General features: G+C 70.4%; 46 protein-coding genes (1 of these 46 cut by a window edge). 13 read left to right on the top strand and 33 right to left on the bottom strand.

What is annotated here, in order from left to right:
• From AB0K18_RS18565 to AB0K18_RS18555, 3 genes are all read right to left on the bottom strand, one after another.
• Positions 1 to 180: helix-turn-helix domain-containing protein (locus AB0K18_RS18565; protein WP_364915377.1), on the bottom strand; the 180-nt coding region annotated here is incomplete at its 3' end.
• Between the two features lie 547 nt (positions 181 to 727).
• Entirely contained in the window at positions 728 to 1,201 is a 474-nt protein-coding gene (locus AB0K18_RS18560) for an NUDIX domain-containing protein (protein WP_364915375.1), read from the bottom strand.
• Between the two features lie 35 nt (positions 1,202 to 1,236).
• Positions 1,237 to 1,488: a winged helix-turn-helix domain-containing protein gene (locus tag AB0K18_RS18555; protein WP_364915373.1), complete on the bottom strand. Its 252-nt coding sequence runs from the start codon at positions 1,486 to 1,488 to the stop codon at positions 1,237 to 1,239.
• A gap of 117 nt (positions 1,489 to 1,605) precedes the next feature.
• On the opposite strand from AB0K18_RS18555, the gene AB0K18_RS18550 reads away from it, so the two are divergent.
• Positions 1,606 to 1,824: a hypothetical protein gene (locus AB0K18_RS18550; RefSeq protein WP_364915371.1), complete on the top strand. Its 219-nt coding sequence runs from the start codon at positions 1,606 to 1,608 to the stop codon at positions 1,822 to 1,824.
• Positions 1,821 to 2,114, top strand: a complete 294-nt coding sequence (locus tag AB0K18_RS18545; RefSeq protein WP_364915369.1) for a hypothetical protein — start codon at positions 1,821 to 1,823, stop codon at positions 2,112 to 2,114. The genes AB0K18_RS18550 and AB0K18_RS18545 overlap by 4 nt, the downstream gene beginning before the upstream one ends.
• Here the strand turns inward: AB0K18_RS18545 and AB0K18_RS18540 are convergent.
• The 4 genes from AB0K18_RS18540 to AB0K18_RS18525 form a co-directional block, all read right to left on the bottom strand.
• On the bottom strand, positions 2,102 to 2,668 hold the full coding sequence (locus AB0K18_RS18540) for a guanylate kinase (RefSeq protein ID WP_364915367.1): 567 nt from the start codon (positions 2,666 to 2,668) through the stop codon (positions 2,102 to 2,104). The genes AB0K18_RS18545 and AB0K18_RS18540 overlap by 13 nt on opposite strands.
• Positions 2,665 to 3,351, bottom strand: a complete 687-nt coding sequence (locus AB0K18_RS18535; protein ID WP_364915365.1) for an AAA family ATPase — start codon at positions 3,349 to 3,351, stop codon at positions 2,665 to 2,667. Before AB0K18_RS18535 ends, AB0K18_RS18540 begins: the two co-directional genes overlap by 4 nt.
• A 15-nt stretch (positions 3,352 to 3,366) precedes the next feature.
• A complete protein-coding gene (locus AB0K18_RS18530; RefSeq protein ID WP_364915363.1) occupies positions 3,367 to 4,056 on the bottom strand; it encodes an HAD family hydrolase in 690 nt (229 codons plus the stop codon).
• A 152-nt stretch (positions 4,057 to 4,208) separates the two neighbouring features.
• Positions 4,209 to 5,372, bottom strand: coding sequence for an acyl-CoA dehydrogenase family protein (locus AB0K18_RS18525; protein ID WP_364915361.1), 1,164 nt, complete (start codon positions 5,370 to 5,372; stop codon positions 4,209 to 4,211).
• 98 nt (positions 5,373 to 5,470) lie between these two features.
• Between AB0K18_RS18525 and AB0K18_RS18520 the strand changes: the two genes are divergently transcribed.
• Positions 5,471 to 6,814, top strand: a complete 1,344-nt coding sequence (locus AB0K18_RS18520; protein ID WP_364915359.1) for a UDP-glucose/GDP-mannose dehydrogenase family protein — start codon at positions 5,471 to 5,473, stop codon at positions 6,812 to 6,814.
• Here the strand turns inward: AB0K18_RS18520 and AB0K18_RS18515 are convergent, their stop codons facing one another.
• The 3 genes from AB0K18_RS18515 to AB0K18_RS18505 form a co-directional block, all read right to left on the bottom strand.
• Entirely contained in the window at positions 6,815 to 7,705 is an 891-nt protein-coding gene (locus AB0K18_RS18515; RefSeq protein ID WP_364915357.1) for a GNAT family N-acetyltransferase, read from the bottom strand.
• Between the two features lie 274 nt (positions 7,706 to 7,979).
• Entirely contained in the window at positions 7,980 to 8,456 is a 477-nt protein-coding gene (gene purE / locus AB0K18_RS18510; protein ID WP_345409543.1) for a 5-(carboxyamino)imidazole ribonucleotide mutase, read from the bottom strand.
• Positions 8,457 to 8,611: 155 nt separating this feature from the next.
• On the bottom strand, positions 8,612 to 9,760 hold the full coding sequence (locus tag AB0K18_RS18505; protein ID WP_364915355.1) for a 5-(carboxyamino)imidazole ribonucleotide synthase: 1,149 nt from the start codon (positions 9,758 to 9,760) through the stop codon (positions 8,612 to 8,614).
• A gap of 304 nt (positions 9,761 to 10,064) precedes the next feature.
• Between AB0K18_RS18505 and AB0K18_RS18500 the strand changes: the two genes are divergently transcribed.
• Positions 10,065 to 10,547 (top strand): GtrA family protein, encoded by a 483-nt coding sequence (locus AB0K18_RS18500; protein ID WP_345396408.1) that lies wholly within the window; start codon positions 10,065 to 10,067, stop codon positions 10,545 to 10,547.
• Here AB0K18_RS18500 and AB0K18_RS18495 read toward each other — a convergent pair.
• The 8 genes from AB0K18_RS18495 to AB0K18_RS18460 form a co-directional block, all read right to left on the bottom strand.
• On the bottom strand, positions 10,531 to 11,808 hold the full coding sequence (locus tag AB0K18_RS18495) for an ATP-binding protein (RefSeq protein WP_355411254.1): 1,278 nt from the start codon (positions 11,806 to 11,808) through the stop codon (positions 10,531 to 10,533). The two genes, AB0K18_RS18500 and AB0K18_RS18495, sit on opposite strands and share 17 nt — an antisense overlap.
• 3 nt (positions 11,809 to 11,811) lie before the next feature.
• Complete coding sequence (locus AB0K18_RS18490; RefSeq protein WP_012888073.1) at positions 11,812 to 12,480, bottom strand: response regulator transcription factor; 669 nt, start codon at positions 12,478 to 12,480, stop codon at positions 11,812 to 11,814.
• Positions 12,481 to 12,808: 328 nt separating this feature from the next.
• A complete protein-coding gene (gene bfr, locus AB0K18_RS18485; protein ID WP_355411250.1) occupies positions 12,809 to 13,294 on the bottom strand; it encodes a bacterioferritin in 486 nt (161 codons plus the stop codon).
• A 24-nt stretch (positions 13,295 to 13,318) separates the two neighbouring features.
• Positions 13,319 to 13,495, bottom strand: coding sequence for a (2Fe-2S)-binding protein (locus AB0K18_RS18480; protein ID WP_345396402.1), 177 nt, complete (start codon positions 13,493 to 13,495; stop codon positions 13,319 to 13,321).
• Positions 13,496 to 13,637: 142 nt separating this feature from the next.
• Positions 13,638 to 14,258 (bottom strand): MBL fold metallo-hydrolase, encoded by a 621-nt coding sequence (locus tag AB0K18_RS18475; RefSeq protein WP_364915352.1) that lies wholly within the window; start codon positions 14,256 to 14,258, stop codon positions 13,638 to 13,640.
• Entirely contained in the window at positions 14,258 to 15,343 is a 1,086-nt protein-coding gene (locus AB0K18_RS18470) for an S-(hydroxymethyl)mycothiol dehydrogenase (RefSeq protein ID WP_364915350.1), read from the bottom strand. The genes AB0K18_RS18475 and AB0K18_RS18470 overlap by 1 nt, the downstream gene beginning before the upstream one ends.
• A gap of 92 nt (positions 15,344 to 15,435) precedes the next feature.
• Positions 15,436 to 15,948, bottom strand: a complete 513-nt coding sequence (locus tag AB0K18_RS18465; protein WP_364915348.1) for a PH domain-containing protein — start codon at positions 15,946 to 15,948, stop codon at positions 15,436 to 15,438.
• A 59-nt stretch (positions 15,949 to 16,007) separates the two neighbouring features.
• The gene (locus AB0K18_RS18460; protein ID WP_364915346.1) at positions 16,008 to 16,829 is read right to left on the bottom strand and encodes a biotin--[acetyl-CoA-carboxylase] ligase; all 822 of its coding nucleotides are present in this window, start codon (positions 16,827 to 16,829) and stop codon (positions 16,008 to 16,010) included.
• 32 nt (positions 16,830 to 16,861) lie between these two features.
• Between AB0K18_RS18460 and fdhD the strand changes: the two genes are divergently transcribed.
• On the top strand, positions 16,862 to 17,725 hold the full coding sequence (fdhD, locus tag AB0K18_RS18455; protein WP_364915345.1) for a formate dehydrogenase accessory sulfurtransferase FdhD: 864 nt from the start codon (positions 16,862 to 16,864) through the stop codon (positions 17,723 to 17,725).
• A gap of 68 nt (positions 17,726 to 17,793) precedes the next feature.
• Here the strand turns inward: fdhD and AB0K18_RS18450 are convergent, their stop codons facing one another.
• From AB0K18_RS18450 to AB0K18_RS18440, 3 genes are all read right to left on the bottom strand, one after another.
• Positions 17,794 to 20,415, bottom strand: a complete 2,622-nt coding sequence (locus AB0K18_RS18450) for a phosphoenolpyruvate carboxylase (RefSeq protein ID WP_364915343.1) — start codon at positions 20,413 to 20,415, stop codon at positions 17,794 to 17,796.
• A gap of 68 nt (positions 20,416 to 20,483) precedes the next feature.
• Complete coding sequence (locus AB0K18_RS18445) at positions 20,484 to 22,040, bottom strand: hypothetical protein (protein WP_364915341.1); 1,557 nt, start codon at positions 22,038 to 22,040, stop codon at positions 20,484 to 20,486.
• Positions 22,037 to 22,891, bottom strand: coding sequence for an ABC transporter ATP-binding protein (locus tag AB0K18_RS18440; protein WP_364915339.1), 855 nt, complete (start codon positions 22,889 to 22,891; stop codon positions 22,037 to 22,039). Before AB0K18_RS18440 ends, AB0K18_RS18445 begins: the two co-directional genes overlap by 4 nt.
• Positions 22,892 to 22,927: 36 nt before the next feature.
• Between AB0K18_RS18440 and AB0K18_RS18435 the strand changes: the two genes are divergently transcribed.
• The 7 genes from AB0K18_RS18435 to AB0K18_RS18405 all read left to right on the top strand — a co-directional run bounded on the left by AB0K18_RS18435 (position 22,928) and on the right by AB0K18_RS18405 (position 29,288).
• Complete coding sequence (locus tag AB0K18_RS18435; protein ID WP_364915337.1) at positions 22,928 to 24,514, top strand: acyl-CoA carboxylase subunit beta; 1,587 nt, start codon at positions 22,928 to 22,930, stop codon at positions 24,512 to 24,514.
• The gene (locus AB0K18_RS18430; RefSeq protein WP_364915335.1) at positions 24,511 to 24,720 is read left to right on the top strand and encodes an acyl-CoA carboxylase subunit epsilon; all 210 of its coding nucleotides are present in this window, start codon (positions 24,511 to 24,513) and stop codon (positions 24,718 to 24,720) included. Before AB0K18_RS18435 ends, AB0K18_RS18430 begins: the two co-directional genes overlap by 4 nt.
• Positions 24,721 to 24,827: 107 nt before the next feature.
• A complete protein-coding gene (locus tag AB0K18_RS18425) occupies positions 24,828 to 25,769 on the top strand; it encodes an NYN domain-containing protein (protein WP_355411227.1) in 942 nt (313 codons plus the stop codon).
• 150 nt (positions 25,770 to 25,919) lie between these two features.
• The gene (locus tag AB0K18_RS18420; protein WP_364915332.1) at positions 25,920 to 27,416 is read left to right on the top strand and encodes an AlkA N-terminal domain-containing protein; all 1,497 of its coding nucleotides are present in this window, start codon (positions 25,920 to 25,922) and stop codon (positions 27,414 to 27,416) included.
• Entirely contained in the window at positions 27,413 to 27,925 is a 513-nt protein-coding gene (locus AB0K18_RS18415) for a methylated-DNA--[protein]-cysteine S-methyltransferase (protein WP_364915330.1), read from the top strand. Before AB0K18_RS18420 ends, AB0K18_RS18415 begins: the two co-directional genes overlap by 4 nt.
• A gap of 31 nt (positions 27,926 to 27,956) precedes the next feature.
• The gene (locus AB0K18_RS18410; RefSeq protein WP_364915328.1) at positions 27,957 to 28,859 is read left to right on the top strand and encodes a hypothetical protein; all 903 of its coding nucleotides are present in this window, start codon (positions 27,957 to 27,959) and stop codon (positions 28,857 to 28,859) included.
• Positions 28,860 to 29,111: 252 nt separating this feature from the next.
• Positions 29,112 to 29,288, top strand: a complete 177-nt coding sequence (locus tag AB0K18_RS18405) for a hypothetical protein (RefSeq protein ID WP_364915326.1) — start codon at positions 29,112 to 29,114, stop codon at positions 29,286 to 29,288.
• Positions 29,289 to 29,402: 114 nt separating this feature from the next.
• On the opposite strand, the gene AB0K18_RS18400 is transcribed toward AB0K18_RS18405, so the two are convergent.
• The 12 genes from AB0K18_RS18400 to AB0K18_RS18345 all read right to left on the bottom strand — a co-directional run bounded on the left by AB0K18_RS18400 (position 29,403) and on the right by AB0K18_RS18345 (position 39,767).
• Positions 29,403 to 30,341, bottom strand: a complete 939-nt coding sequence (locus AB0K18_RS18400; RefSeq protein WP_364915324.1) for a hypothetical protein — start codon at positions 30,339 to 30,341, stop codon at positions 29,403 to 29,405.
• A complete protein-coding gene (locus tag AB0K18_RS18395; RefSeq protein ID WP_364915322.1) occupies positions 30,338 to 30,976 on the bottom strand; it encodes a hypothetical protein in 639 nt (212 codons plus the stop codon). The genes AB0K18_RS18400 and AB0K18_RS18395 overlap by 4 nt, the downstream gene beginning before the upstream one ends.
• Complete coding sequence (locus tag AB0K18_RS18390; protein ID WP_364915320.1) at positions 30,973 to 33,720, bottom strand: BTAD domain-containing putative transcriptional regulator; 2,748 nt, start codon at positions 33,718 to 33,720, stop codon at positions 30,973 to 30,975. Before AB0K18_RS18390 ends, AB0K18_RS18395 begins: the two co-directional genes overlap by 4 nt.
• A 69-nt stretch (positions 33,721 to 33,789) precedes the next feature.
• On the bottom strand, positions 33,790 to 34,206 hold the full coding sequence (locus tag AB0K18_RS18385) for a pilus assembly protein TadG-related protein (RefSeq protein ID WP_364915318.1): 417 nt from the start codon (positions 34,204 to 34,206) through the stop codon (positions 33,790 to 33,792).
• Complete coding sequence (locus AB0K18_RS18380; RefSeq protein WP_364915315.1) at positions 34,203 to 34,604, bottom strand: TadE family protein; 402 nt, start codon at positions 34,602 to 34,604, stop codon at positions 34,203 to 34,205. Before AB0K18_RS18380 ends, AB0K18_RS18385 begins: the two co-directional genes overlap by 4 nt.
• Positions 34,601 to 34,999, bottom strand: coding sequence for a TadE/TadG family type IV pilus assembly protein (locus AB0K18_RS18375; RefSeq protein WP_364365078.1), 399 nt, complete (start codon positions 34,997 to 34,999; stop codon positions 34,601 to 34,603). The genes AB0K18_RS18380 and AB0K18_RS18375 overlap by 4 nt, the downstream gene beginning before the upstream one ends.
• A 29-nt stretch (positions 35,000 to 35,028) precedes the next feature.
• Complete coding sequence (locus AB0K18_RS18370) at positions 35,029 to 35,274, bottom strand: hypothetical protein (protein WP_355411205.1); 246 nt, start codon at positions 35,272 to 35,274, stop codon at positions 35,029 to 35,031.
• Complete coding sequence (locus AB0K18_RS18365; RefSeq protein WP_364915313.1) at positions 35,274 to 36,194, bottom strand: type II secretion system protein; 921 nt, start codon at positions 36,192 to 36,194, stop codon at positions 35,274 to 35,276. Before AB0K18_RS18365 ends, AB0K18_RS18370 begins: the two co-directional genes overlap by 1 nt.
• A complete protein-coding gene (locus AB0K18_RS18360; RefSeq protein WP_364915388.1) occupies positions 36,187 to 37,089 on the bottom strand; it encodes a type II secretion system F family protein in 903 nt (300 codons plus the stop codon). Before AB0K18_RS18360 ends, AB0K18_RS18365 begins: the two co-directional genes overlap by 8 nt.
• 2 nt (positions 37,090 to 37,091) lie before the next feature.
• Positions 37,092 to 38,387 carry an ATPase, T2SS/T4P/T4SS family gene (locus tag AB0K18_RS18355; protein WP_364915311.1) on the bottom strand — a complete coding sequence of 432 codons (1,296 nt, stop codon included), beginning with the start codon at positions 38,385 to 38,387 and terminating at the stop codon, positions 37,092 to 37,094.
• Positions 38,384 to 39,100: a hypothetical protein gene (locus AB0K18_RS18350; protein ID WP_364915309.1), complete on the bottom strand. Its 717-nt coding sequence runs from the start codon at positions 39,098 to 39,100 to the stop codon at positions 38,384 to 38,386. The genes AB0K18_RS18355 and AB0K18_RS18350 overlap by 4 nt, the downstream gene beginning before the upstream one ends.
• 1 nt (position 39,101) lies before the next feature.
• Positions 39,102 to 39,767, bottom strand: coding sequence for a hypothetical protein (locus AB0K18_RS18345; RefSeq protein WP_364915307.1), 666 nt, complete (start codon positions 39,765 to 39,767; stop codon positions 39,102 to 39,104).
• Positions 39,768 to 40,089: 322 nt separating this feature from the next.
• Between AB0K18_RS18345 and AB0K18_RS18340 the strand changes: the two genes are divergently transcribed.
• Positions 40,090 to 40,574 carry the beginning of an FtsK/SpoIIIE domain-containing protein gene (locus tag AB0K18_RS18340; RefSeq protein ID WP_364915305.1) on the top strand. The gene runs 4,153 nt beyond the window's last position, so 485 of the gene's 4,638 nt are visible here — the first part of the coding sequence; it begins with the start codon at positions 40,090 to 40,092; the stop codon falls past the right edge of the window.

Raw genomic sequence — 40,574 nt, 5'->3', positions numbered from 1 at the left:
CCTGCCGCCCTCCCGCCAGGCCTTGCGCCAGCGGGTCACCGACCGCTCGTGCACCCGTAACCGCGCCGCGACCGTCCTGGTCGACTCCCCGGCCTCGAACCACTCGGCCGCCTGCAGCCGTACACGCTCCCGCCGCTCCTGCTCCGCGGGCGTGTACCCACCCCTTTGCCCGTACCGCATGCTCCGGTCGTACCGCATCGAACGCGATCCGTCACGAGGCTAGGACTCTACGCTTTCAACCGGTGTAAAGCTCCTTCGCTCTTCCCGTGTCATACGCGGGTCGTAGCGAGCTCCTCCCTTTTCCTCGGCGCAGATATGCGCAATATCAGCAAACACGGAAGGGAAGCCGTCGATAACCTGCAAGACCGGCCTTGGGCAGTCAGGGGCGTAGCACTGATTGCGGCTGAGGTAAAAGAGCGCTTTTTGGACAGCCGATTGAATGTGATCTTTGCCCATGAAGCCTTGCCCTACGCCAAGTCAGATTGACAGATACGCGATGCAGCATAGAACCCAAGTCCGACAATTTATCTGCCTACGCGCATGCCGACATGTGCGCATGGGCGGTGCTGGCCGCGACCGGCCGGAGAGCCGCAGCGCGGCCAGCGACCGCCCGACGCGCGGCGGGCCGCCGCAGGCGGCACGCCCTTGAAGTCGTGGAGAAAAGTCTCATCCAGTTCGCGATCATGCGCCGATCCGACGGTTGATGCTCGACCCTCTGCCTAGCGCTTCAGCCGACGTACGGCTCGTTCGACCCAAGGTAGTGCTCGATGCGCATGCGCATCGAGCGGTCCATCTGGTAGTCATGGACGCCGCCTCGTGCTACCCATCTGACCTCGCGCGATTCCTGGCTGGGTACTGGTTCGCCAGCGATACGGCGCGCTGTGAGCACGATCGAGAACTCTTGCCTAGCTTCCCCGTCGCTGGTGTAGAGAATGACGTGCTTGGGATCGCTGTAGGTGCCCACGATGCCGGTGATCTCGCAGGTGATCCCGGTCTCTTCTAAAGTCTCCCGTACGGCCGCTGCTGGGATGGACTCGCCGAGGTCGATGGCGCCACCTGGGAGGGCCCAGTTGTGGTTGTCGCTGCGGCGGATCAGGAGGAGGTCGCCGGCTTCGTTGGTCACGACGACGTTGACCGAAGGGACCAGGCTGTTCGGAGCCGGTGCGCTGGGGTCGTCGTAGTAATCGATTCGCTGAGCCATCCCTGGCGAGGCTAGCTCGCCCGCTCCCCTGGTTCTCAGTCTTTGGCTGGTTCCGCTTCGTTGGGCGGGCTGACGAAGCTGCCCAGGTTGGGCACGGTGTAGATCAGACCCTCCTCTCGAAGCTGGCGGATCGCCTTGCGGATGGTGTCGCGGGCCACGCCGAACTCCTGGCCCAGGCGCACTTCCGATACGAGGTACTTTGGCGGGTATTCGCCGCTGCTGATCCGTGCGCGAAGAATGTCGGCGACCTGGTGCCAGCGGGGGCGGTCGGGCTCGAACTCGATCACGTGGTCAAGGGTAGAAAGGGGGTTCTAAGGGTCTTCACTCGCCTATAGGTATCTATCGCTACCCCTCGGTATCCCTAGGGGTAGACAGGCTCCCGCGTGTCGTCTTACGCTCAGTGCATGGCACTACCTGCTCAAGATCTGGACGAGCTTCGCTCTGCCTTCCCTGCTTGGTCCATCTTCCGCAGCGACGGCGGGGCCTATTACGGGAGCCGGCGCGCTGTCCGTCTGAGCGCCAGGCAGATCGACGCGGGATTCCAGCAAACGGTGAGCGCGGACGATGTGGAGTCCTTCGTCACGCAGCTCCAGGCGCAGGACGAGTTGGGGATGAAGTCATGAGCGGCTCGTCCTGGCACTTCGACCACCACAGCGAACATCCGGCTCGCGCTCACGACCGCGCGCTACAGGTGGGCTGGCAGCAGAGCCAGGACCGTTGTCCTCGGGTGCGGGTCCGCGACCACACGTGCATGTGCCTGCGTCCGATGTACGAGCTGTGTACGGCGGGTGGTCTGTGGTTCATGCGGCGTTACACCGGCAAGGACCTGGAAATCATGGTCGAGAGCCCTTGGATGCGGGCGGGAGCGGCTCACACCTTGTGGATGCGCATCCTGACCGGTCAAGCGCGGTGACTGCTTGGATTCACCGTCAGTTCGCCGTAGGAGCCGGCGATTCGCTCGGCGATCTCAGTCGGTGTGACGAGATCGGTCCGAAAGCGGTAGTGAAAGGGCAGATCGGTGTGCGCCTGCAGATCCGCCAGCGTCTCATTCCATGCCTTCAAGCGTTGTGGGGTGTCACGGTCGCCGCGTTGTTCGGAGCGTTTTTCGCACACCTGGCGCGGGATCCACAGCAGGACCGTCAACCATGGGTCGGCCTCGGCCAGGCGGCGGATGTCCGCAGTGTTCCCGAGGTGGGCCACGGGAACGCGGCCGGCCGTGGTGAGCTCGGCGATGTGACAGCGGTCGATGGCGTAGGTGTTGTTGTAGCGATGGGTCTCCAGCATCAGTCGCCCGGCCGCGCGCAGCCTTTCCAGCTCTTCATGGCTGACGAAGTCGTATTCGGTGCCCCGACGGTTACCCGCTTTGAGCTTGCGGACGAGAGCGAACCGCGGGTCGAGCCGGCAGAGAGCGGCGGTAATGGTGCTCTTGCCGCTGGCGGGCGGCCCGTACAGCACGATGCCCCTCATGCAAGGATCCGCTTCAGAGTCTCGCGGGTCTGGTCAGCGAGGCTGATCGCGGCCCCGAGGCGGTTGTCGACGGTGATGTGTGCGGTCGGCGGGCTGGTCTCGGTGTTGAGGCCACTGACGTACGTCTGCCAGTTGGCGAGCTTCCACGCATCACGGGCAGCACCGCGGAACTCGATGTACTCCCCCATCGACTCGGGATCGCATCGCACCCAGACTGCGGCGACGTCGATGCCCTTGGCCGCGCAGCGATTGGTGAGCCGGGAAACCCAATCTGGATCGGCCAACTCGGCGATGAACGGGGCCGACAGGATGGCCGAGGTACCGACCTTGAGGTTGTCGAAGGCCGTTTCCATCAGGCACCGGTACTCAAGGGGTCGCACCTCGCGGAGGTACAGCTCGGTGTGCCGGTCGTGGGGATCGCCGCCGAGGGAGACGAGCAGGCGCTCGACCATGGGGCGGGTCAGAGAGTCCTTGTCGAGGAATGCCCATCCGGTGATCTCGGACAGAAAGCGGGAGAACTCCGTCTTGCCGGAGCCGGCGTAACCGCCGACGAGGGTGAGGATGGGCTTCGGGCTGCCCTGGCCGTGGCGACGTCGCCAAGCATCCACCACCCGGTCGAGGAGGGCGTTCTGCTCGGCCTTAGTTGGAGAGCCAGAGACCTTGACGAGAGCTTCCTCAATCACCTTGGCGCGGCGTTGTCATCGCGAGGAAGGGGCGAGCCCGGCCTCACCGCGGGCCGCCGCGCTCTCTCGCACGATCTCCATAGCCAGGACCACGTCAGTTACGACGTGGTCCGCGTCATTTTGCGGGTCGGGCCAAGTGCCCCGGTCTATGCGGATGGTGCTCAAACCTGCCGCGCGTCCTCCGGCGATGTCGGCGATGAGGTGGTCGCCGACCATCCATCCGCCATCGGCGCAAGCCGCGCCGCACCGGCCGGCCGCTATCTCGAACAGCCTGACGTCGGGCTTGCGGATGCCCTCGGCGCCCGAGAGCGCGTAGGCGTCAACAGCGTCGGCCAGACCGGTGGCTCGCAGCTTGCCGAGCTGGTTGTCCGCCATGCCGTTGGTGACGATGGCGACCTTCCAGCCGGCCTCCCGCAGCCGGGCCAGACCGTCCATCACCTCCGGGCGGCACCGCACCAGATGCGGCATACGCCTTCGGTATTCCGCCCAAAGCTCCGCCACCGACGCCGCGAGGGCGAAGTGCTCCTGCGCCAGTGTGAAGAACTCCGCACGGTGCGGATGGCCGGCCTTGTTCAAGGCGATCAGCCACTCCACTGCCCCGCTGCCGAGACCATGATCGGCGGCGAACTCCCCCGCCCAGACCTGGAACGCCTCGTCCAAGTTCACGAGTGTGTTGTCGAGGTCGAAGAGGGCGAGACGCTGCATGATCCAATCGTACGGACGGAGGCTTCCCTGTTCCGCTCTGCTCCGTGTCTCACGGAACAGCCACGGAACAGCGCTCGTTGAGCCCCGAACCTGCCCGCTTGCGAACCCCGGCTCTCCACTATCGAGGACCGGGGTTTCCGCTGCTCAGAGCCCTACTTGAGGAGCTGGCGGGCCATGACCATGCGCTGGATCTGGTTGGTGCCCTCGTAGATCTGGGTGATCTTGGCGTCGCGCATCATGCGTTCGACCGGGAAGTCCTTCGTGTAGCCGTACCCGCCCAGCAGTTGCACCGCGTCCGTGGTGATCTCCATGGCGGCGTCCGAGGCGGCGCACTTCGCCGCGCTCGACAGGTACGTGAGGTCCTTCTGGGGCTCGCCGTTCATCGCGCGCTCCGACTTCGCGGCCGCGTGGTACGTGAGCTGCCTGGCCGCCTCGAGTTTCATGCCCATGTCGGCGATCATGAACTGGAGGCCCTGGAAGTCGGCGATCGGCCGGCCGAACTGCTTGCGTTCCTTGACGTAGCCGATCGCGAAGTCCAGCGCGCCCTGGGCGATGCCGAGGGCCTGGGCGGCGATGGTGACGCGGGTGTGGTCGAGGGTGGCGAGGGCGGTCTTGAAGCCGGTGCCGGGCGCGCCGATCATGCGGTCGGCCGGGATGCGGACGTTGTCCAGGATCACCTGGCGGGTGGGCGAGCCCTTGATGCCGAGCTTCTTCTCCTTGGGCCCGAACGAGACGCCTTCGTCCGACTTCTCCACGACGAAGGCGGAGATGCCGCGCGCGCCGGCCGACGGGTCGGTGACGGCCATGACGGTGTAGTACTCGGACACGCCGGCGTTGGTGATCCACATCTTGGCGCCGTTGAGCACGTACGCGTCCCCGTCGGCGACGGCCCGCGTCTTCATGGACGCCGCGTCGGAGCCCGCCTCAGGCTCCGACAGCGCGTACGAGAACATCGCCTCGCCGCGCGCCACCGGCGCCAGGTAGCGGGCCTTGAGCTCCTCCGAGGCCGACAGCAGCAGCGGGACGGTGCCGAGCTTGTTGACGGCGGGGATCAGGGACGACGACGCGCAGGCCCTGGCCACCTCCTCGATGACGATCACGGTCGCCAGCGCGTCGGCCCCCGCGCCGCCGTACTGCTCGGGCACGTGCACGGCGTGCAGGTCGGCGGCCACGAGCGCCTTGTAGACGTCCCAGGAGAACTCCTCGGTCTCGTCGATCTCGGCGGCGTGCGGCGCGATCTTCTCGTCGGCCAGGGCCCGCACGGTCTCCCTGAGCATGTCGTGCTCTTCGGCGGGCGCGTAGAGAGGGAAGCTCATGCATCAGATACTAGGACGTCCGACCATCTTGTTACCAGCTAGTACGGTTTGCGGCGAAGTGCAGGTGGCACGTACGAGGTAGCGAGGGCCCCGGTAGCATGCCTGCGCGGATCGAAAGGAGCCCACTCGTGCCATACCGCCTCACGGTGATCGGGACCGGATACCTCGGAATCACCCATGCGGCGTGCATGGCTGATCTCGGGTTCGACGTCCTGGGCCTCGACGTCGACGCCGACAAGATCCGACGTCTGAACGCCGGCGAGCTCCCCATCCACGAGCCGGGCCTCGAACCCGTCCTTCGCCGCGGCCTCGAATCCGGGCGGCTGCGCTTCACCACCTCGTACGACGAGGTCGCCGCCTTCGGCGACGTGCACTTCATCTGCGTGGGCACCCCGCAGAAACGCGGCGAGTATGCCGCAGACGTCACGTACATGGACAACGCCATCGAATCCCTCGCCCCGCTGCTCGACCGCGAGTGCCTGGTCGTGGGCAAGTCGACGGTCCCCGTCGGCACCGCCGAGCGCCTGGCCGACAAGCTCGCCCGGCTCGCGCCCGCCGGCGGCCAGGCCGAACTGGCCTGGAACCCCGAGTTTCTGCGCGAGGGCTTCGCCGTCGAGGACACCCTGCACCCCAACCGCATCGTGCTCGGCGTACGCTCCGAACGCGCCGAGAAGATCCTGCGTGAGGTGTACGAGCCGATCGGCGACGTTCCGATCGTGGTGGCCGACTTCGCGACGGCCGAGCTGGTCAAGACGGCGGCGAACGCGTTCCTGGCCACCAAGATCTCCTTCATCAACGCCATGGCCGAGGTCTGCGAGGCCGCGCACGCCGACGTCGAGCTGCTGTCCGAGGCGCTGTCGTACGACGACCGCATCGGCGGCCGCTACCTCAACGCCGGGCTCGGCTTCGGCGGCGGCTGCCTGCCCAAGGACATCAGGGCCTTCATGGCACGGGCCGGCGAGCTGGGGGCCGACCAGGCGCTGACGTTCCTGCGCGAGGTCGACGCGATCAACATGCGCCGCAGGGCCCGCATGGTCGACCTGGCCAGAGAGCTGGCCGGCGGCTCCTTCCACGGCTGCACGGTCGGCGTGCTCGGGGCCGCGTTCAAGCCCAACTCCGACGACATCCGCGACTCGCCCGCCCTCGACGTGGCCGTCACGATCGGCCACCAAGGCGGAGCGGTCACCGTGTACGACCCGATCGCGCTCGACAACGCCCGCAAGGCGCATCCCGAGCTGAACTACGGCGAATCGGCCGTGGAGGCGGTACGCGGGGCGCATGTGGTGCTGCTGCTCACGGAGTGGCAGGAGTTCATCCGGCTCGACCCGGAGGAGCTGGGGGCGGTGGTGGCCGCCCGGCGCATCGTGGACGGGCGCAACGCGCTCAACGCCGAGGCGTGGCGCTCGGCCGGCTGGCACTACCGCGCCCTCGGCCGCCCCTGACTACGTCAGGTGGCGGACCCACTGGGTGAGCAGCGGGCGGTAGCCGCGGCGGGCCCAGAACGGGGTCGAGAGCGGGTTGGGCAGCGCGTGGTGCAGGAGCAGCGACGACACGCCCTCCACCGCCGCGTGCGCGTGCGCGACCTCGGTCAGCGCCGCGCCGATGCCGCGCCCCCGTAGCTCCGGCTCGACGTACATCACTCCCAGGTACGCCACCGGCGCGTCGCGCACCCAGCCCGAGATCCAGCGGGCCCTGGCGGGCGGCTCGACGATGAGACAGCCCGCGGGGCGACCGTCCACCTCGGCCAGCCAGCACCACTCCAGCGGCAGCACCTCGCCCGCCACCGACTCCCTGATCCTGTCGGGGGTGGTGGCCCGTGGCGTCACCCAGCCGAACTGGGCGTCGTAGGCGGCGAGCCGCTCGTACATGTCCGCGACCACGTCCACGTCGTCCAGAACCGCCGTACGGATCTTCACCGGTGAGGCGGGCGCGTCGTGCGGGCGCAGGCGGTGGACGGAGACCGCCACCGTGGGGGCGAACCCGCGCCTGGCCAGCGCCCTGACCGGTACGGTGTCGCGGCTCGGCCACACCACGCTCAGCGCCTGCTCGGGCTCGTCGTCCCGGGGCAGAGCCAGCCAGCGGTCGATGAGCGCCCCCAGCGCGGCCTCCGGGTCGGGGCCTGACACCCGGGCGCGCAGCCGGTGCACGACCAGCGGCGACCACGCGGCCTGGAGGCTGCCGGGGTCGAGCCGGTCCACGTTGGTCAGGCCGACGCCCCCTGGCACCTCCAGCGGCACGTCCCGCTCCCTGACGACCAGCGTGCCCTGGTCGGCCACGAGCGGGTCAACAGCGCGTACGCGGGCCTCGTGGCCCTTGATCAGGTCGTCGTCCATGGAAACGCACCCTATCCACGGAAAACCCGAGGATAAAGGCGCAAGCGACCGCGATCAGCGGCACGCACAGGAACCGCGGGCGCGGTCGCGGCTGGGGTCGTGGCCAGGGCGGGCGCGGACGCGACCGGCGGCGTGGCCCTGGGTCGTGCGCGGGACGGCGCGCGCGGTGCGGGCCGGCGCGGCGCGCGCGGACGCGACCGGCGGCGTGGCCGGGGTCATGCGCAGGACGGCGCGCGAGGTGCGGGCCGGGGGCGGGCCGGAGGGATCAGAGGGGTCAGAGGTCGGCGGCCTCGGCGCGCAGGCGTTCGCCCTTCGCGTACGCCTGCTCCTTCAACCGCACCTGGAACTCCTCCATCCGCGCCCGCAACCCCTCATCCGAGGCGGCCAGGATGCGGACGGCGAGGAGGCCGGCGTTGCGCGCGCCGCCGACGGCGACGGTGGCGACGGGCACCCCCGCGGGCATCTGGACGATGGACAGCAGGGAGTCCATGCCGTCGAGGTATTTGAGCGGCACCGGCACCCCGATGACGGGCAGCGGCGTGACGGAGGCCAGCATGCCGGGCAGGTGGGCGGCCCCGCCGGCGCCGGCGATGATCACCTTGACGCCCCGGGACGCGGCCTGGCGGCCGTAGTCGATCATCTCGACCGGCATGCGGTGCGCCGAGACCACGTCGGCCTCGAACGGCACGCCGAACTCGGCGACCGCCTCGGCGGCGGCCTTCATGACCGGCCAGTCCGAGTCACTGCCCATGACGATGCCGACAGTGCCTGTAGCGCGGCCCGTAGCGGGGCCCGTAGCGGGGCCCGTAGCGGGGCCCGTAGCGGGGCCCGTAGCGGGGCCCGTAGCGGGGCCCGTAGCGGGGCCCGTAGCGGGGCCCGTGCTGGAGCCCGTGGCGGGACCCGTGCTCATGTGTACTCCCCGGTCATGAGGTAGACGGCGGCGTGGCGGGCGCGGGCGCGTACTTCGTCGAGGTTGGAGCCCAGCGCGGTGACGTGGCCGATCTTGCGGCCCGGCCGCACCTCCTTGCCGTAGAAGTGCAGCTTGATGCCGGGATCGTGGGCGAGCACGTGCTCGTAGCGCTTGAACAGGTCGGGGTCGTCGCCGCCGAGCAGGTTGGCCATGACGACGACCTGCGCGGTCATGCGGGGCGAGCCGAGCGGCAGGTCGAGCACGGCCCGCAGGTGCTGCTCGAACTGCGAGGTGGTGGCGCCCTCGATCGTCCAGTGGCCGCTGTTGTGGGGGCGCATGGCCAGCTCGTTGACCACGAAGCCGCGCGCCGTCTGGAACATCTCGACGGCCAGCAGCCCGGTCACGCCCAGCTCGTGGGCGATCTGCAGGCCGATGTGCTGGGCCCGCGCGGCCGTCTCGGGGTCGAGGTCGGGGGCGGGCGCGATGACCTCGACGCAGATGCCGTCCTGCTGCACGGTCTCGACGACGGGGTAGCTGACGCCCTGCCCGTGGGGCGAGCGGGCGACCAGCACGGACACCTCACGCTCGAACGGGACGAACGCCTCGGCCATCAGCTCGACGCCGGTCGCGAACGCCTCGGCGACCTCCTCGGGCGTGCGGCACACCCACACGCCGCGCCCGTCGTAGCCGCCGCGCACGGCCTTGAGCACGACCGGCCAGCCGTGGGACTCGGCGAAGGCGGTGGCGTCGGCGGCGGACGGGACCCGCCGCCAGGCGGGGCAGGGCACGCCGATCGCGCTGAGCCGCTCGCGCATGACCGCCTTGTCCTGGGCGTGCACGAGGGCTTCTGCGCCGGGCCGCACGGTGTGGCCGTCGGCGATCAGGGCCTTGATGTGCTCGGTGGGGACGTGCTCGTGGTCGAACGTGACGACGTCGCAGCCCTGCGCGAACGCCCGGAGCACCTCAAGATCGCGATAGTCTCCGATGCGCGTGTCGACGACGACCCGGGCCGCGCTCTCCTCAGGAGCGTTGGCCAGCACCCGCAGCTCGACACCGAGCGCGATGGCGGGCGGCTGCGACATCCTGGCGAGCTGGCCCGCGCCGACGATGCCGACGACCGGTCCGATGGGGCTGATGGCACTCACGTCAGGCGAGCTTACCGGGACGCAACCACTTACCCCGCCCGGCCCTGGACCTTCCGGGCCAACGTCCGCACTCGTCAGGGGGCTGGACGGCCGTTCCGGGTTGCCTCGCAGGCACGACCGCCCAGCGATTCGCGTGCCCTCGAACTGCATGGCAGCGTAATGCCTCTTTAACGGGTATGCCGCACATAGCGCGATATTTCTACAGACCTTCTTTGCGGGGTATGTTCGTACGCCTGACGTCCGGCCCTCATCGTGGCCGGTACGCTGAGTGGGTCAGCTCGACAAGGAAGGACCGAGCAGAGACGTGACATTCGCCAAGCGGCTCTACGAGCGGTTCGCGTCCCTCGTGCACGAGCTGGCCAAGTTCGGCAGCATCGGGGCGGTCGCGTTCGTCCTCGACACGAGCCTGCTCAACCTCTTCAACGTCGTGGTCGGCCTGGGCCCGCTGACCTCCAAGGTCGTGGCGACGACGATCTCCACGACCTTCGCTTACCTGGGCAACCGCTTCTGGACCTTCCGCCACCGCGAGCAGAGTGGGCTGGGCCGCGAATACTTCCTGTTCTTCCTGCTCAACGGCATCGCCCTGCTGTTCGGCATGCTGACGATCGGCTTCACCACCTACACGCTCGGCCTGCACGACACGCTCAGCTTCAACATCGCCAACATCGTGGGCGTCGGGCTCGGCACGTTGTTCCGCTACTGGTCGTACAAGAAGTGGGTGTTCCTGGAGGCCACCGAGCCGATCCCGGTGGAGCTGCCTGAGGGCGGCGTCAGGCAGGACCGCTGACCACCCTGTTGCGGCCGTCGTCGTCGGCCGGCCGCAAAAAGATGGCGAACGTCGCGGGCCTGCGCCGCACCAGTTCCAGCCGGCCGCCGTCGGCGGCGGCCAGCGCGCGGGCCAGCGTCAGGCCGAGGCCGGTGCCTCCGCCGCCGCTGACGTTCCTGTCGAAGATCTTGGGGGCGATGTCGTCGGCGATGCCGGGGCCCTCGTCCGCCACCTCGATCACCACGTAGTTGTCGCCGCAGGTGGTGGTGACGGTGACGGCGCCGCCGCCGTGCCGCAGGGAGTTCTCCAGCAGCGAGGCGATGACCTGGCCGAAGCCGCCCGTGGTGGCCATCGCCTTGAGCCCGCGCGTGCCTTCGAGCTGCAGCACGCGGCCCGCGTCCTTGAACACCGGCTCCCACTCGGTCATCTGCTGCACCAGCACCTCGTCCACGGCCACCGGCTCGGCCTGGGCGTGGCGCTGGCGGCGGGCCGCGGCCAGCAGCTCGTCGATGACCGCGGTGAGCCGCTCGGCCTGCACGATCGCCGCCTCGCCCTCCTCGCGGACCACCTCGGGCTCGTCGGATGAGGCCACGATCTCCTCTAGACGCATCGTCAGCCCCGTCAAGGGGGTGCGGAGCTGGTGGGAGGCGTCGGTGGCGAACTCGCGCTCGCGGGTGAGCAGGTCGGAGATGCGGGTGGCGCTGCGGTCGAGCACCTGCGCCACGCGGTCGAGCTCGGGGATGCCGTAGCGGTGCTTGCTCGGCCGCGCGTCTCCTGAGCCCAGCCGGTCGGCGATCTTCGCCAGGTCCTGCAAGGGCAGCGTGAGCCGCCGCGACTGCACGACGGCCAGGCTGACGGCCACCGCCAGCGCGGCTCCGGCGAGGGCCACGATGAGCAGCAGGCGAGCCCGTACGTCCTGCTCGACCTGGTCGCGGTCGCGGCTGATGCGTACGTAGACACCGGTGTTGGTCTGGGCGTCCTCGGTCATGAGGTGACCCGACGGCGGGGGGTCGCCGACGACGGTCACCCTCAGGGGGGTTCCGCGTTCCCAGATCTGAATGAATCTGCCCGGGTATTTCTGTTCCAGTTGCTGGGGGTCGAGCGGCGCCTCCTGGACGCGGGCGTACTCCACCTCTCCCACGAGACGCTTGGCCTCAGCCCCGAGCTCCTGAGCCGCCTCATCGACGATCAGACGGCTGACGACGACGCCCAGGGGGACCCCCAGCAGCAGGACCGCGATGACCGCGACGAGCAGAGTGGAGGAGAGCAGTCGGCGGCGCATCTCCTACTCGCGCTCGAACCTGAAGCCGACCCCCCGGACCGTGGTGATGTAACGCGGCTTGGCGGCGTCGTCGCCCAGCTTGCGACGCAGCCAGGAGATGTGCATGTCGAGCGTCTTGGTGGAGCCCCACCAGTTGGTGTCCCACACCTCGCGCATGATCTGCTCGCGGGTGACGACCTTGCCGGCGTCGCGGACGAGCACCCGCAGCAGGTCGAACTCCTTCGTGGTCAGGTGCAGCTCCTTGTCCCCCATCCAGGCGCGGCGCGAGTCGGCGTCGATGCGCACCCCCTGGACGACCGGGGTCTCGGACGTGCCGCGCCGCAGCAGCGCCCGCACTCTGGCGAGCAGCTCGGCGAGGCGGAACGGTTTCGTCACGTAGTCGTCGGCGCCGGCGTCGAGGCCGACGACGGTGTCGACCTCGTCGACACGTGCCGTGAGTATCAGGACCGGAGTGCCGTGGCCTTCGGCGCGGATCCGGCGGGCGACCTCGAGGCCGTCCATCTCCGGTAGGCCAAGGTCGAGAACAATGAGGTCGATGCCGCCCGAAAGGGCCCTCTCAAGCGCTTGAGGGCCATCGGGACTCACCTCGACCTGATAGCCCTCGCGGCGCAGGGCGCGCGCGAGCGGCTCGGAAATCGAGGTGTCATCCTCGGCGAGAAGAACGCAGGTCATAAAGCGATCGTAGGACCTTAGGCGATCGTTTCCCGGGCACAGCGCGCGGTTTGACTCGTCGTTGACCTATCCATTGACCTGGGCAAACACAGCTAAAATACGGTAGGTGGTGATTAAAACACCGGGGCCCGTGGGGCGGGAGTCATCGGGTGGTCATGCCCGCTCGTGAACGCCGCAACCCCGTGGGGTTCGGCGTTTCTCCCATAACACTCGGATTTTCGATCTAGCGGAAATGCCCGGCGATTTCCGGATATCGCGCCCAGATAGCGCGCCGGACGCCGGGGCGCGCGGCTGAGGGGATGCGGCGCGCCCCGAGGGGCCGGGCGGGTCAGTCGTCGTACGACCGCGGCTCGGTGTACCTGGCCAGGTAGAGCTGCTCGCCCAGGCTCTGGATGAGCTCCAGCTCGGTCTCCAGGTAGTCGATGTGCTCTTCCTCGTCCCTGAGGATGTCCTCGAAGATGTTGGCCGAGGTGATGTCGCCCTTCTCGCGCATCAGCTGGATCGCCGGCCGCAGGCGCTGCACCACCGCCAGCTCCACCTCCAGGTCGGCCTGGAGCTGCTCGGGAACGGTCTGGCCGATGTGCAGCGTGCCGAGGCGCTGGTAGTTGGGCAGGCCCTCTAGGAAGAGGATGCGGTCGGTGAGGCGTTCGGCGTGGCGCATCTCCTCGAAGGACTCGTCGCGGGTGTGTTTGGCGAGCTTGGTGTAACCCCAGTTCTCCTGCATCTTGGCGTGCAGGAAGTATTGGTTGATCGCGGTCAGCTCCGCGGTCAGCTGTTCGTTGAGCAACTCGATGATCTGCTTGTCGCCCTGCATAACGGGCCCCTCATCGCTATCCGGTCATGCGGTCGTCAGTTCTTGAGACCTTTTCAGGATCGCACAGATCTTCCGTACACAACGGGCACAGTCACCACCGGCACCAGTGGTGTCGCGGATCTGCTTGGCGCTGGTCGCCCCTTCTGCGATGCAGTCGTGCACCTCGTTCTCGGTCACGGCACGACAGATGCACACGTACATGCGGGGGCAGGCCTTTCACACAGGGAACAACCGGGGGACAGCCTTAGGTAAGGCACACCTAAGATAGCCCACTGAGGTTAGGCATGCCTACGTTGGGTCGGTCACAGTCGTCTATCCCCGCAGGTGAAGGGCCTGCCGCCGATCAGTGGCCGCGGGCGATCCACTCCTCCAGGTGCGGGGCCTCCGCGCCGATCGAGGTGGAGTCGCCGTGGCCGGTGTGCACGACCGTCTCGGGCGGCAGCGTCAGCAGCCGCTCCTTGATCGAGTCGATGATGGTCTCGAACGAGCTGTAGGACCGGCCGGTCGCCCCCGGGCCGCCCTTGAACAGCGTGTCGCCGCTGAACAAGGCGCCCAGGTCGGGCGCGTACAGGCAGACCGCGCCAGGCGCGTGCCCCGGCGTGTGCAGCACCTGCAGCGCGATGCCGCCCACGGTCAGCTTGTCGCCGTCGTCCAGCGGCTCGTACACCACCTCGGGCCCGTAGACCTGCTCCCACAGCACCTGGTCGGCCGGGTGCAGCCGGATCGGCGCGCCCGTGCGTTCGGCCAGGTCGCGCGCAGCGTTGATGTGGTCGTTGTGCGCGTGGGTGCAGACGATGGCCCGCACCGCGCGCCCGCCCACCCGCTCGGCGATCACCGCGGCGTCGTGGGCGGCGTCGATGACCACGACCTCGCGGGCGTCGCCGACCAGCCAGACGTTGTTGTCGACGTCCCACGTGCCGCCGTCCAGCGAGAACGTGCCCGACGTGATGATCCGGTCGATCATCAGAAGACCACCACCGAACGCAGCACCTCGCCCCTGTGCATCTTCGCGAACGCCTCCTCGACCTGGTCGATCGCGATCGTCTCGGAGACGAACTTGTCGAGCGGCAGGCGGTTCTGCAGGAACAGGTCGATGAGCATCGGGAAGTCGCGCGAGGGCAGGCAGTCGCCGTACCAGGAGGACTTCAGCGCGCCGCCGCGGCCGAACACGTCGAGCAGCGGCAGGTCGAGGCGCATCTCGGGGGTCGGCACGCCGACCAGCACGACCGTGCCGGCCAGGTCGCGGGCGTAGAACGCCTGCTCGTACGTCTCGGGCCTGCCCACCGCCTCGATCACCACGTCCGCGCCGTTGCCGCCGGTCAGCTCCCTGATGGCCTCGACCGGGTCGCTAGCGCGGGAGTTGACCGTGTGGGTGGCGCCGAACTGGCGAGCCCACTCCAGCTTACGGTCGTCCACGTCGACGGCGATGATCCGGTTCGCGCCGGCCAGCGAGGCGCCGAGGATGGCCGCGTCGCCGACGCCGCCGCAGCCGATGACGGCCACGCTGTCGCCGCGGGTGACGCCGCCGGTGTTGATCGCCGCGCCGAGCCCGGCCATCACGCCGCACCCCAGCAGGCCCGCGACCTGCGCGGGCGCCTCGGACGAGACCTTCGTGCACTGGCCGGCCGCAACGAGCGTCTTCTCCAGGAACGCCCCGATGCCGAGCGCCGGCGACAGCTCAGTGCCGTCCTTGAGCGTCATCTTCTGGGCGGCGTTGTGGGTGTTGAAGCAGTACCACGGGCGGCCGCGCAGGCAGGCCCGGCACTGGCCGCACACCGCGCGCCAGTTGAGGATGACGAAGTCGCCCGGCTCGACCTCGGTGACGCCGGGGCCGACCGCCTCGACGACGCCCGCCGCCTCATGGCCGAGCAGGAACGGGTAGTCGTCGCTGATCCCGCCTTCCCGATAGTGCAGGTCGGTGTGGCACACGCCGCAGGCCTGCACATTCACCACCGCCTCGCCCGGACCTGGGTCCGGCACGAGCACCGTCTCGAGCGAAACTTCCTGGCCCTTGCCCCGGGCGACGACGCCCTGCACTTCGTACGGCATGCCAGCCATCTTGTGTCAGGAGGATGATCTCCCGCAAGACATAGGGCTGGACCACGCCGGGACCACTTCTCACACGGACCGGCGGCGCGCGGTCAGCGGCCGTCGATCTCGCCGTCGGAGGCGTCCTCCACGAGGCGGAACAGGTCGGTGCGGACGTCCTGGATCCTCGGGATGTCGCGCAGCACGATCTCGCCGCGCTCGCCCGCCGACTCGACCGTCAGCGTGCCGCAGCCGAGCAGCCGCTCGGGAAAGGTCTGGTCGGAGCTCACCGTGTTGACCTTGGCGATCGGGATCTCGTCGGTCGACTTGTTGAGCACGCCCGTGCTGATCGTGAAGCGGTGGGTGGTGAGCACGTAGCCGGTGTTCTTCCACTGCAGGTACGGCACGAACGACCAGATCGTCAGCAGGATGAGCCCGATGACGGCCACCGCGATCCTGGCGTAGGAGGCGTACTCGAAGTCGCCCGGGATGAAGTAGATCGCGGCGCCGGACGCGGCGGCGATGAGGACCAGCGCGATGAAGGGGACGACGAGCCGCTTCCAGTGGGGGTGGAAGGACCGGACGCGCCGCTCACCCTGCGTCAGATGGTGGTCGGGAATGGTCATGGCCCGTATCGTGCCACCAACGCCACCGGCCTGCCATGCCACCGGACGAACCGGGCTGATCACCCCGCCGGTCTGACGTGCACGACGTCGCCGGCGCTCAGCGTGTGGCGCTCGCCGCCCGCCTCCACCAGCAGGTGACCGGCCAGGTCGACGCCGGTCGCGAGGCCGGTGAGCGTGCGGTCGCCGGGCAGCTCGACCCTGACCCTGCGGCCGATGGTGGCGTTGGAGGCCAGGTAGGCCGAGCGCAGCCCGGACGCCTCGGCGTCGCCGCCGACCTGCGTCCATTCGCGGTAGTGGCTCTCGACCTCGCGCAGCACGGCCCGCAGCAGCGGGTCGCGGTCGGCGCAGGCGGCCTTCTCGACGGCCAAGGACGTGGCGGTCTCGACGGGCAGCTCGTCCTCGCGGAGCGAGACGTTCAGGCCCATGCCGATGATCACGGCGTCGTCGGCCCGCTCGGCCAGCACCCCGGCCAGCTTGCGCTCGCCGATCAGCAGGTCGTTGGGCCATTTCAGCCGGACGTCGACCTCGCCCAGGCGGCGGACGGCTGAGGCGGCGGCGACGCCGTACAGGAGGGACAGCCAGCCCTGGGCGGCCACCGGCACCGTGGGCCTGAGCAGGATCGAGAACATCAGCCCCGAGCGCGGCGGCGCCGACCAAACGCGGCCCAGCCGGCCGCGGCCCGCCTGCTGCGACTCGGCGACCAGCACCGTGCCCTCCGGCGCGCCGTCGCGGGCCGCCGCGGCCAGGTCGGCGTTGGTGGAGCCGGTGCTGTCGACGACGGTGAGCGCGGTCCACAGTGAGCCGGGGCGGACCAGGGCGCGGTTGAGCGCCGCCTCGGACAGGGGCGGGCGCTCCAGGTCGGAGTAGCGTGAGTCGGGCATCCCCCTATCTTCGCAGGGGGTAGGACGGAGGGATGAGCATGCCTACCGGTGAGGTCGCGCGGTCGCGGCCGGGGCCGATCACCCGCGTCCGCGTCAGGGAGCTGTCCGGCGCGTCGGGGCGCGACCGGCGCGACGACCTGGCGACGGAGGAGCCGCTGGAGATCCGGCTCACCGCGCCCGACGGCGCCCGCAGGACGGTCGCCATCACCATGCGCACGCCGGGCCACGACTTCGAGCTGGCGGCCGGGTTCCTGCACGGCGAGGGGCTGGCGGGGCCAGGTGACATCGCGGCGATCGCGTACTGCACCGACGAGGACCTGCCGCCCGAGGCGCGCTACAACACGGTGACGGTGCGCCTGAACGGCCCCATCCCCGAGCTGCCCGCGCTCGACCGGCACTTCCTCACCTCCAGCGCGTGCGGCGTGTGCGGCTCCGCCAGCCTCGACGCGCTGCGCGACCGCTGCCGCCCGGTGCCGCGCGGCCGGCTTGAGCTCTCCCCCGACCTGCTGTACGCGCTGCCCGACGCGCTGCGCCGGGCCCAGGGCGTGTTCGGCAAGACGGGCGGCCTGCACGCGGCGGGCCTGTTCGCGGCCGACGGGACGCCGGTGGCGGTACGCGAGGACGTCGGCCGGCACAACGCCGTCGACAAGCTGACCGGCTGGGCGGCGCTCAACGGGCGGCTGCCGCTGGCCGAGCACGTGCTCATGGTGAGCGGCCGGGCCAGTTACGAGATCATGCAGAAGGCGCTGGCGGCCGGCGTGCCCGTGGTGTGCGCGGTGTCGGCGCCGTCTTCGCTGGCGGTGGAGCTGGCCAGGGAGTTCGGCCTGACGCTGGTGGGCTTTCTGCGCGGCGAGCGCTGCAACGTGTACGCGGGCGCCGAGCGCGTCCAGGCGTGAGCGCGTAGAGGCTCCCGACGCGTCCAGGCGTGAGCCCGTGCCGTTTCCGGCACGGGCTCACCTGACGGTCAGCCGGTGTTCTGCAGGCCGGCCGCGACCCCGTTGACCGACAGCAGCAGCAGCGTGGACAGCCGGTCGCGCTCCTGCTCCGACGGGTTGCCGGTGCGCAGCGCGCGCAGGGCCCTGAGCTGCAGGTGCGACAGCGCGTCCACGTACGGGTCGCGCAGCTGCACGGCCCTGCTGAGCACCTTGCGGTTCTCCAGCAGCCGGGTGTGCCCGGTGACGCGCAGCACCAGCTCGCGGGTGCGGTCGTACTCCTCCAGGACCTGCCTGCTGAAGTCCTCCCGCCCGCCCAGCGCGAGGTAGCGCTTGGCGATCGAGCGGTCGGTCTTGGCCAGCGACATCTCGGCGTTGTCCAGCAGCGCGTTGAACAGCGGCCACTCCTGGTACGCCGCCCGCAGCTCGTCGACGGAGCCGACGGAGGCGAGGCCGGTGCCGAGGCCGTACCAGCCGGGCAGGTTGACCCTGGTCTGCGCCCAGGCGAACACCCACGGGATGGCCCGCAGGTCGTCCAGCGAGCGGGGCGCGCCGAGCCCGCGCCGCGCCGGGCGGGAGCCGAGCCGCAGCGTGCCGATCTCCTCCAGCGGGCTGACCAGGCCGAACCACTCGGGGAAGCCGGGCGCCTCGGTCAGCGCCCGATACGCCTGCTCGGAGGCGGTCGCCACCTGCTCGGCCAGCCCGCGGAAGCGCTCGGCGGCGGCGGCCGTGCGCTCGCTCACGGTGGGCGACGAGGCCATGAGCACCGCGTTGGCCACCTGCTCCAGGTGGCGGCGGGCGATGGCGATGTGGCCGTAACGGGCGAAGATGACCTCGCCCTGCTCGGTGACCTTGAACCGGCCCGCGACCGAGCCGGGCGCCTGGGCCAGCACCGCGCGGTTGGCCGGGCCGCCGCCGCGGCCGAGCGCGCCGCCCCTGCCGTGGAACATGCGCAGCTTGACGTCGTGCTCGGCGGCCCAGGCGGTCAGCGCCTCCTGCGCCTCGTACAGCCGCAGCGTGGCGGCGGCGGGGCCGAGCTCCTTGGCCGAGTCGGAGTAGCCGAGCATGATCTCCATGCGCCGGCCGGTGTCGGCGAGCCGCTGCCGCACCTGCGGGATGTCCAGCATGCCGGTCAGCACGCGGGCCGAGTTGGCGAGGTCCTCGCCCGACTCGAACAGCGGCACCACGTCGAGCACCGGCGCGCGGTCGCCGAGCGCGTGGCGGGCCAGCTCGTGGACGGCGGCGATGTCGTCGGCCGTGCGGGTGAAGGAGACCACGTAGCGGGAGCACGCCTTGACGCCGAAGCGCTCCTGGATCCAGCCGATCACCCGGATCGTGGCGAGCACCTCCTCGGTGCGCTCCGACGGCTCCGCGCCCGTACGCAGCTCCTCCAGGGCCGCCGCGTGCACCTGGGAGTGCTGGCGCACCTCCAGCTCGGCCAGGTGGAAGCCGAACGTCTCCACCTGCCAGATGAGGTGCTGCAGCTCCCCGTACGCCTGGCGCGGCGCGGAGGCGGCCAGCGACTCCTGGGCCAGCCGCAGGTCGGCGAGCAGCTCGTCGGGCGAGCGGTAGGCGAGGTCGAGGTCGCGGCGGTGGGTGGCGGCGATGCGGGCGGCCACGAACAGCAGCCACTGCCGGTGCGGCTCGCGCGGCGAGCGGGTCGCCAGCTCCGACACCACGTCGGGGTGGGCGTCCACCGTCGCCGCGAGCCGGGTGCGCAGCTCCGCCGAGGGCGGCGCGAACTGGGCGGAGGCGGTCAGCGTGCGGGCGATGCGGCTGCAGGCGGTCTCCAGCGCCGTCAGCACGTGCTCGGAGTGGATCTGCACGGTCTCGCGGGTGACCTTCGCGGTCACGTTGGGGTTGCCGTCGCGGTCGCCGCCGATCCAGCTGCCGTACCTGATGAAGGGCCTGGCCTGCGGCGGGCGGGTGCCGGTGTGCTCGTCGAGCGCCGCGTCGAGCGAGCGGTAGACCTGCGGCACCGTACGGAACAGCGTCTCGTCGAAGGCGGCCATGGCGGTGCGCACCTCGTCGAGCGGGTCGAGCTTGGTGGAGCGGAGCTGGGCCGTACGCCACAGCAGGTCGATCTCCTCCAGCATGCGCCGCTTGTTCTCGGCGCGCTCGGAGGCGCCGCGTCCCGGCGCGTTGTACTCGGTGAGCTGGCCGCTGATGCGCTGGATCGCGGTGACGACGGCCCGCCTGCGGGCCTCCGTGGGGTGGGCGGTGAGCACGGGATGCAGCTCAAGCCCCTCCAGCAGCTCGCCGACCCGTTCGTGCCCCAGCTCCTGTACGGCCTGCGCGAGCGATTCGCGCTGCACCCGGCCCTCGGCGTCGCGCTCCCGCAGCGTACGGATGCGGTAGTGCTCCTCGGCCAGGTTGGCCAGGTGGAAGTAGCAGGTGAACGCGCGGGCCACGGCCACGGCCCGCTCGATCTCCCATCCGGCGACCATCTCGGTGATCACGTCGGCCGAGATCTCACCCTTGCGCGCCGAGATGACGGCTTTGCGCAAGCGTTCGACATCGGCCAGCAGGTCTTCGCCGCCCTGCTCGGCGAGCACCTGGCCGAGCAGTTTGCCGAGCATGCGCACATCGTGGCGTAGCTCGTCCGGCATCTCGGTTACGGCCGCACTGCGACGCTCGAGCCCCTGGTCAATCATGTTTCGAAGGGTAGCGAGTCGGATTTCACAGCCGTAGACCGGTCTCAGGTATTGGACTAGACCACTGGTCAGGTGGGTTTCGACACCGCCGCGAGCAGCTCCGGCGTACGACGGAAGCCGACCCTGGCGGCCAGCCGCCGCCCGAGCGTCTCCAGCAACAGCCCGTAGAAGGGCGCGAGCACGGTGATCCAGGTGAGCCCGAACGCGAGCGGCACCGCGAACGGCAGCACGAGCACCGCGATGGCGACCATGGCGCCCGCCGCCGAGGCGAACGCCTGCCCGCCCTGGCCGGGGGCGGCGCCGGTGAAGGCGTTCATCCGGTCGGGCACCGTGTACGGCAGCACGACGCTGCTCACCGAGCCCACCCCGAGCCCGACGCCGAGCACGCCCCACCCGGCGAGCGCGGCGGGCAGGATGGCCTCGGGGTGGCCGACGTACAGGGAGGAGCCCACGGCGATCACGGTCAGCAGCGGCACGGCGATGAGCGCGTTGGCGAGGTGGCGGCCCGCGAGGTCGGCGGCCAGGCCGCGCTCGGTGCCGAACGCGACGGCGTTCATCCACAGGGAGCGGCCGTCGATGCCGAACGCGTTGACGGCCTGCAGAGCGATCATCCCCGCGCCGAGCGCGGTCAGCCCGATCGGCGTGCCGGAGCCGCCGCCCTGGTTGGTCAACGAGAACGCCAGGATGACGGTGACCACGATGGCGCTGAACCAGCCGATGCGGTAGCGCGGCTCGCGCCTGATGTACTTCAGCTCCTTGGTCACCACGGCGGCCAGCGGGCCGTCGGGCAGGAACCGGTCGGCCAGGCCGCTCTCCCTGCGGACGGAGGCCGCCTGCGTGGAGACGTCGGGCGTGACCAGGGCCCGGCTGAGCGCCTTGATCCACAGCACCGCCAGCACCACGGCGACCAGCGCGACCAGCGCCACCTCGCCGAGCCCGAGCAGCCCGCCGTCGGTGATCGCGTGGGCCAGCATGCCGGGCGGCGTCCAGCGCAGCACGCCGGCCAGGCCGTGCAGCAGCGCGACGGGGTCGCCGAAGCCGCGGTTGACGAGCAGGTTGGGCAGCTGCGCGAGCAGGACGACGAGCAGCGCGGCCACGGCCAGCACGTCACGTCCGCGCCGGGTGCGCAGCGCGCTGGACAGCGCCGTGGTGATCAGCCGGGAGGCCACCACGCAGAGCGCGAACTGCACCAGCACCGCGAGCAGCCCGATCAGCCAGCCGCCCGGCCCGGAAGCCAGGCCGACGAGCGCGCCGAGCGTGATGACGAGCAGCGCGACCGGCCAGACGCCGGTGACGGACGCGGTGAACATGCCGATCGCCAGCCTGCGCGTGCCGAGCGGCAGGAGCGCCAGCTTGGCCGGGTCGAGCGTGTCGTCCAGGCCGAACGCCAGCAGCGGCACGATCATCCAGCCCAGCAGCAGGGCGGCGAAGGCGAGGGTGACGAGTGAGGCGGCGACGTCGGGCGGTGCCAGCCGCAGCAGGCTCATGAGGAAGAAGCCGAGCACGGCCAAGCCGGCCGCCACGACGAGGGTGAACAGGAAGCCGATCTTGCGTTGCAGGTCGCCGCGTAGGTTGCCGGCCAGCAGGCGCAGCTTGAGCTGCGCGAAGAGCGCGACCGTGCTCATGACGCGGGCCCCTGCGTGGGGGCTTGGCCTGGGGCTTGGCCTGGGGCTTGGCCTGAGGCTTGGCCGGGCGCTTGGCCCGGCGTTCGGCCGGGCTGGGAGCCGAGCCAGGTGAGGCCCGCTTCGCCGCCGCCCGGCGCGCCGCCGACCAGGTCGAGGAACGCCTCGTTGAGGCTGCGCGCACCGCGTACGTCCGTTAACGGGCCCTGCGCCACGATCTGGCCCGCGCTCATCACCGACACCCAGTCGCACAGCCGCTCGACCAGGTCCATCACGTGGCTGGAGAAGATGACGGTGGAGCCTGAGGCGGTGTAGCGGCGCAGCACCTCGGTGAGCGTGTTGGCGCTGACCGGGTCGACGCCCTCGAACGGCTCGTCGAGGAAGAGCACCGACGGGTTGTGCAGCAGCGCGGCGGCCAGGCCGATCTTCTTGCGCATGCCGGTGGAGTAGTCGACGACCAGCTTGTCGGCGCTGGCGGTGAGGTCCATCACGGCGAGCAGCTCGTTCGCTCGCTCCTCGACGTCGGCTCTGGGGATACCCCGCAGGCGGCCGTTGTAGATCAGCAGCTCGCGGCCCGACAACCGCTCGAACAGCCGCAGCCCCTCCGGCAGCACGCCGATGCGGGCCTTGACCGCGACCGGGTCGTGCCAGACGGAGTGGCCGGCGATCTCGGCGACGCCGCCGTCGGGACGCAGCAGGCCGGTGATCATGCTGAGCGTGGTCGTCTTGCCGGCTCCGTTGGGCCCGACGAGCCCGGCGAAGCTTCCCGCGGGGACCACCAGATCGACGCCGGCGACGGCGATCTGCTGCCCGTAGCGCTTGAACAGGGCGTGCGTGCGTACGGCGTCCGTCATGGAACCACTCTAGGAGGAGGGGCTAGCCTTGCGCGCATGACCACTGCCGAGCCGATGCCGGAAGAGCCGGACATCCACACCACCGCAGGGAAGATCGCCGACCTGGAGCTTCGGCTTGACGAGGCCGTGCACGCGGGGTCCGCGGCGGCGGTGGAGAAACAGCACGCCAAGGGCAAGATGACGGCCAGAGAACGGGTGCTGGCGCTGCTCGACGAGGGCTCGTTCGTGGAGTTCGACACGTTCGCCAGGCACCGCTCGACCATGTTCGGGCTGGACAGGCGGCGGCCGTACGGCGACGGCGTGATCACCGGCCACGGCACGATCGACGGCCGGCAGGTGTGCGTGTTCTCGCAGGACGTGACGGTGTTCGGCGGCTCGCTCGGCGAGGTGTACGGCGAGAAGATCGTCAAGGTGCTCGACCTGGCGCTCAAGACCGGCTGCCCGATCATCGGCATCAACGAGGGCGGCGGCGCCCGCATCCAGGAGGGCGTGGTCGCGCTCGGCCTGTACGCCGAGATCTTCAAGCGCAACGTGCACGCCTCCGGCGTGATCCCGCAGATCTCGCTCATCATGGGCGCCGCGGCCGGCGGCCACGTCTACTCCCCCGCGGTCACCGACTTCGTGGTGATGGTGGACCAGACCTCGCACATGTTCATCACGGGTCCCGACGTGATCAAGACGGTGACCGGTGAGGAGGTGACGTTCGAGGAGCTGGGCGGCGCGCACGCGCACAACACGAAGTCGGGCGTGGCCCACTACCAGGCCACCGACGAGCAGGACGCGCTCGACTACGTCAAGGCGCTGCTGTCGTACCTGCCGTCCAACAACCTCGACGAGGCGCCCGCGTACGAGGCGGCCGACGACCTCGACCCCGATCCCGAGCTGGACGCGCTGATCCCCGACTCGGCGAACCAGCCGTACGACATGCACCGGGTGATCGAGCTCGTGCTGGACGACGGCGAGTTCCTGGAGGTCCACGCGCAGTTCGCGCCGAACATCGTGGTCGGGTACGGCCGGGTGGACGGGCAGCCGGTGGGCGTGGTGGCCAACCAGCCCATGCATTTCGCCGGATGCCTAGATATCAAGGCATCGGAGAAGGCCGCCCGATTTATTCGAACATGTGATGCCTTCAATATTCCTATCTTGACTTTTGTTGACGTACCGGGTTTCCTGCCCGGCACTGATCAGGAATGGAACGGAATCATCCGCCACGGCGCCAAGCTCCTCTACGCGTACGCCGAGGCCACGGTCCCGCTCATCACCGTGATCACCCGCAAGGCGTACGGCGGCGCGTACGACGTCATGGGGTCCAAACACCTCGGCGCGGACGTCAATCTGGCCTGGCCCACCGCGCAGATCGCGGTCATGGGGGCACAGGGCGCGGTCAACATCCTCTACCGGCGCGAGCTGGCCGCCTCCGACGATCCCGACGCGCGCCGGGCCGAGCTCGTCACCGCGTACGAGGACACGCTGGCCAACCCGTACATCGCGGCCGAACGGGGCTATGTGGACGCGGTGATCCGGCCGTCCGACACCAGGCCGCAGGTCGTCAGGGCGCTGCGCGCGCTGCGGAACAAGCGGGCCACACTCCCGCCCAAGAAGCATGGGAACATCCCGCTGTGACGCCACATCTGCGTATTGTCCGGGGCGACGCCACGCCCGAGGAGATCGCCGCGTTGGTCACCGCGCTGGCGGCGCGGCGCCGTCCGGCGACCGAAACGGAGAGTGCTCCAGTTTCGCGTCGCCAAACCTGGCGAAACCCCGCCAGAGCTATGCGTAAGCCTGTCGTCCCAGGGAAGTCGGCATGGCGGATGAGCGCACTACCCTAGATAGATCCTGCGAATCGGGTGTCAAGTTCCCCGGGAGTTGGGACTATCTAGAGAAAGTAGGCGTATATAGTCAGCCGATCAACTAACACCGCGGCCTGGAGGACGACATGGCCATCCCAGACCTCATGCCGCATCCTGTGGCAGCCAAGTACGCCGTCCTAGTGGATGTCGGTTATCTGTACGCGGCGGCAGGTGAAGTGCTGCTCGGTGCGAAGGAGCGCAAGGAATATCGGGTGGCCGCCGATGAGCTCATCCAGAGTCTACAGAAACATGCAGAAGCACGTATTTCTGGCGAACTTCTGCGGATCTATTGGTATGACGCCGCCCGTGATCGCGTGCCGACCGTCGACCAGCGTGTGATCGCCCAGCTTCCGTGGGTCAAGGTGCGCCTCGGCAACCTGAACGCCCGTGGCCAGCAGAAAGGCGTCGACGCGCAGATCCGGAGCGATCTGGAGGCACTGGCCAGGCATCACGCGGTCACCGACACCATCCTGCTGGCGGGCGATGAGGACATGGTCCCGGCGGTCGAGGCGGCGCAGGCGTACGGCGTGCGCATCCACCTGTGGGGCGTAGAACCGCCTTACGGCACCAACCAGGCGGAACGCCTGGTGTGGGAGTCCGACACCGTCGAAGTGATCAGCGCAGATTTTCTGAGGCCCTTTTTCAGCCGTGCTCCCCAGCCCGTCCCCGTCACCCCACCCGCCGCCGCGCCCTCGCCCGCGCAGGTCTTCGCCGGGCGCGCCCCCGTCAAACCGCACGCCAAACCCGGCCAGGTCGCCAAACTGGGGCCGAGCCGGCCGCGCGTGGAGGACGTGGGCGAGCACGTCGCCCAGAAATGGATCCTGACCCGGGGCCGCGACAACATCCGCGACCTGCTCCCCGGGCCGATCCTGCCCACCGTGATCGACACCGAGCTGCTGATCGAGGCGGAGAAGGAGCTCGGCCACTCGCTGCGGCCCTACCCGGAGGCGCGGGTGTGGCTGCGTGACGGGTTCTGGGCGCGGGTGTACCGCGAGTTCGACCTGGGGGTGGGCGTCTCGTCCAAATAGCGGGGGTTCCGGGGCCTTCCCTGAGAAGGCCCTCCATTCCGGCTGTACGAGGCCCTCCGGCGAGAAGCTCCGAGGCCGCCACCTGGGGTGTCACGGCATGGTCCGATTTCCGCCAGTCGTCACCCCTGGGGAGCGCATACCGTCGGAGACATGGCCCTACAAGAGCTCGACTTCGACTCCTGCTACCGGGCCGTCTCCGCCAGGGACCCCCGGTTCGACGGCCGTTTCTACACGGCGGTGACGACCACGCGCATCTACTGCCGTCCGATCTGCCCCGCCCGTACGCCGGCGTCGCGGAACGTCCGCTTCTACCGGCACGCGGCCTCGGCCGAGGCGGCCGGGTTCCGGCCGTGCAAGCGCTGCCGGCCCGAGCTGTCGCCCGGCGACCCCGGCTGGGACCTGCGCGGCGACCTCGTCGGCCGGGCCCTGCGGCTCATCGACGACGGCGCCGCCGACGAGCAGGGCGTGGCGGGGCTGGCCAGGCGGCTGCACATCACGGAACGCCACCTGCACCGGCTCTTCGTCGCCGAGCTGGGCGTCGGGCCGCTGGCGGTCGCACGGACCAAACGGCTCCTGCTCGCCAAGCAGCTCCTGACGGAGACGGCGCTGCCGGTGACGGAGGTGGCGTTCGCGGCGGGGTTCGGCAGCGTGCGGCAGTTCAACGCGACGATGCGCGAGACGTACGGCTTCACACCGAGCGAGCTGCGCGCCACCGCCGGCCCCCGCGCCGCCCTCCTCGCCCACGCGTCCGTTCCGGCCGTGGACGCGGCTTCACCCGGAAGCGCGGCGGACTCGGTCTTGAACGTGGCGCATCCTGCGGACAGATCGGACAGTGCTGCCGGGGCGGTGACGCTTCGGCTGCGGTTGCACCGGCGGGAGCCGTACGACGTGGACGGCGTCTTCTCGTTCCTCGCCTCCCGTGCCATACCGGGGCTGGAGGTGGCGGACCGGACCTCGTACCGCAGATCAGTCCAGGGCGGGACGATCACCCTCACCCCGCGCCCCGACCACATCGCGCTGGACGTGGCCGTCGAGGACACCAGGCAGCTCGCGAGGATCGTCGCCCGCTGCCGCCGCCTGCTCGACCTCGACGCCGACCCCGAGGCCATCTCGGACGTCCTCCGCCACACCTCACTCGGCCCGCTCGTCGCGGCCCGGCCTGGACTGCGGGTGCCGGGCACGTTCGACGGGTTCGAGCTGGCCGTACGGGCGGTCGTGGGCCAGCAGATCTCGGTGGCCGGGGCGCGTACGCTGCTCGGCCGGATCGTGGCCGGAGCGGCCGCGCCCGGTGGCCTCTTCCCCACCCCCGATCAACTCCTCGACACCGACCTGAGCGGCCTCGGCATGACCAACCGCCGCGTCGACACGCTCAAAGACCTGGCCGCCCGCCTCACCGACGGGCAGCTCGACCTGGACGGCGGGCAGGACCCCGCCGAGGCGGTGGCGGCGCTGCTGGAGGTCCGCGGCATCGGGCCGTGGACGGCCGGCTACATCGCCCTGCGCGCCCTGCGCGACCCCGACGCCTGGCCCACGGGCGACCTGGTGCTGGTCAAGCGCATGGCCGCCCTGGGGATTCCGAACGACCACATCGAGCGGTGGCGCCCGTGGCGGGCGTACGCCGCCCTGCACCTCTGGAGTTCATCATGATCGCTGCTCAGCTCGTACCGTCGCCGGTGGGCCCGCTGGCGCTGCTCGCCCGCGAGGGCGTGCTGGTCGCGGCCGGTTTCACCGCCGAGCCGAAGGAGATGTTCGCCCGGCTCACGCCCGCCCTGCAGGCGGAGGGCCTGGAGATCGTGGACGACCTGGGCGCCGCCGCCGAGGCGGCCCGGGCGTACCTCGCGGGTGACCTGGACGCGCTGGACGCCGTACCGGTCTCGCAGCCCGGCTCCCCCACCCGCCGCCGCCTGCACGCGGCGCTCCGCGAGGTCAAGGCGGGAACGACCGTCTCGTACGCGGAACTGGCCGAGCGGGCCGGCCTCCCGAAGACGGCCGCGAGAGCCGCCGGCTCGGCCTGCGCCCAAAACCTCATCGCCCCCTTCGTCCCCTGCCACCGGGTATTGCCCAGCGGTGGTGGATATGGCGGCTATTACTACGGCGTACCGGTAAAAGAATGGCTGCTCGCCCACGAACGTGGAGGTATCGTCAACCCTACGTAAAGGGCGAGTAGCTTTCGGTAACGTGCTCCGCATGGTGACAATCGAACATGAGTACCTCCTCGAATTAGTACGCAACGATCCTTCTCTGGTTGCCACCCTGATGGCCAAGGCAGGCATTCCCACACCTGCCTTCGACGCAGCCGAGCTGGGCACATGCGACTTCACCGACCGTCGGCCCACGGAATACCGGGCCGACACGGTCGTCGTCTTCAAACGCAAGGGCAAGCCGGTCCACGCAATCGTCCTGGAAGTGCAACGCCAACCGGACAAAGGCAAGAAGTGGTCCTGGCCGGTATACATATCAACGCTACGGGCAATCCGGAAATGTCCGGTAACCCTCCTCGTCTTCTGCGAGAACCCCGCAACCGCCCTGGACTGCGCCCGCCCCATCGACATGGGCCACCCAGGGTGGATCCTGAAACCCATCGTCGTAGACCCCTCAAAAGTCCCTAAGATCACCGACCTCGACCAAGCGATCAATCACCCCGAGCTCACCGCCCTCTCGACCATCGTGTACGGCGATCCCGACACACCAGAGGGTATGGAGGTCCTGAGAACTTTCGTCAGGGCCGCACTCAAGCGCCCACCGGACCAGCCAAGTTATGCTGAGCTGGTACTCATGCTGGTACCCAACTTCGACATCGCCCGACTCGCCGAGGAGGCTGGCATGGCCGTAACCATCGAAGACGCTATGGAACACCCATTCGTGCGGCAGTGGGTGGAATTCGGCGAGGCTAAGGGCGAAGCCAGAGGCGAGGCCAGGGGCGAGGCCAGGGGCGAAGCCAAATCCATCATCACGATGCTCCACCTGCGGGGCGTCGCCATCTCCCCCGAGGACGAGGAACGCATCCGCTCCTGCACCGACCACGACGTCCTCGACGACTGGCTCAGCAAAGTACTCAAGGTCCACAACGTGGACGAGCTCTTCGACTGATCTCAACCCTCCGGGCCGCACCGCACCATACCGTGCGCCCCGGCCCGGAGGTCCAGCCACGGCATGTTGATAAGCCACACTTCCGGCATCAGCCGGGCGCAGCCGACAGACGATGCCAGAATTCAGGCTGCCAACATGCGACACCCCCTACTGAAGGAATTTCGCATGCCGGTAACTTTCGAACAACTTATGGAAGTCCCATACGTCCGCCGATACATTGAATTGGGCGCTGCTCTAGCCGAAGCAAGGGGCATGGTCAGAGTCCTTATCTGGGTGCTCAACGAGCGAGGTCTCGCCGTCTCGCCCGAGGCTGAGGAACGCATTCGCTCCTGCACCGACCACCGCGTCCTCAGCGATTGGGTCGGCGGAGCGCTCACGGTCAGCAGTGTCGAGGAACTCTTCGAGGAGGTCAGGGAGGGCGCGGCGTAGGTCTCAGTCCTGCGGCGTCGGTCGTCAGACCCCGGCGTTACTCGGTGCCAGGCGTCGTGCGGGGCCCGGCCGCTGAGCCCCTTCGGGTAGCGGCCGGGTCGCGCATATAGAGGGTCAGTTCGCTGGTGGGGTGACGTTGCTTTGGATCTCGCCCACCGGGACGTCTCGGGTGGCGCTGACCTCCACTGGGGCGAACTGGACCGGCACCGCGTTGTCGGCCACCTCGACCGGCCACACCGTGGAGACCGTCAGCGTGTACTTCTCGCCCGGCTGGTCGATCGACGAGTGCAGATAGCGGACGCCGCAGGAGAACGTGCCGCTCTTGGTGAACGGCTTGCCGGCGGCTCCGCAGCCCGATTCCGTCACCTCGGCGCGGTCCTGTGAGGTGCCGGGGTCGATCTTGATTTCCTTGAGGGTGGCGACCAGGGTGACGCTCATGACGCCGGGGATGGACGCGGTGACCGTGCGGGTCGGCTCGCCGACGCCGTCGAGCCACACCCAGGTGGGCAGGTTGACGTAGCTCTTGGCGTCGGGGTTGAGCTTGATCGTGGGCTTGGGGACGGTCAGCGCGGCCCGCGCGACCTCGGCCAGCTGCTCAAGGGTGATGCCCGACGGCGGGGTGGTGTTCGGCGGGGCGAAGACGAACAGCTCAAGGCCGGCCCAGCAGGCCGCGCCGTTGGGGTCTGCCTTGTTGTAGGCGGGCACCCACCACAGCCCCTCCTGGCCCAGCTTGTCCTTGAACGGCTGGATGAACTCGCGGAAGCGATCCGTGTCCGCCTGCGTCCTGTTGCCCCGGGGGTCGGAGATCTTCCTGAACATCTCCTCGGCGTTCCCGGCCGGCTCGTACCAGCAGGGCCGCTTGATGCGGTAGCCGTCGCTCTCGCCGCCCCTGGAGCCGCTGATCTTGATGGTGTCCGTGGAGATGTCGAGGTGGCGGGTGCGCCCCTCGCCACCGCCCCGGACGTTCACATCGGGCGGCTCCCCCTCGCCGGGGGGCGCCTGGTAGCCGGCCATGAGGCTGCTCGCCAGCAGTACGGAGATCAGGGTTCTCATCGGGTGCACCGTTCCTCGACTCTCGCGCGGCTCCTGATGCGCCACACCCCGTCGTCACCCCGGTGCGCGAGCACGCTCTGGGGGTACGGGCTGCGCATCCAGCGGGGCTGGTTCGGGATGGGTTTCCCGGTGTCGGCCGAGACCACCTTGACGTCTCTCTCGTCGATGCAGGCGTTGATCTGGGCGCCCTTGCCGTACACGGCGGCGACGCGCAGGTTGTAGAGGCGTGCCGTGCCGCGGATCGTCTCGCCCTGGTCGGTGAAAGCGCGGATCCAGTCGGAGATGGACACCTCGGCCTCGTACTCCAGGTTGTGCCCATAGCCCGACGCGCCTTCCGCGATGGCTCTGCGGACGCCGAGGTAGTAGTCGACCATGGTCTTGACCAGCGGGTCGGGGCGCGCCGGCCACTCGATGCGCACCCACATGGCCTCCCCGACCTCGACCGTCTGCGTACCGGTCGGGACGGCCGTCGGTGACGACGCGGGTGCGGACTCCGGCGGATCGGTCTCCGGCTCGGCGCTCGCGGTGCTCCTCGCCGGAGCGGGCTGCGCGGCCTCCTGGGGGCGGTACGGGGGATCCGCCGTACCGCACCCGGCCGCAAGTATTAAGGCGATCACCATCGCCGTACGTCTCATGCCGATGACTCCCTCACCACATGTATGCGCCACGTGGGCAGCAGTTCTTCGATCAGCGCCTCGGTTTCGGGGGCCATGCCGCCCCCGTACGGGTGCGAGGCGGCCCGCCTGGTCAGCCCCTCGACGACGGCCCGCAGGCGTACGGTGTCCTCGGTCGCGTGGGTGGCCCTGAGCAGGTCCCGCCAGAGGCCCTCGTCGTCGGGCGCGAGCAGCAGCGCGGCGCGTACGGCGGCCACCGCGGCGTCCGGCTGCCCTTGGGCGAGCCGGATCTCGCAGAGCTGGTGGGCGGCGTCGGCGACGGCGGCCGTCACGTCGTACTCCAGGTCGTCGGCGGCCAGCCAGGCGTAGCCCCCGGGCCGGCGTCCGGCCAGCAGCGGGCCTCTGACCAGGCCGAGGGCCTTCTCCAGCAGGACGGCCCCGGCCGTGGGGTCGCCCTTCGCGCGGCGTACCAGCTCGCGGAAGACCGCCCAGTCGGTACGCACGCCGGGCCCCAGGCTGAGCCGCCCCGCCGCGTCGGTGTGCAGGTGCTGCGGGCCGAGCCACTCGGCGACCCTGGCGATGGTGGCGTCCCTGACGATGTCCTGGACGCCGCGCGGCCACAGCACGCCTCCGAGCACGACCGGGTGGACGCCGCCGATGTGTGTGGCGAGGTAGACCAGCAGCTCGGCGGCCAGCCCCATGCGGCCTTCCTCCAGCGGGGGCAGGCCGGTGAGCTCGACGGGGCCGAGGATCCTGACCTCGACGGCGGGCTGCTGGAGGCCGTCGAGCGGCTCGGGTTCGCGCATGGGCTCGCCGTCGAGCCGGTCGGCGGTGCGGAACAGGTCGACCAGGGCGCGGTAGTGGCGGCGGGGCAGGAGCTGGGCGTCCACCTCGAAGCCGAGCTCGGCGATCCTGGCCCGGCCGTCGTCGCCGATCTCCAGCGTCCAGGTGGCGTGCGGCACCTCGCCCGCCACCACGTAGCCGGCGGTGTCGCGGCGGGCCAGCAGCGCCAGCCTGCGCGCCTCCTCGTGGGTGGGGGCGACGGCGGACAGCAGGTAGTGGGCGCGGCGGGGGCTGCCGGTGATGCGGCCGGTCAGCACCTCCGTACGCGGCGCGGCACCGGCTTCGAGCTCGGGCAGCACCTCGGCCAGGCCGCCGACCGCCCTGATGCGGCCGGGCGCGATCGCGGTCAGCTCGGCGCCGAAGCCGACGAGCGTGATGCGCATGCGGTCGGACCAGCGGTTGGTGGCCAGCTCGACGGCGAGCGCGGCGAGCGCGGCGGTGGTCTGCGCGCCGCGCACGTTGATCAGGCCCTGCGCGGCCTCCAGGTCGATGAGCACACGCCCGCCGTCGTCGGTGCCGATGGACACGAGCCCCGGGTACGGGGCGCCCGCGTGTCCCCTGTCGGGCGGGTCGGGCAGCAGGCGGCCCTCGTGCGCGGGCAGGCGCCAGACCTGGCCGCCGTCCACGGCGATCCAGGGCGCGGGCGGGTCGGGGTCCGGCGGGTGGATCCACAGGTCGAGGGTGCGGGGCGACAGGTGGGCTCCGTACACGGTGGGCGGGGTGCGGCGGCGCGCGGCCAGCTCGGCGCCCAGCATGCGCAGGCCGACGTCGAGCACGCGGGCGCCCGGCGCGTCGCTGCCGAGCCTGAGCGCGACCTCGGCCTGCGCGGCGTCGTCGTGCGGCCGGGCGATCCTGCGGCCGAACACCCGCCGCCAGAGCTGCTCGCGGCGCTTGCCGGCCAGCACGAACAGCAGGCCCGCGGCGGCCAGGGAGGCGGCGGCGAGGTAGTCGACGAGGTCGCCGTCCCGGCTCTCCTGGATGACCGGCTGCTGCTCCTGGCGCCCCTGCCGCTGCTCCTGCCGTTCCTGGCGCTGCTCGGGGCGCTGATCGCGGCGCTGCTCCTGGGCGGCCTCCGGCTTGCTGTGCTTGCCGGGGGCCTTCTTCGGCAGCTCCCGCTCCACCTGCGCGCGGCCTGGATGCTCGCGCAGCGTCTTCTCGCGCGGCTGGTCGGCGGGGACGATGTGGGCGTTACGCGCGTCGTCCGGCATGTCGAGCACCCAGCCGGGCCTGATCAGGTCGGCCATCTTCAGCCGGGTGCCGTCGGGTTGTTCCTTGGCCTGGTTGAGCCGGTAGATCTCGTGGTAGCGGCGGCCGTCGCCCAGGCACTTCTCGGCGATCTCCCACAGGCTCTCGTGGTGGCGGCCGTGCGGGGGCTGCACCACGTACACCTTCTTGGTCTTGGGGGTCTCCAGCGTCTGCTCGACGAGCGGCGCGGAGTACGCGACCGCCGTCACCGGCGGCGCGGCGGGCGTGGGCGCCAGCTTGACCAGCGGCGCGACCATCGCCCCTGCCGTGAACAGCAGCAACGCGGCCGAGACGAGCTTGTTGGCGAGGAACTGGGTGCCGCCGGACAGCGGGACCCTGGCGGGCATGCCGACCCTGCGGACCCCGGCGTAGACCTCGACGAGCACGCACACGAACAGCTGGAACCAGGCCAGCCACACCAGCAGCACGAGCACCGCGATGATCGTGCTCGGGCCGACGTTGCCGGTCAGCACCTCCAGGTCGAGCAGCTCGGGCCTGATGGGCGGCCCGACGAAGGTGAGCAGCGCGTACGGCACGCCGCCCACGAGCCCGACCAGCACGACCAGCGCGGCGAGACCGGCCAGCACGTCACCGGCGCTGCGCCTGCCCGAGGCACGCGCGGGGACACGCGCGGGGACATGGCGTCCGTGAGGACGCGCGGGCTGTCGCGTCGGCATCGCCTCTCCTTTCCTGGTCCAGGGTCGTGCCGCGAAAAGTCCCGCTGCCATCGACCGGCGGGATTCGGTCTATCTCGCTTCGGGTGCGGCGGTGGCCTCGCCGGTCATCTCGGCGCCGGAGAAGCCGATCGCGCCGAGGAAGAACGCCTCCCACCGCACCGACACGGTGACCGTCACCTGGGCCCCGCCCTGCCCGACCGTGCACTCCCCCGGGTTGACGTCGTCGCCGCCCTGGGCCGCGACGATCTCGTCGGCCCTGGCGCACACCTCGTCCTCGCCGAGCAGCCGGGTCTCGCCGGTCTCGCGGAGGTGGTCGACGTCGAGCTGGTCGGCGGCGGCCCTGGCGGCCTGCTCGGCCACGTCGGCGGCGCGCAGCCGGGCGTTGATCGCCGAGCCGCCGTCCACCAGCAGCCCGGCCAGCAGGAACACGACCACGGAGAACAGCACGGTGAACACCGACATCGAGCCGCGCTCGCCCCGTCTCACTCGATCCTCCTGAACTGCTCCAACGGCACCACGGCCGTCCCCTTGAGCTGCTTGGTGCCGCCGAAGCCGAGGAAGGCGAGGTCGAGCTCGCAGGTCACCTCGGCCTGGACGTGCCCGCCCTGCTCGTACTCGGAGCCGTCGAGCGAGACGGCCGACGACCGGCAGCGGTCGTCGAGCACGCTGGTGAGGATGGCCTCGGCGGCGGACTCGGCGTCGTCCCGCGTGCGCTGCACGGACGCGGCCCTGGCGGCGTCGCGCGCCGCCCCGTTGACCCGGCCCTGCGCCTCGACCAGCACCCCCGCGCCGGCCAGGAACATGAGGAACAGCAGGAAGACCGGGGCCAGCATGACGGTCTCCACCGCCATGGACCCGCGCTCACCGTCCGGGTGGGTGGTCATTGGCAGTCCTCGCCGCCGTTGTCCGGACGGAAGCACTCCACGGGCCCGCCGGAGGTGGCGGTGATCGTGAAGGCCAGCTCGGGCAGCAGCGGGATCACCTGGACGGCGCTGCCGGTCACGGTGACGAACCGCTCGTCCGGCTCCTTCTCGGACGTCGTGGCGGTGGCCTCGCGCAGCAGACTGGGCCCGATCGTACGGACGATCTCGGTGGCCTTGCCGGTGGCGGCGCCCTCCCAGGCGCCCGAGTCGAACGGCGCGGACCTGGCCACGCGGGCGCCTTCCCTGGCTGCCGCCTCCGCCACCTGGCGGGCGTGGAACCAGAGGGCGACCTGCACGATGAGCAGCGCGGTGGCGAGGATGACCGGCATGAGCATGGCCAGCTCGATCACCGTCACGCCGCGCTCATCGCGCCGTGGCCGGGCTCTCACGGGGCCTCGTCACCTCCGCCGTCACCACTGCCACCACCGCCGCCGAAGCTCTGCTCGATCTGGTTCTGCTGGTTCTCGACCAGCGTCTTGATCAGCGTGGCCAGGCCGAGCGCGACACCGGCGATGATCGCCGTGATGATCACCCATTCGACGGCCGACGCGCCCCGGGTGGGCGCGGTACGGGCGCGGTGGACGCGCACGCCGAGGTATGCGGTGAGATAAACGATCCAGGGATGGTGCATCAGACCCCCAACATCTTCATAGCGGCGGGAAAACTGAGAAAGATCACGAAACCGGCGCAGAGCAGGAGCTGGGCGACGAGCATCGACTGCGAGCGTTCGCCCGCCCTGCCCTCGATCTCGGCCAGCTCGCGGCGGCGCAGCGTGGCGGCCCTGGCGGTGAGCGAGGCGCGCACCTTGGCGCCGTCGTCGGCGACCAGGCCGAGCGCGGCGGACAGGTCGCGCAGCTCGTCGACGTTGATCTCCTCGCCGAGCTGGCCGAGCGCCTGCCACGGCGTGATGCCGACGATGCGGGCGCCGCTGAGGGCGTCGCGGATGCGGCCCATGGCCCAGTTGGGCTGGTCGCCGCTGACCGAGACGGCCATCATCAGCGCCTCGGGGACGCCGCGGCCGCCGGCCAGGTTCATGGAGACGAGGTCGAGGAAGGCGCCGACGACGTGGCGGAAGTCGCGCCGCTTGGCCGCCGCGTCCTTCCTGACCTGAAGGTCGGGCAGGAAGAAGAAGATCGCGGCCACCAGCAGCGCGGCCCAGAACGGGATGGCCAGGGAGGTGCCCCACTCCATGAGCACGAGCCAGGCCAGCAGCAGCGGGAACGCGAGCAGGCCGCTGGCCGCCAGCAGCGCCTTGGTGGCGAGGAACGCCTCGAACGAGCGGCCGAGCAGGGCCAGGTCCGCCTTGACCGACCTGACCTCCCAGCCCCGGGCGCCGTAGATGGCGGCCAGCCGGACGCCTAGTCCGCGCCGGAACGCGCTGACCTCCTCGTCCGGCAGGATGAGCTGGATGCGGGGGGCGCCGGCGTCCTCGCGCACGGCGTCGAGCGCGAGCAGCCGCGCCACCAGTCCTGGACGGGCCGGGAAGAGCGCACGGAACAGGACGAACATGCCGAGCCCGAGCACCGCTCCGGCGATCGCGCCTTCAACCACGGCCACCACCTCCGTTGGGGACGACCGGCCGTTCCGCGGCAGGCGCGGAGACGACCGCCGCACCGCCCATCAGCAGGCGGGTGGGCTTGTCGAACCTGGCCAGCCGGCGCATCCACGCGAACCCGGCGCCGAACAGCCCGGCCACGACCACGAGCACGGCCTGGCCGAGGAAGCCCTCGTACTCGGCCACGTACGACGGGTTGAAGACGACGAGCAGTCCGGCGAAGACGAGCGCGGTGATCACCACGATCTGCACGCTGCGCCGGGTGGCGCGGCGCTCGGCCTCGACGCGGCGGCGCATGTCGAGCTCCTCGCGGGCGGAGACCGCGAGCGCGCCGAGCACGTCGCGCAGGCCGGGGCCGCGCAGCTTGGAGTTGAGGATGAGCGCGGCCACGACGAGGTCGGCCGAGGGGTCGTCGAGGTCGTCGGCGAAGCGGGCGAGCGCCTCGGGCAGGGCCATCCTGGTGTGCAGCCGGTCGATCAGGGCCCGCAGGTGCGGCCTGAGCGTGGGCGCGGCGGCCCTGATGGAGGACGGGATGGCCTGTTCGAGCCCGGCCGCGCCGGCGATGGTGTCGCGCAGCGACTCGGTCCAGGCGGCCAGCCCTTCGAGGCGGCGCATGGCGGCGCGCTCCTCGGCGGCGCCGCCGGTCAGGCCGCGCCAGGCGAAGACGAGCAGCACCGTGCCGACGGCGGCGACCGGCCAGCGGGTGACGACGAGGACGAGCACGGCGGCGACGGCGGCCACGGCGGCGCGGGTGGTCAGCATCTTGACCAGGTGGCGCTTGGGGCGGCCCGGGCGGGGGCGCAGGCCGTACAGGGCGACGACGAAGAGGAACAGGCCGCCGCCTGCCACGGCGCCCGACAGCAGCGCGAGCGGGTCGAACGTGAACGGCATGCTCACCAGCCCCCCGGGTGGTAGCCGTGCGCGGCCAGCTCCTCCAGGCAGGAGAGCGGCGCGTGCGGGAGGGCGGCGCCGTCGGGGCCCGGCGCGAAGACCTCGCTGGACAGCACGCGGCCGTCGCAGCCGTTGACCTCTCGGATGCTGGAGACGTAGCGGCGCAGCTTGCCGCCGAGGTGGTAGTCGTTGCGCTTCTCGATGAAGACGACGAAGTCGATGGCGCCGGCGATGAGCATGTGGGTGGCGTCGATGGGCAGGCGCTCTGAGGCTTGCAGCGCGTACGTGGCGATGCGGTTGAAGACCTCCATGCTGGAGTTGGCGTGGATGGTCGACAGGGAGCCGTCGTTGCCCTGGGTCATCGCGTTGAGCATGGTGACGATCTCGTCGCCGAGCACCTCGCCGACGATGACGCGGCTGGGGTTCATCCGCAGGGAGCGGCGGACCAGCTCGGCCATGGAGATCTCGCCCTGGCCCTCGGAGTTGGGCAGGCGCTGCTCGAAGGCGACGACGTTGGGGTGGAGCTCGGGGAACTGGTCGAGGCCGAGCTCAAGGGCGCGTTCGACGGTGATGAGGCGCTCGGTGGCCGGGATCTCGTTGGCCAGGGCGCGCAGCAGGGTGGTCTTGCCCGCGTTGGTGGAGCCGGCGATCATGATGTTCTTGCGGGCGGCGACGGCTGCCGCGAGGAACCGCCCCACGTCCGGACTTATCGTGCCGTTGCCTACGAGGTCGGTCATGAAGACCTTGCCGAGCCGGGCGCGGCGGATCGAGATGGCCGGCCTGACCGTGACGTCCATGACCGCGCTGAGCCGGGAGCCGTCCGGCAGCCGCAGGTCGAGCTGGGGGTTGGCGGTGTCGAACGGCCGGCTCGACAGCCCGGAGTAGGCCGCCAGGATCTGGATGAGCTCGATGAGCTCCTCGTCGGACTCGGCGACCGGGTCGTGCATCAGCTCCTGGCCGTCGGCGTAGCCGACGAAGACCTTGTCGCAGCCGTTGATGTCGATGTTCTCGACCTGAGGGTCGTCGAGCAGCGGCTGGAGCCGGCCCACCCCGAACAGCGCCGCGTGGATGCCGGCCGCGAGCGCCTCTTCCTCCTCCACGGTGGGCGGGGTACGGCCGGAGCCGATCTCGTTGCGGGCGTGCTCCTCCAGCACCTGGGAGATCAGCGCCCTGGCGAACTGGCGCTCGTCCTCGCCGGTCATCGGGGGCAGGCCGTTGGCCTGGTCGAGCCGGCGCTGGTGGGCCAGGCGGTCGCCGACCTCCTGGCGGAAGCGCTTGACGAGGGAGTGGTCGATCATCGGTGGCTCACCAGCCTCTGCGCCAGGTCGCGGGCCGTACGGATGAGCAGGGAGCGGTCGAGCCTGCCGCCCCACTGGCCGCGCAGCAGCTCGGCGCCCTTGGGGTCGTGGGCCAGGCCGTGCACGTACTGCACGGTGTTGCCGACGATCCTGCGGACGTCCTCGATCGAGCCGCGGTAGTTGCGCGGGTCGGCGATCACGACGACGCCGTGCGCCTTGGTGATCTGCAGCCGCTCGCGCAGGTGGGCGACGTGGTCGAGGGTGGCCCTGGTAAGCAGCACGACCTGCTCGGCCTCGGCGATGAGGTCGCCGAGCTGCGGGTGCGCGCTCAGCCTGCCGCAGTCGGCGATGACGTCGGCGCCCGGTATGGCGGCCAGCGCCCTGCCGAGCGGGCCCCAGAGCCAGGTGAGGCCGGCCGCCTGCTCGCCGTGGCCGAGCCCGACGAGCACGTCGAGCCCGCCGACGATCTTCTGGGTGTGCTGCTGGATCTGCGCCGCCTCCAGGCCGCGCCGGGCGGTGGCGCCGAGGGTGAGCAGCCCCTTGGCCGGGTTGAGCACGCCGCCGTCGGCGGCGGGCAGCCGGTAGGCGAGGTCGCCGCCGGCGGGGTCACATTCGGCCAGCAGCACCGGACGCGGCCAGACCGCCGCCAGCGCCGTGGCGGCGGTGGTCACCCCCGGCGCGCCCTTGTCGGCCGCCAGTACGATGAGCCCCACGTCAGCGCGCTCCCGGAAGTTCGGCCACCGCGATCTCGCCGGCGGAGGCGGCGGCCACGATCTCGGGTGCGGCCGGGGCGTCGACGACCACGGTGATCTGGCCGGAGGCCGCGCTTCTCGACCGTTCGCCCACGGAGAAGACGAGCGCGCTCGCGGCGAGCACGCGGCTTTCTCCCTGGCTCTGCCGGCTGGGCACGAGAATCACCTGTACGCGATCACCCTTGTCCACTCCCGCTGGCATTTGTCCTGCCTTGAGGGACAATCCGACGGTCGCTTTTCCTTCGCCCAGCTCGCTGCTCGTCCGTACGCCCATCTCATTGGTGAGCAGCGTGCCCGGCAGGATGGTGACGGAGGCGAAGCTGTCGAGCACCTGCTGGCGCTGCGACCACGCGACGAAGTCGATGCCGGTGTCGGCGATCTTCACTTCTTCGATCGCCTCCTTGGTGAACTTCTGGCCCGCGCCGACCTGTTGTGTGACGCGAATGGCGGACACCCTGTCGCCGCTGTTGAGCACGAGCATGGTCGTGGCCAGCGCCCCGCCCAGGATGAGCAGGACGGCCAGCGCGGCGAGCGCGGGCTTGCGTTCCCTGGGAGGTACGGGGAGCTTGCGCGAGGCCGGCCCGGACAACCCCGCCGCGTTGGCGGCAGGCTTTTCACTGGTCCTCATGGGTGGGGGGCTCCCGGAGTGAATTGCGGAATTCACGCCATTATGTGGGGATCGCTCCGGCGGAGGTGGCGGAATTCGGTGACCCATGCTTCTTTCGCAGGTGACATGGTGTCAAGCCGAATTCATCGATGCTTATTGTTTCTACCGAGTTGACGAATCTCGAAATTTCCGGCACGTCGCCTCTGGGATAACTCCCGTCACAGCTTTCACAGCGATTCCGGCCCCGTATTCGCGCTCGCCATGCCATTCCCGTCAACAGGCGCACCCGGCCACGTTCCGGACGCTACTTTGGGCGCCCGAAGTCGACCCAGGAGACGGCACCATGCGGATCATGCTCACCGTGATCGGCGGGCCCGGTGATGGGCAGGGAAGCGGGCCCCGTCATGGGCAGGCCAGCGAGGCCGGCGGCGAGCGCGACGGCGGACAGGGTGACCGTGACGTCGTGATCGACGCCGACGACGGGCTCACGGTGGCCAGGCTGAGCGCGGCGCTCTGCGACGAGCGCCCGCTGGCCGACGTCCTCCGCCTGCCCCAGGCACGGGCGCCCTACGCACCGGCCGCCACGGGCGCGCACGTGCCCAGGCCGCGCCGCCCCGAGCGCTCCGACATGGGGCCGCCCGTGCTGTGGCGCGACGGCCGCCCGCTCGATCCCGCGGCCAAGGTCACCGCCGTGCTGCGCGACGGCGACAAGGTCACGCTGGACGCCGCGCTCGCCCGCGCCACCCTCGTCGAGGAGCCGGGCGGCGTCGCCGAGGTCCGCGTGGTCGGCGGCCCCGCCGCGGGAGCCGTGCACCGGCTGGGGCTCGG

The organism is Nonomuraea sp. NPDC049421 (assembly GCF_040677005.1).
Taxonomy (GTDB): domain Bacteria; phylum Actinomycetota; class Actinomycetes; order Streptosporangiales; family Streptosporangiaceae; genus Nonomuraea; species Nonomuraea salmonea.
Note: the sequence above shows the minus strand (reverse complement) of the source record. Positions and strands in the feature narration are given on the sequence as shown.

What these genes read in the sequence shown, in the direction of transcription:
- AB0K18_RS18345 (WP_364915307.1), bottom strand. Translation starts at nt 39,767, where the DNA reads ATGAGGACCAGTGAAAAGCCTGCCGCCAACGCGGCGGGGTTGTCCGGG.
- AB0K18_RS18480 (WP_345396402.1), bottom strand. Translation starts at nt 13,495, where the DNA reads ATGTACGTGTGCATCTGTCGTGCCGTGACCGAGAACGAGGTGCACGAC.
- fdhD (WP_364915345.1), top strand. Translation starts at nt 16,862, where the DNA reads ATGAGCATGCCTACCGGTGAGGTCGCGCGGTCGCGGCCGGGGCCGATC.
- AB0K18_RS18465 (WP_364915348.1), bottom strand. Translation starts at nt 15,948, where the DNA reads ATGACCATTCCCGACCACCATCTGACGCAGGGTGAGCGGCGCGTCCGG.
- AB0K18_RS18520 (WP_364915359.1), top strand. Translation starts at nt 5,471, where the DNA reads ATGCCTGCGCGGATCGAAAGGAGCCCACTCGTGCCATACCGCCTCACG.
- AB0K18_RS18550 (WP_364915371.1), top strand. Translation starts at nt 1,606, where the DNA reads ATGGCACTACCTGCTCAAGATCTGGACGAGCTTCGCTCTGCCTTCCCT.
- AB0K18_RS18405 (WP_364915326.1), top strand. Translation starts at nt 29,112, where the DNA reads ATGGTCAGAGTCCTTATCTGGGTGCTCAACGAGCGAGGTCTCGCCGTC.
- AB0K18_RS18390 (WP_364915320.1), bottom strand. Translation starts at nt 33,720, where the DNA reads ATGCCGACGCGACAGCCCGCGCGTCCTCACGGACGCCATGTCCCCGCG.
- AB0K18_RS18560 (WP_364915375.1), bottom strand. Translation starts at nt 1,201, where the DNA reads ATGGCTCAGCGAATCGATTACTACGACGACCCCAGCGCACCGGCTCCG.
- AB0K18_RS18415 (WP_364915330.1), top strand. Translation starts at nt 27,413, where the DNA reads ATGATCGCTGCTCAGCTCGTACCGTCGCCGGTGGGCCCGCTGGCGCTG.
- purE (WP_345409543.1), bottom strand. Translation starts at nt 8,456, where the DNA reads ATGGGCAGTGACTCGGACTGGCCGGTCATGAAGGCCGCCGCCGAGGCG.
- AB0K18_RS18380 (WP_364915315.1), bottom strand. Translation starts at nt 34,604, where the DNA reads ATGACCACCCACCCGGACGGTGAGCGCGGGTCCATGGCGGTGGAGACC.
- AB0K18_RS18515 (WP_364915357.1), bottom strand. Translation starts at nt 7,705, where the DNA reads ATGGACGACGACCTGATCAAGGGCCACGAGGCCCGCGTACGCGCTGTT.
- bfr (WP_355411250.1), bottom strand. Translation starts at nt 13,294, where the DNA reads ATGCAGGGCGACAAGCAGATCATCGAGTTGCTCAACGAACAGCTGACC.
- AB0K18_RS18495 (WP_355411254.1), bottom strand. Translation starts at nt 11,808, where the DNA reads ATGCGCCGCCGACTGCTCTCCTCCACTCTGCTCGTCGCGGTCATCGCG.
- AB0K18_RS18545 (WP_364915369.1), top strand. Translation starts at nt 1,821, where the DNA reads ATGAGCGGCTCGTCCTGGCACTTCGACCACCACAGCGAACATCCGGCT.
- AB0K18_RS18410 (WP_364915328.1), top strand. Translation starts at nt 27,957, where the DNA reads ATGGTGACAATCGAACATGAGTACCTCCTCGAATTAGTACGCAACGAT.
- AB0K18_RS18445 (WP_364915341.1), bottom strand. Translation starts at nt 22,040, where the DNA reads ATGAGCACGGTCGCGCTCTTCGCGCAGCTCAAGCTGCGCCTGCTGGCC.
- AB0K18_RS18525 (WP_364915361.1), bottom strand. Translation starts at nt 5,372, where the DNA reads ATGAGCTTCCCTCTCTACGCGCCCGCCGAAGAGCACGACATGCTCAGG.
- AB0K18_RS18420 (WP_364915332.1), top strand. Translation starts at nt 25,920, where the DNA reads ATGGCCCTACAAGAGCTCGACTTCGACTCCTGCTACCGGGCCGTCTCC.
- AB0K18_RS18475 (WP_364915352.1), bottom strand. Translation starts at nt 14,258, where the DNA reads ATGATCGACCGGATCATCACGTCGGGCACGTTCTCGCTGGACGGCGGC.
- AB0K18_RS18435 (WP_364915337.1), top strand. Translation starts at nt 22,928, where the DNA reads ATGACCACTGCCGAGCCGATGCCGGAAGAGCCGGACATCCACACCACC.
- AB0K18_RS18540 (WP_364915367.1), bottom strand. Translation starts at nt 2,668, where the DNA reads ATGAGGGGCATCGTGCTGTACGGGCCGCCCGCCAGCGGCAAGAGCACC.
- AB0K18_RS18460 (WP_364915346.1), bottom strand. Translation starts at nt 16,829, where the DNA reads ATGCCCGACTCACGCTACTCCGACCTGGAGCGCCCGCCCCTGTCCGAG.
- AB0K18_RS18370 (WP_355411205.1), bottom strand. Translation starts at nt 35,274, where the DNA reads ATGCACCATCCCTGGATCGTTTATCTCACCGCATACCTCGGCGTGCGC.
- AB0K18_RS18470 (WP_364915350.1), bottom strand. Translation starts at nt 15,343, where the DNA reads ATGCCGTACGAAGTGCAGGGCGTCGTCGCCCGGGGCAAGGGCCAGGAA.
- AB0K18_RS18360 (WP_364915388.1), bottom strand. Translation starts at nt 37,089, where the DNA reads ATGCCGTTCACGTTCGACCCGCTCGCGCTGCTGTCGGGCGCCGTGGCA.
- AB0K18_RS18450 (WP_364915343.1), bottom strand. Translation starts at nt 20,415, where the DNA reads ATGATTGACCAGGGGCTCGAGCGTCGCAGTGCGGCCGTAACCGAGATG.
- AB0K18_RS18395 (WP_364915322.1), bottom strand. Translation starts at nt 30,976, where the DNA reads ATGAGACGTACGGCGATGGTGATCGCCTTAATACTTGCGGCCGGGTGC.
- AB0K18_RS18530 (WP_364915363.1), bottom strand. Translation starts at nt 4,056, where the DNA reads ATGCAGCGTCTCGCCCTCTTCGACCTCGACAACACACTCGTGAACTTG.
- AB0K18_RS18440 (WP_364915339.1), bottom strand. Translation starts at nt 22,891, where the DNA reads ATGACGGACGCCGTACGCACGCACGCCCTGTTCAAGCGCTACGGGCAG.
- AB0K18_RS18425 (WP_355411227.1), top strand. Translation starts at nt 24,828, where the DNA reads ATGGCCATCCCAGACCTCATGCCGCATCCTGTGGCAGCCAAGTACGCC.
- AB0K18_RS18400 (WP_364915324.1), bottom strand. Translation starts at nt 30,341, where the DNA reads ATGAGAACCCTGATCTCCGTACTGCTGGCGAGCAGCCTCATGGCCGGC.
- AB0K18_RS18355 (WP_364915311.1), bottom strand. Translation starts at nt 38,387, where the DNA reads ATGATCGACCACTCCCTCGTCAAGCGCTTCCGCCAGGAGGTCGGCGAC.
- AB0K18_RS18490 (WP_012888073.1), bottom strand. Translation starts at nt 12,480, where the DNA reads ATGACCTGCGTTCTTCTCGCCGAGGATGACACCTCGATTTCCGAGCCG.